This window comes from Stenotrophomonas sp. Steno-Z1 (assembly GCF_056393175.1).
The window spans coordinates 1-56,105 of the sequence record NZ_JBWJPB010000011.1; the positions used below are offsets into that span (position 1 = coordinate 1).

51 protein-coding genes (1 of these 51 running past the window's edge) are annotated in these 56,105 nt (G+C 67.5%); 19 read left to right on the top strand and 32 right to left on the bottom strand.

The annotated features are described in order from the left end of the window. Positions 1-884 precede the first annotated feature (884 nt). The gene (locus tag AC06FD_RS18880) at positions 885-1,901 is read left to right on the top strand and encodes a class 1 fructose-bisphosphatase (RefSeq protein ID WP_478078633.1); all 1,017 of its coding nucleotides are present in this window, start codon (positions 885-887) and stop codon (positions 1,899-1,901) included. A gap of 123 nt (positions 1,902-2,024) precedes the next feature. Continuing rightward, the gene (locus AC06FD_RS18885; protein WP_394164894.1) at positions 2,025-2,735 is read left to right on the top strand and encodes a 2OG-Fe(II) oxygenase; all 711 of its coding nucleotides are present in this window, start codon (positions 2,025-2,027) and stop codon (positions 2,733-2,735) included. Between the two features lie 440 nt (positions 2,736-3,175). Here AC06FD_RS18885 and AC06FD_RS18890 read toward each other — a convergent pair whose 3' ends face one another. From AC06FD_RS18890 to dnaA, 17 genes are all read right to left on the bottom strand, one after another. Next, entirely contained in the window at positions 3,176-3,541 is a 366-nt protein-coding gene (locus AC06FD_RS18890; protein ID WP_478078634.1) for a hypothetical protein, read from the bottom strand. A 102-nt stretch (positions 3,542-3,643) separates the two neighbouring features. Further along, on the bottom strand, positions 3,644-4,735 hold the full coding sequence (locus AC06FD_RS18895) for a PA0069 family radical SAM protein (protein WP_478078635.1): 1,092 nt from the start codon (positions 4,733-4,735) through the stop codon (positions 3,644-3,646). Positions 4,736-5,015: 280 nt separating this feature from the next. Then, on the bottom strand, positions 5,016-5,759 hold the full coding sequence (locus tag AC06FD_RS18900) for a pyridoxine 5'-phosphate synthase (protein ID WP_478078636.1): 744 nt from the start codon (positions 5,757-5,759) through the stop codon (positions 5,016-5,018). Between the two features lie 4 nt (positions 5,760-5,763). Beyond that, entirely contained in the window at positions 5,764-6,021 is a 258-nt protein-coding gene (locus AC06FD_RS18905) for a hypothetical protein (RefSeq protein WP_259208023.1), read from the bottom strand. Positions 6,022-6,085: 64 nt separating this feature from the next. Then, positions 6,086-7,546, bottom strand: coding sequence for a cardiolipin synthase (gene cls / locus AC06FD_RS18910; RefSeq protein WP_478078637.1), 1,461 nt, complete (start codon positions 7,544-7,546; stop codon positions 6,086-6,088). Positions 7,547-7,667: 121 nt separating this feature from the next. Next, positions 7,668-8,081 carry an ExbD/TolR family protein gene (locus AC06FD_RS18915; protein ID WP_038691524.1) on the bottom strand — a complete coding sequence of 138 codons (414 nt, stop codon included), beginning with the start codon at positions 8,079-8,081 and terminating at the stop codon, positions 7,668-7,670. A gap of 3 nt (positions 8,082-8,084) precedes the next feature. Beyond that, the gene (locus AC06FD_RS18920) at positions 8,085-8,510 is read right to left on the bottom strand and encodes an ExbD/TolR family protein (RefSeq protein ID WP_259208030.1); all 426 of its coding nucleotides are present in this window, start codon (positions 8,508-8,510) and stop codon (positions 8,085-8,087) included. Positions 8,511-8,567: 57 nt separating this feature from the next. Next, complete coding sequence (gene exbB, locus AC06FD_RS18925) at positions 8,568-9,326, bottom strand: TonB-system energizer ExbB (RefSeq protein ID WP_259208031.1); 759 nt, start codon at positions 9,324-9,326, stop codon at positions 8,568-8,570. An 86-nt stretch (positions 9,327-9,412) separates the two neighbouring features. After that, entirely contained in the window at positions 9,413-10,081 is a 669-nt protein-coding gene (locus tag AC06FD_RS18930; protein ID WP_449335620.1) for an energy transducer TonB, read from the bottom strand. 146 nt (positions 10,082-10,227) lie between these two features. Continuing rightward, positions 10,228-11,424 (bottom strand): heme biosynthesis protein HemY, encoded by a 1,197-nt coding sequence (locus AC06FD_RS18935; protein WP_259208033.1) that lies wholly within the window; start codon positions 11,422-11,424, stop codon positions 10,228-10,230. A 132-nt stretch (positions 11,425-11,556) separates the two neighbouring features. Continuing rightward, complete coding sequence (locus tag AC06FD_RS18940; protein WP_259208035.1) at positions 11,557-12,363, bottom strand: M48 family metallopeptidase; 807 nt, start codon at positions 12,361-12,363, stop codon at positions 11,557-11,559. Positions 12,364-12,435: 72 nt separating this feature from the next. After that, positions 12,436-13,278 carry a lysostaphin resistance A-like protein gene (locus AC06FD_RS18945; protein ID WP_478078638.1) on the bottom strand — a complete coding sequence of 281 codons (843 nt, stop codon included), beginning with the start codon at positions 13,276-13,278 and terminating at the stop codon, positions 12,436-12,438. A 73-nt stretch (positions 13,279-13,351) separates the two neighbouring features. Next, a complete protein-coding gene (gene gyrB / locus AC06FD_RS18950; protein WP_259208039.1) occupies positions 13,352-15,811 on the bottom strand; it encodes a DNA topoisomerase (ATP-hydrolyzing) subunit B in 2,460 nt (819 codons plus the stop codon). Between the two features lie 114 nt (positions 15,812-15,925). Next, the gene (gene recF, locus AC06FD_RS18955) at positions 15,926-17,023 is read right to left on the bottom strand and encodes a DNA replication/repair protein RecF (protein WP_394164890.1); all 1,098 of its coding nucleotides are present in this window, start codon (positions 17,021-17,023) and stop codon (positions 15,926-15,928) included. A gap of 581 nt (positions 17,024-17,604) precedes the next feature. Beyond that, on the bottom strand, positions 17,605-17,868 hold the full coding sequence (locus AC06FD_RS18960) for a hypothetical protein (protein WP_478078639.1): 264 nt from the start codon (positions 17,866-17,868) through the stop codon (positions 17,605-17,607). Between the two features lie 83 nt (positions 17,869-17,951). Then, positions 17,952-19,052 carry a DNA polymerase III subunit beta gene (gene dnaN, locus AC06FD_RS18965; protein ID WP_019184048.1) on the bottom strand — a complete coding sequence of 367 codons (1,101 nt, stop codon included), beginning with the start codon at positions 19,050-19,052 and terminating at the stop codon, positions 17,952-17,954. A 276-nt stretch (positions 19,053-19,328) separates the two neighbouring features. Further along, positions 19,329-20,663, bottom strand: coding sequence for a chromosomal replication initiator protein DnaA (gene dnaA / locus AC06FD_RS18970; protein ID WP_259208052.1), 1,335 nt, complete (start codon positions 20,661-20,663; stop codon positions 19,329-19,331). Positions 20,664-20,915: 252 nt separating this feature from the next. On the opposite strand from dnaA, the gene rpmH reads away from it, so the two are divergent. The 7 genes from rpmH to AC06FD_RS19005 all read left to right on the top strand — a co-directional run bounded on the left by rpmH (position 20,916) and on the right by AC06FD_RS19005 (position 29,768). After that, positions 20,916-21,056 carry a 50S ribosomal protein L34 gene (rpmH, locus tag AC06FD_RS18975; RefSeq protein WP_006404565.1) on the top strand — a complete coding sequence of 47 codons (141 nt, stop codon included), beginning with the start codon at positions 20,916-20,918 and terminating at the stop codon, positions 21,054-21,056. Positions 21,057-21,061: 5 nt separating this feature from the next. Next, positions 21,062-21,553: a ribonuclease P protein component gene (rnpA, locus tag AC06FD_RS18980; RefSeq protein ID WP_259208055.1), complete on the top strand. Its 492-nt coding sequence runs from the start codon at positions 21,062-21,064 to the stop codon at positions 21,551-21,553. Next, entirely contained in the window at positions 21,553-23,253 is a 1,701-nt protein-coding gene (yidC, locus tag AC06FD_RS18985; RefSeq protein ID WP_394164889.1) for a membrane protein insertase YidC, read from the top strand. Before rnpA ends, yidC begins: the two co-directional genes overlap by 1 nt. Before the next feature lie 237 nt (positions 23,254-23,490). Beyond that, the gene (locus tag AC06FD_RS18990; RefSeq protein WP_478078640.1) at positions 23,491-26,166 is read left to right on the top strand and encodes a polysaccharide deacetylase family protein; all 2,676 of its coding nucleotides are present in this window, start codon (positions 23,491-23,493) and stop codon (positions 26,164-26,166) included. A gap of 3 nt (positions 26,167-26,169) precedes the next feature. Next, complete coding sequence (gene mnmE, locus AC06FD_RS18995) at positions 26,170-27,519, top strand: tRNA uridine-5-carboxymethylaminomethyl(34) synthesis GTPase MnmE (protein ID WP_478078641.1); 1,350 nt, start codon at positions 26,170-26,172, stop codon at positions 27,517-27,519. 163 nt (positions 27,520-27,682) lie between these two features. Further along, positions 27,683-28,735 carry a glycerophosphodiester phosphodiesterase gene (locus AC06FD_RS19000; protein ID WP_478078674.1) on the top strand — a complete coding sequence of 351 codons (1,053 nt, stop codon included), beginning with the start codon at positions 27,683-27,685 and terminating at the stop codon, positions 28,733-28,735. A gap of 121 nt (positions 28,736-28,856) precedes the next feature. Beyond that, positions 28,857-29,768, top strand: a complete 912-nt coding sequence (locus AC06FD_RS19005) for a hypothetical protein (RefSeq protein ID WP_478078642.1) — start codon at positions 28,857-28,859, stop codon at positions 29,766-29,768. A gap of 3 nt (positions 29,769-29,771) precedes the next feature. On the opposite strand, the gene AC06FD_RS19010 is transcribed toward AC06FD_RS19005, so the two are convergent. Together AC06FD_RS19010 and AC06FD_RS19015 are read right to left on the bottom strand one after the other, a co-directional pair. Next, positions 29,772-30,554, bottom strand: a complete 783-nt coding sequence (locus AC06FD_RS19010) for a rhomboid family intramembrane serine protease (RefSeq protein WP_259208071.1) — start codon at positions 30,552-30,554, stop codon at positions 29,772-29,774. A 97-nt stretch (positions 30,555-30,651) separates the two neighbouring features. Beyond that, positions 30,652-31,611, bottom strand: coding sequence for a TerC family protein (locus AC06FD_RS19015; RefSeq protein ID WP_259208073.1), 960 nt, complete (start codon positions 31,609-31,611; stop codon positions 30,652-30,654). Positions 31,612-31,972: 361 nt separating this feature from the next. Between AC06FD_RS19015 and AC06FD_RS19020 the strand changes: the two genes are divergently transcribed. Then, positions 31,973-33,142, top strand: coding sequence for a class I SAM-dependent rRNA methyltransferase (locus AC06FD_RS19020; RefSeq protein ID WP_394164885.1), 1,170 nt, complete (start codon positions 31,973-31,975; stop codon positions 33,140-33,142). 347 nt (positions 33,143-33,489) lie between these two features. Further along, positions 33,490-34,743, top strand: a complete 1,254-nt coding sequence (locus AC06FD_RS19025) for a dipeptidase (protein ID WP_478078643.1) — start codon at positions 33,490-33,492, stop codon at positions 34,741-34,743. A gap of 183 nt (positions 34,744-34,926) precedes the next feature. Here the strand turns inward: AC06FD_RS19025 and AC06FD_RS19030 are convergent, their stop codons facing one another. The 4 genes from AC06FD_RS19030 to AC06FD_RS19045 form a co-directional block, all read right to left on the bottom strand. After that, positions 34,927-36,339 (bottom strand): amino acid permease, encoded by a 1,413-nt coding sequence (locus AC06FD_RS19030; protein ID WP_478078644.1) that lies wholly within the window; start codon positions 36,337-36,339, stop codon positions 34,927-34,929. A 142-nt stretch (positions 36,340-36,481) separates the two neighbouring features. Then, positions 36,482-36,892, bottom strand: coding sequence for a hypothetical protein (locus AC06FD_RS19035; protein ID WP_394164738.1), 411 nt, complete (start codon positions 36,890-36,892; stop codon positions 36,482-36,484). 45 nt (positions 36,893-36,937) lie between these two features. Then, entirely contained in the window at positions 36,938-37,612 is a 675-nt protein-coding gene (locus AC06FD_RS19040; protein ID WP_478078645.1) for a suppressor of fused domain protein, read from the bottom strand. Between the two features lie 70 nt (positions 37,613-37,682). Beyond that, positions 37,683-38,678: an aldo/keto reductase gene (locus AC06FD_RS19045; protein ID WP_259208084.1), complete on the bottom strand. Its 996-nt coding sequence runs from the start codon at positions 38,676-38,678 to the stop codon at positions 37,683-37,685. A 144-nt stretch (positions 38,679-38,822) separates the two neighbouring features. Here AC06FD_RS19045 and AC06FD_RS19050 point away from each other — a divergent pair, with 144 nt between their 5' ends. Continuing rightward, on the top strand, positions 38,823-39,725 hold the full coding sequence (locus tag AC06FD_RS19050) for a LysR family transcriptional regulator (protein WP_259208085.1): 903 nt from the start codon (positions 38,823-38,825) through the stop codon (positions 39,723-39,725). 9 nt (positions 39,726-39,734) lie between these two features. On the opposite strand, the gene AC06FD_RS19055 is transcribed toward AC06FD_RS19050, so the two are convergent. The 3 genes from AC06FD_RS19055 to AC06FD_RS19065 form a co-directional block, all read right to left on the bottom strand. Next, positions 39,735-40,103 carry a hypothetical protein gene (locus AC06FD_RS19055; RefSeq protein WP_259208087.1) on the bottom strand — a complete coding sequence of 123 codons (369 nt, stop codon included), beginning with the start codon at positions 40,101-40,103 and terminating at the stop codon, positions 39,735-39,737. A 187-nt stretch (positions 40,104-40,290) separates the two neighbouring features. Next, complete coding sequence (leuE, locus tag AC06FD_RS19060) at positions 40,291-40,917, bottom strand: leucine efflux protein LeuE (protein ID WP_259208089.1); 627 nt, start codon at positions 40,915-40,917, stop codon at positions 40,291-40,293. 61 nt (positions 40,918-40,978) lie between these two features. Next, entirely contained in the window at positions 40,979-41,902 is a 924-nt protein-coding gene (locus AC06FD_RS19065; RefSeq protein ID WP_259208091.1) for a LysR family transcriptional regulator, read from the bottom strand. Between the two features lie 90 nt (positions 41,903-41,992). Between AC06FD_RS19065 and AC06FD_RS19070 the strand changes: the two genes are divergently transcribed. Both AC06FD_RS19070 and nfsB read left to right on the top strand, forming a co-directional pair. Then, positions 41,993-43,000 carry a zinc-binding alcohol dehydrogenase family protein gene (locus AC06FD_RS19070; protein ID WP_478078646.1) on the top strand — a complete coding sequence of 336 codons (1,008 nt, stop codon included), beginning with the start codon at positions 41,993-41,995 and terminating at the stop codon, positions 42,998-43,000. A gap of 25 nt (positions 43,001-43,025) precedes the next feature. Then, on the top strand, positions 43,026-43,679 hold the full coding sequence (gene nfsB / locus AC06FD_RS19075) for an oxygen-insensitive NAD(P)H nitroreductase (protein WP_478078647.1): 654 nt from the start codon (positions 43,026-43,028) through the stop codon (positions 43,677-43,679). A gap of 6 nt (positions 43,680-43,685) precedes the next feature. On the opposite strand, the gene AC06FD_RS19080 is transcribed toward nfsB, so the two are convergent. After that, on the bottom strand, positions 43,686-44,330 hold the full coding sequence (locus AC06FD_RS19080) for a glutathione S-transferase family protein (RefSeq protein ID WP_478078648.1): 645 nt from the start codon (positions 44,328-44,330) through the stop codon (positions 43,686-43,688). A 50-nt stretch (positions 44,331-44,380) separates the two neighbouring features. Here AC06FD_RS19080 and AC06FD_RS19085 point away from each other — a divergent pair, with 50 nt between their 5' ends. From AC06FD_RS19085 to AC06FD_RS19100, 4 genes are all read left to right on the top strand, one after another. Further along, positions 44,381-45,964, top strand: coding sequence for a DNA recombination protein RmuC (locus AC06FD_RS19085; protein WP_478078649.1), 1,584 nt, complete (start codon positions 44,381-44,383; stop codon positions 45,962-45,964). A 74-nt stretch (positions 45,965-46,038) separates the two neighbouring features. Then, positions 46,039-46,407 carry a hypothetical protein gene (locus AC06FD_RS19090; protein WP_259208100.1) on the top strand — a complete coding sequence of 123 codons (369 nt, stop codon included), beginning with the start codon at positions 46,039-46,041 and terminating at the stop codon, positions 46,405-46,407. Positions 46,408-46,464: 57 nt separating this feature from the next. Continuing rightward, positions 46,465-47,025: a glutathione peroxidase gene (locus AC06FD_RS19095; RefSeq protein WP_478078650.1), complete on the top strand. Its 561-nt coding sequence runs from the start codon at positions 46,465-46,467 to the stop codon at positions 47,023-47,025. A 99-nt stretch (positions 47,026-47,124) separates the two neighbouring features. Continuing rightward, entirely contained in the window at positions 47,125-47,415 is a 291-nt protein-coding gene (locus tag AC06FD_RS19100; RefSeq protein ID WP_478078651.1) for a DUF6916 family protein, read from the top strand. On the opposite strand, the gene AC06FD_RS19105 is transcribed toward AC06FD_RS19100, so the two are convergent. From AC06FD_RS19105 to AC06FD_RS19120, 4 genes are read right to left on the bottom strand one after another with little or no spacing between them, the layout of a single operon-like run. Beyond that, a complete protein-coding gene (locus tag AC06FD_RS19105) occupies positions 47,408-47,971 on the bottom strand; it encodes an N-acetyltransferase family protein (RefSeq protein WP_478078652.1) in 564 nt (187 codons plus the stop codon). The two genes, AC06FD_RS19100 and AC06FD_RS19105, sit on opposite strands and share 8 nt — an antisense overlap. Then, positions 47,971-48,510, bottom strand: a complete 540-nt coding sequence (locus AC06FD_RS19110) for a phage tail protein (protein WP_394164730.1) — start codon at positions 48,508-48,510, stop codon at positions 47,971-47,973. Before AC06FD_RS19110 ends, AC06FD_RS19105 begins: the two co-directional genes overlap by 1 nt. A 30-nt stretch (positions 48,511-48,540) precedes the next feature. After that, positions 48,541-49,071: a phage tail protein gene (locus AC06FD_RS19115; protein ID WP_259208108.1), complete on the bottom strand. Its 531-nt coding sequence runs from the start codon at positions 49,069-49,071 to the stop codon at positions 48,541-48,543. Between the two features lie 52 nt (positions 49,072-49,123). Beyond that, positions 49,124-49,657 carry a phage tail protein gene (locus AC06FD_RS19120; protein WP_259208110.1) on the bottom strand — a complete coding sequence of 178 codons (534 nt, stop codon included), beginning with the start codon at positions 49,655-49,657 and terminating at the stop codon, positions 49,124-49,126. A gap of 269 nt (positions 49,658-49,926) precedes the next feature. Here AC06FD_RS19120 and AC06FD_RS19125 point away from each other — a divergent pair, with 269 nt between their 5' ends. Further along, entirely contained in the window at positions 49,927-55,206 is a 5,280-nt protein-coding gene (locus AC06FD_RS19125) for a putative Ig domain-containing protein (RefSeq protein WP_478078653.1), read from the top strand. A gap of 582 nt (positions 55,207-55,788) precedes the next feature. Here AC06FD_RS19125 and AC06FD_RS19130 read toward each other — a convergent pair. After that, on the bottom strand, positions 55,789-56,105 hold the 3' end of the coding sequence (locus AC06FD_RS19130; RefSeq protein ID WP_259208114.1) for an MlaA family lipoprotein. Its footprint extends 685 nt past the window's final position; only the last 317 of its 1,002 coding nucleotides appear in the window; its start codon lies beyond the right edge, outside the window; its stop codon occupies positions 55,789-55,791.

Here is a 56,105-nt window from a genome sequence, read left to right on the forward strand (position 1 = left end):
CGCGGCGGATCATGTCCGGTCGCGGCAGCGCCCATCCCCGGTAGAGCCGAGCCATGCTCGGCTGCTCCTGCTCCGCGCGAAAGGCAGCCGAGCATGGCTCGGCTCTACCTGGCTCTTTGCCGTATCCCCGCCTGCCTCCTGTATGCCGTGGATGGCCGGCGCCAGTAATGAAGACCGACCGCCGCGTGCGGCCGTTCTCTTGTTCGCGGCGGGTCGGGTCGCGGCGCGATGCGGCGGATCGTGTCCGGTCGCGGCGGCGCGCATCCCAGGTAGAGCCGAGCCATGCTCGGCTGCTCCTGCTCCGCGCGAAAGGCAGCCGAGCATGGCTTGGCTCTACCTGGCGTTGTGCCGAATCCCCGCCTACCTCCTATATGCCGTGGATGACCGGCGCCCACAATGAAGAGCGGCCGCCTCGTGGGGCTGTTCTCTTGTTCGCGGCGGGTCGCGGCGCGGCGCGATGCGGCGGATCGGGCCCGGTCGCGGCAGCGCCCATCCCTGGTAGAGCCGAGCCATGCTCGGCTGCTCTTGCTCCGCGCGAAAGGCAGCCGAGCATGGCTCGGCTCTACCTGGCTTTTTGCCGAATCCCCGCCTACCTCGTAATGCCGTGGATGGCCGGCGCCAACAACGAAGACCGACCGCCGCGTGCGGCCGTTCTCTTGTTCGCGGCGGGTCGGGTCGCGGCGCGATGCGGCGGATCGGGTCCGGTCGCGGCGGCGCGCATCCCTGGTAGAGCCGAGCCATGCTCGGCTGCTCCTGCTCCGCGCGAAAGGCAGCCGAGCATGGCTCGGCTCTACCTGGCGTGGTGCCGTATCCCCGCCTGCCTCGTAATGCCGTGGACGACCGGCGACAATATGGCCCCCAAACGTCTTTGGCAGCCACAGTCCATGTCCCGTACGTCGCTTACCCGGTACCTGATCGAAGAGCAGCATGCCGGCCGCATCAACGCCGACCTGCGCCAGCTGATCGCCGTCGTCGCCCGCGCCTGCACCAGCATCTCCATCGCGGTCAGCAAGGGCGCCCTGGGCGGCGTGCTTGGCGAGGCCGGTACCGGCAACGTACAGGGCGAAGCGCAGAAGAAGCTCGACGTGATCAGCAACGAGATCCTGCTCGAGGCCAATGCCTGGGGCGGCCACCTCGCCGCCTGCGCGTCGGAAGAAATGGACCACTGCCAGCCCGTCCCGGACACCTACCCGCGCGGCGACTTCCTGCTCCTGTTCGATCCCCTCGACGGCAGCTCCAACATCGACGTCAACGTCTCGGTCGGCACCATCTTCTCCGTGCTGCGCTGCCCGCCGGGTACCGAGCAGCCCAACGATGCCAGCTTCCTGCAGCCAGGCACCGCGCAGGTCGCGGCCGGCTACTGCATCTACGGCCCGAGCACGCAGATGGTGCTCACCGTCGGCCACGGCACGCACGCCTTCACCCTGGACCGCGAGAAGGGCGAGTTCGTGCTGACCACCCCGGACATGCAGATCCCGGCGGACACCCAGGAATTCGCCATCAACATGTCCAATCAGCGCCATTGGGAAGCCCCGATGCAGGGCTACGTGCACGACCTGCTGGCCGGCAAGGAAGGCGCGCGTGGCAAGAACTTCAACATGCGCTGGATCGCCAGCATGGTCGCCGACGTGCATCGCATCCTGACCCGCGGCGGCATCTTCATCTACCCGTGGGACAAGAAGGATCCGTCCAAGGCCGGCAAGCTGCGCCTGATGTACGAAGCCAACCCGATGGGCCTGCTGGTGGAGCAGGCCGGCGGCGCCGCCACCACCGGGCGCGAGCGCATCCTGGATATCCAGCCCGACCAGTTGCACCAGCGCGTGCCGGTGTTCCTCGGTTCGCGGCATGAAGTGGCCGAAGCCACCCGCTATCACCGCGAGCACGACAGCGCGCAGGGCTGATCGCCATCGACGGGGCCGATGCGATATCGGCCCCGTCGATGCCTCCGCGCCCCGTACATGGCAACGGCGTGACATCGGCGAGCACAGCGGTCACCATCGGCCCAGATGCCCAGGGATGACACCATGACGGCCGACACGCAACACGACTTCATCGAAGTAATCCACAACGCCATCCCCGTCGAGATGTGCGCAGCCATCCAGGCACGGATGCGATCCAGTGCACAGTTGCGACCGGGGGAAGTAGGCAGTGGTGTGTTCCCGGAACTCAAGCACAGCAAGGATCTGCGCATCAGTGGCGATGCCGCGTGGCGCGATGTCGACATCCAACTGCAACAGGCGGTTTTCCGCGGCGTATTGAGTTATCTACGACGTTATCCACAGGCACTGATCTCGCCGTTGATGTTGCAGATCCAGGACAGCGACGGTAAGCCGCGTCGATTGGCCGCCGAGGATTTCCCCGGCATGGACGATGCCACGCTGTCCGATCTGGCGCGCACGTGCCTGCGCCCCGGTGCCATCAATCTGCAATGGTATGCCGCAGGCGAGGGGGGCTATCCCTATTGGCATTGCGAGCTGTACCCGCGCGATCCGGCCGGCGAGACCCTGCATCGCCACCTGCTATGGACGCTCTACCTCAACGATGATTTCGAACAGGGCGAAACCGAGTTCCTGTTCCAGGATCGCAAGATCGCCCCGCGCACCGGCAGCCTGCTGATCGCACCGACCGCGTTCACCCACACCCATCGAGGCAATCGACCGCACGGCGGCGACAAGTTCATCGCCACCAGCTGGGTGCTGTTCCAGAACGCACAGAAGCTGTTCGGCGGGAACTAAGCGTCGTGCCGACTCGAGATCCCATGAGGCAGGTTAGACGAGTTCTGCTTTCTCGACGCTGGAGTCGTGCAGTGCCCGACATACGTACGGAGGTCTGTGCCGGCACGACAATTACCAGCGTTCAGGGGTCGGCCCAGGCAGGCGGACACTGCGCGCGCATCGAGATTTCGACACTGGTCTATTGCGAGCGAGAGACGCGCAACTCGACCGTTTCTGCCAAGCTCTGCGAGCCGTCAACCTGCAAGCTTTAGCCCATGCGGATACGAGGCCTTCACCACTCAATGGCCTGAGCGCATGAGCCGGCGGGCGATGAAAGGCGTGGGCGCCGCGTCTTCTTCTCAATGGAACGGGTGTTGAACTCCGTCGCCAGGACCGTCTGGCATCGGCATAGCGCTTCAGTGCTTGGCAAGACCGGGGCGGAGATACCGCGTGGTCGTCCCTCAGCGCGCCAACACCAGCAGTACGGCACCGACAACCACTACCACCGCCGACACCATCACTGTGATCAGCACATTGCGACCAGTGCGCTTCGCCTTGGCCTTCAACGTCGCCAGCAGGTCCAGATCCAGATAAAAACGATCATCGCCCGCATCGCGGATGACGCCGTTGTCGCGGTAATACGTCAGCGGCGCATGCAGTCCCGCGTCGATGCTATCCGCCGCGATCGCGCTCTGCGGTGACAACGCATGATGGCTGGTGAAGTGCGCGATCAAGGCATCGCGCTGCTGCTGCACTGCTGCGGCGACGGCGGCGTTGATCGCGATGTTGGCCGCGTTCGACGCGGCCGAGGTGGTTGCCGATGACATGTGGTTCCCCTGCATATCCGATGTGGACGTCAGACCACCGCGGCGCGGCGCCTTGGCCCGATTGTTAGGGCGGGCGCGTCCCAAAGTCCACCGGGGCACTGACTAGAACAATGAGCCCTGCGGTGAGTCTGCCCGCGGCGGCAACGGCTTTACAAACCGCGCGCAGTCCAGCTTCGGCCAGTGACTGTGCTGCGCATCGAATCCGAGCCGTTTGCGCGCCAGCTTGAACCGGCTCGACAGCAGGTCGGCGTAGACGCCTTCGCCGCGCATGCGGCTGCCGAATTCGCTGTTGTAGTCCTTGCCACCACGCAGCTGGTTGATCGTGCTCATCACGTGCGTGGCGCGGTCCGGATGGTGGGTGTCCAGCCAATCCCGGAACAGCGGCGCAACTTCCAGCGGCAGGCGCAGCAGCACGTAGCCGGCGGTGGAGGCACCGGCATCCCGCGCGGCTTTGAGCACCGCTTCGAGTTCGGCATCGTTGATCCACGGGATCACCGGCGCCACCATCACCCCGACCGGGATGCCAGCCTCATGCAGGCGACGCATCGCGCGCAGGCGTGCGTGCGGTGCCGAGGCGCGCGGCTCCAGCTTGGCCGACAGGTGCGGGTCCAGCGAAGTCACCGAGAAGTGCACGCTGACCAGGTTCTGCTCGGCCAGGGGCGCGAGCAGGTCGATGTCACGCTCGACCAGCGCGTTCTTGGTGATCAGCGAGAACGGATGCCGCGTTTCCAGCATCACCTCGATCAACTGCCGGGTCAGTTTGAGCTTGCGCTCGATCGGCTGGTAGGCATCGGTGTTGATGCCCAGCGCGATCGGTTGCGGCACGTAGCCCGGCCGCGAGAACTCCTTGCGCAGCAGCTGCGGCGCATTGGTCTTGGCAAACAGCTTGGTCTCGAAGTCCAGGCCGGGCGACAGGTTGAGGTAGGCATGCGAGGGGCGGGCGAAGCAGTAGGAGCACCCATGCTCGCAGCCACGGTACGGATTGACCGATTGGCTGAAGCCCACGTCCGGCGACTTGTTGCGGCTGATGATGCTGCGCGCGGTTTCGGCGCGCACTTCGGTGCGCAGCCGTGGCGCGGCGAATTCCTCGCCCTCGTCGGCGTCCCAGCCGTCATGCACGACTTCGCTGACGGTAGCCTCGAAACGGCCCGCCAGATGCGTGGTGGAACCTCGGCCTTTGATCGCGATACCCATGGTCAAAGCCTATCGCCGCGGCATCTCAGGGACTGAGACGTACGGTCGGTGCTTCGGGAATAGCCGGTTTGGAGCGCGCGGAGGCGGGTGTTCATGGCAGGGGGCTGCAGAGGTTAATCTTTGGTTAGCAGTATTACTAACAACAGCCCCACTATATCCCGAAAGTCCTGCTGCGGCGGGCCTCTGGCGGTACAGGCGCGATTTCGTCCCCAAACTTGTCCACAGGCCAGGCGGACAGGACATCGTGGGTCATGGCGCCAGTCAACGGTCGGTGGCGGCCCTACAGCAGCGCCAGGTATCCCTTCACCGTCGCGTCCAGCCCGGCATACAGCGCCTCGCTGATCAGCGCATGGCCGATCGAGACTTCCAGCACGTCCGGCACGGCCTGCAGGAAGTCGCGCAGGTTGTCCTGCGACAGATCATGGCCGGCGTTCACCCCGAGCCCGGCGGCCTGGGCGCGCCGGGCGGCATCGGCGAACAGGGCCAGCATCGCGCTGGCATCGCCACCCGCATGCGCTTCAGCATACGGGCCGGTGTACAGCTCGACGCGGTCGGCGCCGATCGCCGCGGCCTGGGCGATGTCGGGGTTGCCGGCGTCGACGAACAGGCTCACCCGGCAGCCATGCGACTTGAGCGCGGCGATCAGCGGGCGCAGGCGCTCGCCGTCACGGCTGAAGTCGAACCCGTGGTCGGAGGTGAGCTGGCCATCGTCATCGGGCACCAGGGTGGCCTGGGCAGGGCGGGTCTGCGCGCACAGCGGCAGCAGGCCGGGGTAGTCCTCGCGTGGGGGCGCGAACGGGTTGCCCTCGATGTTGAACTCCACCCCGCGCTGCGCCGTCAGCGCCGACAGTGCCAGCACGTCCTCGGCATGGATATGGCGGCGGTCCGGACGCGGATGCACGGTGATGCCATGCGCGCCCGCGTCCAGGCAGGCCGTCGCAGCCTGCAGCACATCCGGGTCGGTGCCGCCGCGCGAGTTGCGCAGCACGGCGATCTTGTTGACGTTGACGCTGAGCTGGGTCATGGCACTACGGGGTATCGGTATCGTCGGCGCCGGTCTGGCGGCGGGCCTGGGCCTGCTCGCGCAGCCGGCGCAGTTCGGCGGGGTCGATGACGCTGGAGATGTCGCGTTGCAGGGTGCCGAAGCGGGCCACGTACATGCCGCGCACCCAGATCAGCAGGAACACCAGCGCGCCCAGCAACGCCAGCAGCATCAGCCCCCATTGGGGCGTTTTGAGCGCCAGGCCGAAGCAGCCCAGCGCCAGCAGCAGGAACAGCCAATGCATCATCGTTCTCCCCGTGGTGCCGGCAAGTGTAGCGCCGCCGGCACGCGGGGTTCCACGTGGCCGGTCACAACAGCGGCGAGGCCAGCCGCGCGAACGCCTCCGGGACCCGGTGCAGCCACAGCGACCGTTTGCGGTCATTGCGGACCTGGACGGCGGCATCGAACTCGGCGGCGAGGATCGCCTCCAGCGCGGCCACGCGGTCGGCGTCCACCAGCATCATCGACAGCTCGAAGTTGAGCCGGAAACTGCGGTGGTCGAAATTCGCACTGCCGACGATGCACACGTCGCGGTCGGCGATGAACGCCTTGGTATGCAGCATGCGCGGGCCGTACTCGTAGATCTGCACCCCGGCCAGCAGCAGCTCGTCGAAGTACGAACGGGCGGCCTGGGTGACGAACCACGAGTCGCTCATCTTCGGTACCAGCAGGCGCACGTCCAGGCCGCCGAGCGCGGCCGAGGTCAGTGCCATGCGCGCCGCCTCGCCAGGGACGAAGTAGGGCGTCACCAGCCAGACCCGTTCGCGGGCTTCGTGGATGGCGGCCACCTGCAGGCGGTGGATGGTTTCCCAGGCCGAGTCCGGGCCGGACACCAGCACCTGTGCGTCGATGCGGCCGTCCTTGCGGCTGGGCATGTCGTGCGGCCACAGCTGCGCGATGGCGAAGCGCTCCGGCGGCTCGCCGGTCGCATAGATCCAGTCCTCGATGAAGACCAGCTGCAGGCTGCGCACCACGTGTCCGGCCAGGCGCATGTGCAGGTCGCGATAGGCATCGGCGCGGCGGCTCTCGTCTTCCTCGTCGGTGATGTTGATGCCGCCGGTGAACGCGACGCGGCCATCGATGACCACCAGCTTGCGGTGGGTGCGCATGTTCATCCACGGGCGCTTGAACGGCTTGAGCAGCTGGCGCGGGTGGAACCAGGCCACTTCACCGCCTGCCTCGAGCAGCGGCTGCAGGAAGCGTTTGCGGATCGCCGACGAGCCCACCGCATCCAGCAACAGGCGCACGCGCACGCCGGCGCGGGCGCGCTCGACCAGCGCATCGCGCAGGGCGGTGCCGGCGTGGTCGGGGTTGAAGATGTAGTACTCCACGTGCAGGTGGTCCTGCGCGGTGGCCACGGCAGCGAGCAGGGCCCGGTAGGTAGCGGCGCCATCGACCAGCCACTCCACCTCGGTGGCCGAGGTGGGCGCCAGCCCGGTCGTGGCCTGGGCGATCTTGGCCAACTCCGTGCAATCGGCATCCGGCGGGCAGACGCTGCTGTAGTGCTCCATGCCGGACCGCGCGCGGCCGCGGCGCAGGCGCTGGCGCTTCACCTTCTGCGGGCCCAGCAGGTAGTAGATGAAGAGCCCGAGGTAGGGCAGGGCGGCCAGCGACAGGATCCAGCTCAGCGTGGCGACCGGTTCGCGCTTCTGCAGCATGATCCAGCCGGTCAGCCACAGCAGGTAGAGGATGTAGGCCGCCACGAGCAGGGGACGGAGATGCGGGACGGCGTCGAGCCAGGCCGCAAGGGCAGGGTAGGTGGCGAGCATGGGCGGATGATAGCGGGCCGCGGGCATCCGGCGCGGGCGCGAAGCGCATGGGCCCACAAAAAAAAAAGCGCCCCCGTTTCCAGGGGCGCTTTCCAGTCGCGTCATGACTGCGTCGTGCGATTTACTGCTGTACGAAGCCGATCTTTTTCATCTGAGCATTCTTCGCGGCAGCCAACACCTTGGCCATCACGTCGTACTCCGAGTCCGGGCTGGCGTCGATGCGCAGTTCCGGCTGGTTCGTCGGGTCCTTCTGGACCTCCTGTTCCATCCGCTGCTGCAACTCACCGGTAGCGACCGGGCTGTTGTTCCACGAGACCTGGTTGCTTGCGTCGATCTTGAGTTCGATCGGCGGCGGCGGCTCGACCAGCTGCGGCGGTGGGTTGAGCACGCGCTGCGGCAGGTCCACGGCGATCGGATAGGTCATGATCGGCGCGGTGACGATGAAGATGATCAGCAGCACCAGCATCACGTCCACGAGGGGCGTGACGTTGATGTCGGCCATAGGGCCCTTGTTACCACCAGTACTGAACGCCATGGCTTACTGCCCCTTCTCTTTGGTGGCAACGAAGCCAACGTCGAGCATGCCCTGTTCCTGCGCGATCTTCGTCATCTCATTGATGACGCGCATCTTGGTGGTGCGGTCACCACGCAGGTTGAGCGGCGGCTGCGGGGTCTGCTGGGCGGCGGTCGCCAAGCGCGACTCGAGAGTCTGCTTGTTGATTTCCTCGTCGTTCCAGTAGATCGAGCCGTCTTCCTTGACTGCCAGGGTGATCGGGCCCGAACGCTTTTCAGCGTCTTCCGGGTTCTGCACCAGGTTGGCCTCCGGCAGATCCACCTTGACCTTGTGGGACATCAGGGGCGCCGTGATGATGAAGATGATCAGCAGCACCAGCATCACGTCCACGAGGGGCGTAACGTTGATGTCGGCCATGGGGCCGCCGCTGTTACCACTACTGAAAGCCATAACGGGCTCCGTCTAGATCGTGTTGACTACGTTCTCGCCAGGTGAAGCGCGTCGCAATTAGCGAACGCGCGAACCGGTGGCGAAGAAGTCGTGCAGGTCGTGAGCGAACGTATCGAACTTGCTGATCGTGGCGCTGTTGATCTTGCTGAAGAAGTTGAAGGCGAACACGGCCGGGATAGCGACGAACAGACCGATGGCGGTCATGATCAGCGCTTCACCCACCGGGCCGGCAACGGCGTCGATCGAGGCGGAACCGGTGGCACCGATCTTGATCAGCGCGCCGTAGATGCCCCACACGGTACCGAGCAGACCGACGAACGGAGCGGTTGCACCGACGGTGGCCAGCAGGGTCATGCCCGACTGCAGGTTGTTGCTTTCGCGGGTCACGGCCTGACGCAGGGCGCGATCGACGAATTCCGAACGGCTCAGGTTCTCACCCAGGCCACCGGTGGCGCCACCTTCGGCACGCTGGTGGTGGGCAGCTGCCTGGGCAGCGTCCAGGGCGATCTTCGAGAAGGGTTCCGAAGCCGGCTGTTCTTCCATCGCGCGGATGGCGTCCTGGGCGTTCGGGGTATCCCAGAACAGGCTCACGACCTTGTCGGCAGCGCTCTTCAGGCGGGTAGCACGGAAGATGTTGATGACGGTCCAGTACCAGGACATGGCCGACATGATGATCAGGGTCAGCAGCACGACCCAGGAGACGGCGAAGTCACCCGGCTGGGTGGTCATTTCGTGGATCAAGTGCTCGAAGCCCATCTGCGACAGGGCGTTGGAGTTGCCCCCGGCAGCAGCGGCGATGAAGAGTTCCTGCAGCATGACGCTTACCTTTGTTGTGTGTGGTGATGAATGGTGTAGCTACAAATAACCGATGGAGGCGGTGGCCGGCGGGCCACCTGCAACCATCAGTTCAGCGCAAAGTTGACCGGGACGCGAACGCGACCTGCGACCTTCTTCCCGCCCGACTCCGCAGAACGGAAGCTCCACTTGCGAGCGGCTTCCATCGCGGCGCGGTCGAGGTCACGGTTACGGCTGGACCGTTCGACCGACACATTGGTGACGTTGCCATTGGCGTCGACATCAATGATCAGGATGACTTCACCCTGGATACCTGCACGGAATGCGGCCGGCGGGTAACGCGGGGGGTTCATGTTCTTCGAGGAGATATCGACGCTTGCCTCGATCTGGCTCGGCGGCGCGGGCGGCGACGGCGGGCTCGGCGGCGTAACGATGTCGTTCGGACGCGGCTCCGGCACGTCGATCACCGGCGCTTGCGGCGGCGGCGGAACGGGCGACGGCTTGGGCGGCGACAGGTTCTTGACCGGCGGCGGCGGCGTTTCAGTCGGCGGCGGCGGCGGCGGCGGTGGTGGGGGCGGCGGCGGAGCGTCGACCAGGGTCACCATGATGTTGCGTTCCTTCTCCGCAGCGGCCTTGGGAGCCACGGCCGGGATCAGAAGCATCATGAAGGCGGCGAGATGCAGTGCGATTACAAAAGCGATACCCACGATACGCGGCCAGCTGAAGCCGGTGTCATCGCGTTGTTCGTACCTGTGAACGACTAGTTGTTCCGTCATGCGCCAAGAGCTCATTAGTGGGGCCGGGATACCCGGGGACAGGTAGCCCATGATCAGCGGTGCATGACACCGCAGGAACCTCCAAGCTTATACCAATCCTGAGCGCCTGCGCATCAATGTGGCAGGCGTTCAGGCGTTATTCCTACTTACTTCAGGTTGATGATTTTGTCAGCATCCTTGGGGTTCTTCACGCCCTTGGCTTTCGCCTGGCGCGCCGCTTCCTTGGCCTGCGGGACACGCCCTTCCTGGTACAGCACCTTGGCCAGGTTCAGGTAGGTTTCACCGTCCTTGGAAAGCGGGGCGGCGTTCTGCCACGCTTCGATCGCCTTGTCCGTCTGCTGGGGGTCGGAGTAGTAGTACGCCTGGGCCAGGGCCAGGTAAACCTGGTAGTCCGGCTTCAGGATGCCCTTCTGCAACCCATCATTGATAACGGCAATAACGTCCTTTTCTTTGCCCTCGGTGTTGGCATAGATCGAATACAGCTGCTTGTACTCGCGTTCGTCGGTCAGCTGACCGGCGGCGTACAGCTTGCCGATCACCGCGCCGGCCTTGTCCATCTGGTCAGCCTGCATGTACATGCTGGCCAGGTTGATCTGGGCCTTCTTGTCGTTCGGGTTCTTGGCGGCCAGCGCTTCGGCCTGCTTCACGGCTTCACCAGTCTGGCCGGCTTCGGCCATGGCGGCCATCAGCAGCTGGTTCCAGTTGTCCTTGGGCTCGGTGGCGCCGGCGATGGCCTGCTGCAGCACCGGGATGGCCTCGGCGTAGCGTTCGGCCTGGTACAGCGCCTGGCCCTTGATGACCAGCTCTTCCGGCTTGGCCGACTTGCTCTCGGCGAAGTACTTGTCGAGGGTGGCCAGGCCGGGCACGGTCTCGTTGTCCTGCAGCTGCAGCTGGGCCAGCATCAGCATGGACTGGAAGTACCCGTTGTTTTCCAGGCTGTTGAGCTGGAGCACCTGCTGCAGGTACTTCTTCGCTGCAGCCGAGTCGTCCAGGTTGTAGGCCGCCTGCGAGGCCAGCTGGGCGGCCAGCGACTTGTCGTAGTCGTTGGCGGCGCTGTTGGCCAGGATCTCGTCGGCCAGCGTCCGGGTCTCCGGGAACTTCTGGTCGTTGTAGGTGTCAATCAGCTTCTGCAGCTTGCTGCCGAGCTTGGCCGACGCCTTGGCGTTCGGCTCCTGACGGGTAGCGTTCGGGAACAGCACCTCGGCCTTGGCCTGCTTGCCACTGCGGGCACCGCGCTCGGACGAGCGCGAGGACTGGGCAAAGGCATCGGTGACCACGGCGCCACCAATGGCGGTCGCGATGAGGACGGAAAGCACGGCTTGCTTGTGATTGCTGAAAATCATCTTTCACCTCGATCGAACCGCCGCAGCGGCATCAAAACGGACTGTCAGAAAAATCTGAGCCGCCAAACGTATCAGAAACTGATGGCGTGAGAAATCGTTTCCGATGCTGCAATACAGCATCCTTTCGTCGAATCAGCCGCACTTCGGTCGCCGACCGGCCGCCTGCGCCTGCTGGTACACGCCGGCCAGGGCCGGGGCGTCGCGCTGCAGTTCACGGATACGGTTGGCGGGATCGGGGTGCGTGGACAACCATTGCGGTGAGCGACCGCCGCTGGCGGCCATCATGTTCTGCCACAGGTTGACCGCCTGGCCGGGGTCGAACCCGGCCTCGGCCATCAGCCGTTGGCCGACCACGTCGGCCTCGTTTTCCTGGACGCGCGAGCCCGGCAACAGGAATACCGCCTGCGCGGTGGCGCCGCCGAACTGGTTGACCGTGTTGGCCGCGCCTTCGCCGCCGGCCGCGCCGGCCAGCAGGCCCGCCACGGCCAGCCCGGTCTGCGCGTTGATCTGGCGGGTCATGCGCTCATCATGGTGGCGCGAGATGACGTGGCCGATCTCATGGCCGATCACCGCCGCCAGCTGGTCCTGGTTCCTGGCCACGGTGAAGATGCCGGTGTTGACCCCGACCTTGCCGCCGGGCAGGGCAAACGCATTGGGTTCGTTGTCGACAAACACCGCCGTTTCCCACCGTACGCCACGGTACTGTGGCGGCAGCTGGGCGACCAGCGCATTGACCACGCACTGCACATAGCCGTTCTGGCGACCATCGCTGCTGATCTTTTCTTTCTGCTTGGTCTCGTTGAAGGCCTGCGCGCCGAGCTGATCCAGCTCGGCCTGGGAGACGCCGCCCACCATCTGCCGCCGCCCGGTGGGCGAGGTGGTGGTCGCGCAGGCACTGACCAACAGCGCAAGCGCGACGCCGAACAGTACTGGTTTCATCGCAGGTCCCCCGTGTTCATGTGCCCAGTGTGTATCGCGCCGACGTAAATTTTCGTCAAGCGGACGCACGGGTCAGTGAAGGCCCAGGAACACCAGCGCCGCCAATGCGATGGCATTGTTCAGCGCATGCGCGGCGATCGGGGCCCACAGGGTACCGGTCCGCTGGTACAACCAGGCGAAGGCCGCGCCCATGCCGCCGTAGACCAGCCACAGCTGCGCGATCTCCCACGGGCCATTGCCGCTGGCACCCGGGACTTCATGGATCAACGCGAACGCCAGGCTGCTCAGCAGCATGCCCAGGCCGATCCGGCCGGCCTGCCAGAGGCGGCCGAACAGGACGCGGCGGAACAGCAATTCTTCATAGGCCGGTGCGAGCAGGATCGCGAACACCGCCAGGAACCACGGGAACTGCGCCAGCGACTGCTCCATGAGCAGCAGGTTGGTCGGGACCGGTTCGATGCCGGCCTGTTTGCTGAGGTAGGCGATGAGGTTGCTGATGACCACGACGCCGGTGGCGACCAGCAGCGTCCAGCCCCAGGTGGACGGGCGCCGCGCGGCCGCCCACGAGGCACGCCGTTCGGCCGCATCGGCGCGACGGCGCAGGACATACAACAACAGGGCCGCGCCGCCGGTGGCGAACAGGGCCATCAGGATCTGCGCGAGTGGGCCGGGTTGACCCAGTTGCTGCGCCAGCGCACCCGCGTCGAGCGTGCCGCCCTGGCGGGTGGCTTCGGCCCCGACCACGGCGCCGCGATACAGGCCCCAGGCCAGCCCACCAAGCATGCTCAGGCCGAGCAGCGCCACGATGGCGATGACCAGGTCGAGGAAGAACCCGGCAACCGGCCGGCCGGACGTGCCGCCCGGGGCGGTGGGGGAAACAGGGGGCGTGCTGGACGCCGGGGACGTAACGGACATCGGATTCCTGGCATCGAAAGGCGATGGCCGGCCCGGTTGCAGGTCGCAACGGGCCGGCCTTGCCCCGATTGTGTCAGATATCCAGGTTGGCGACCTTCAACGCGTTGTCTTCGATGAAGTCGCGGCGCGGTTCGACCACGTCACCCATCAGCGTGCTGAAGATCTGGTCGGCGGCGACCGCGTCTTCGATGCGCACCTGCAGCAGGCGGCGGGTGTCCGGATTGACCGTGGTATCCCACAGCTGTTCCGGGTTCATTTCACCCAGGCCCTTGAAGCGCTGGATCTGGCGACCCTTCTTGGCTTCGTCCAGCAGCCAGTTGCGTGCCTCGGCGAAGCTTTCGATCTCGGCCGACTTGGCGCCGCGACTGATCTTCGCACCGGGCCGGACCAGGCCGTGCAGCAACAGCGAGGACTGGTGCAGCGCACGCAGCTCGCCGGTTTCGAACGCGGCCAGCGGCAGGACCTGGATCAGCTGTTCGCCCATGTGGCGACGCGTCACCAGCAGGGCGGCCGGACGTTCGTCGGTCGGTTCCTGCAGTTCCAGGGTGAAGCGCGGCGAGCCCAGGCTGCTGCGGTTGAGGCGCGCGGCCAGTGCGGCCAGCCCTTCATCCGCGCCGGCCTTGCGCAGGTGCTCCAGGTCCATCGGGGTGAAATCGATCAACGCCTCAAGCACCTGGCGATCGTAGCGGTGCGTGTTGCGACTGATCGCTTCCTGCGCGGAGGCGAAGGCGAGCAGCAGCTTTTCCAACGCCACGCCTTCGATGCCCGGTTCGCTTTCCGCCGGGATCAGCGAGGCGTTTTCGACCGCGCTGCTGGCCAGGTAGGCGTCCAGCGCCGGGTCATCCTTCAGGTACAGCTCCTGCTTGCCCTGCTTGATCTTGTACAGCGGCGGCAAGCCGATATAGACGTGGCCACGCTCGATCAGCTCCGGCATCTGCCGGTAGAAGAAGGTCAACAGCAGCGTCCGGATGTGCGCGCCGTCGACGTCGGCGTCGGTCATGATGATGATGCGGTGGTAGCGCAGCTTGTCCGGGTTGTACTCGTCGCGGCCGATGCCGGTGCCCAGTGCGGTGATCAGCGTACCGACCTGGTCGGAGGCGAGCATGCGGTCGAAGCGTGCACGTTCCACGTTGAGGATCTTGCCGCGCAGCGGCAGCACCGCCTGGTTCTTGCGGTTGCGGCCCTGCTTGGCCGAGCCACCCGCCGAGTCACCCTCGACGATGAACAGTTCGGACAGCGCCGGATCCTTTTCCTGGCAGTCGGCCAGCTTGCCGGGCAGGCCGGCGATGTCCAGCGCGCCCTTGCGGCGCGTCAGGTCGCGGGCCTTGCGCGCGGCTTCGCGGGCGCGCGCGGCGTCCACGATCTTGCCGGCGATCGCCTTGGCTTCGTTCGGGTTCTCCTGCAGGAACTCTTCCAGACGCTGGCCGAATGCGCTTTCCACGGCCGGGCGCACATCCGAGCTGACCAGCTTTTCCTTGGTCTGGCTGGAGAAGCTGGGATCGGGCACCTTCACCGACAACACGGCGATCATGCCTTCGCGCATGTCATCGCCGGTCAGGTTGATCTTGGCCTGCTTGGCGATGCCGTTCTGCTCGATGTAGTTGTTGAGCACACGGGTCAGCGCGCCGCGGAAGCCGGCCAGGTGGGTACCACCGTCCTTCTGCGGAATGTTGTTGGTGAAGCAGTACATCGTTTCCTGGTAGGAATCTGTCCACTGCAGCGCCACGTCCACGGTGATGCCGTTGGACTCGCCGGTCACCGAGATCACGTTGGGGTGCAACGGGGTCTTCAGCTGCGCCAGATGCTCCACGAAGCTGCGGATGCCGCCTTCGTAGTGGAAGTCGTCGCGACGCCCGTCACCGCGCTCATCGGCCAGGACGATCTTGACGCCGGAATTGAGGAAGGACAGCTCGCGCAGGCGACGGGCCAGGATGTCGTAGTGGAACTCGACGTTGTCGTGGAACGCCTTCACCGACGGCCAGAAGCGCAGCGTGGTGCCGCGCTTGGTGCTGGCTTCCAGCTGCTTCAGCGGATTGACCGCCGCGCCATCGGCGAATTCCTGCTGGTAATGGAAGCCGCCCTGGAAGATATCCAGCAGCAGCTTCTGCGACAGCGCATTGACCACGCTGACGCCTACGCCATGCAGGCCACCAGAGACCTTGTAGCTGTTGTCGTCGAACTTGCCGCCGGCGTGCAGAACGGTCATCACCACTTCGGCAGCGGAGACCTCGCGATCGAGCTTCTTGCTCATCTGCTCGTGCTTGCCGGTGGGAATACCACGCCCGTTGTCGGACACAGACACCGAACCATCGGCGTGGATGGTGACGGACACATGGTCGGCATGGCCGGCCAAGGCTTCGTCGATGGAGTTATCGACGACCTCGAACACCATGTGGTGCAGACCGGTGCCGTCATGGACGTCACCGATGTACATACCAGGACGCTTGCGCACCGCCTCCAGGCCTTCCAGGGCGGTGATGCTGTTGGCGTCGTAGTTGCCGTTGTTTGCCGGGGTGTTCTGTTCTTCAGTCATTGCGCTTGCCATAGGCTCCGCAGGTCGGGCCACCGCCGTGAGGCAGGGCGCCGAGGGATAAGGGGTTGCAACAGAAATTATACCAGCCGGGCGCTGCCGGCCCTTGGGACCCCACTATGGCACAGGCAGGACCTGCCCATGTTCCACGTGGAACCGAGTGACATCGGCAACGCCCTGCAACGCGGCAGGTGGTTCAGTAGCGGTGATGAAGACCTGTGCCGGGCCAGCCTTCAACCGCTCCAGCACGCGTGCCTGGTGATTGCGGTCCAGCTCCGAGGCGAGGTCGTCCAGTGCGATGACCGGCCATTCCCCGCGTTGCTCGGCATAGTCTTCCGCCTGTGCCAGCAGGCAGGTGAGGGCGGTGAGCTTGGCCTGACCACGCGAAAGCGCATCCCGGCCCGGGATGCTCGCGTAACCCACGCTCCAGTCCGCCCGGTGCGGTCCGACCGAGGTATACCCGGCCAGGCGGTCGCGCTCCCGCGCCAGCAGCAGCGCATCGGACAGGGACACCTCCTGCTTGCGCCAGCCGGGACTGAGGGTCAGTGACTGGATGTCCAGATTCGGCGCCAATACCTGGGCCAGCGCGATGGTCCGCGTCTGCAGCCGCTCCAGGTAGTGCTGGCGGCGGGTGGTAAGCGGCTCACCGGCTTCCGCCAGCTCGTGGTCCCAGGCATCCAGGGCATGCGGATGGCCCCCCTGTTTGAGCAGCGCATTGCGCTGCTTCAGCGCACGGGAGTAGCGGCGCCACAAGGCCAGGAAATCTGGTTCCACGTGGAACAAGCCCCAATCGAGGAAGCGCCGACGCGGCTCGCCGCCACCACTCACCAAGGCATGGCTGCCCGGCTCGAAGGTCACCACGGCCAAGGCCGCGCAGAGATTCCCAAGCTGGGCGACGTCTTCGCCGTCCAGCCGGCCCTTCCACTCCTGGCCGCTATGACGGAGCCCGGCCTTGCGTCGCGTGGAACTCGCCGCGCCTTCGCGTTGTTCATCCCATTCCACGAATACTTCCAGCGCCTCGCGGCCTTGCCGTACCAGGCCATCCCGCACCCGGCCCCGGAAGCTGCGCCCATAGGCCATGACGTGCAATGCCTCCAGCACGCTGGTCTTGCCAGCCCCGTTGTCGCCGGTGATCAGGTTGATGCCCGGCTGGGGCGCCAGTTCCACGCTGTCGAAACGGCGAACCTGGTGCAGGGACAAGCGACGGATATGCATGCGGTCGATCAAGGCCGCGCGAGGCGGCAGTCGGGTAGGGGGAATCGATCAGCTTACTGCATTGCACTGGTTCCACGTGGACTCGATACCGCCATGCCGGAAGCGACGCTACCGCACTGGATCTGCGGACGGCCACCTTCCGGTGCTGCCGGTCACCCCATTTCGACCCGTGAATTCCTTGAAATCTGTACAGCGGGCAGGGCTGGAGCCGTGCAGATTTCAAGAAATTCCCGCCACTCTCAGTGACCGAGCGGACCCGCGTTGCGGATGGCCGCGTGCTTTCCTTGAAATCTGCATGCCCTGGCAAGCCACTCGTATTCAGATCTGACGCCACGAGCGGGCGTGGAAGTGAATGTCCACACAGAGCATGTATGACGTATGCACAACCCATGTACGACCTGTGGATAAAAACAGCACCTCGCACACGCCTGAAAGATATCCACAGGCTCACCCCCAGCCCCAGGGCCTGTTTTACAGGGGGTTTCGAGGCCAAATAACCCTTTATATTCAACGAGATAAGGTACTTTTCAACCAAATCTGGCCCTACCACCACCACCTAGCTTTAGATTTATATACAGTTTTTAAAGCATAGAGCTGTGATCCAGCGGGCAACGAAGGCACTCAAAGACGTGGTCCCAGACGAACCAACTGGCAGCGAAGAAATCCAGAAACACGATGGCTCGATAGCGTGCAGCCGCGCCGATCTGGAAGGCGATGGCCGGTGTACTGGCTAGGCTGGAGGAACGCACATCCATGCGGGTGCCGGCGACGAAGCATCGGAACTCGCGAACGAACCCATCTGCGGGATACGCACCGAATTTCCCGACATGCTCCACGTGGAACACCGCAGATCACCAGGCAAAAAGAAACCCGGCGCATGGCCGGGTTTCTTCAGACGTCGGTTCCACGTGGAACCAAGTCCTTCAGGTCACAGACGCAGCGGCATGACCACGTGACGCGACTTCTCGCTGCTGGCCTCGCGAACCAGGGCGGACGAGTTCGAATCGCGCAGCTGGATGACGACGTGCTCATCGCGCAGGGCGGACAGCGCATCCAGCAGGTAGTTCACGTTGAAGCCGATGGCCAGGTCGCTGACCGTGGTGTCCGCCTCGATCTCTTCCTGGGCCTCTTCCTGCTCCGGGTTGTGCGCGCTGATCTTGAGGTTGCCCGGCGAGACTTCCACGCGGATGCCGCGGTACTTCTCGTTGGACAGGATCGCGGCGCGCTGCAGCGAGGCACGCAGGGCTTCGCGGTCCACCTTCACTTCGCGATCGGCACCGATCGGGATGACGGCTTCGTAATCCGGGAAGCGACCATCGATCAGCTTGGAGGTGAAGGTCACATCGTCGCGCTTGACCCGCACGTGGCTGCGACCGACTTCCAGCTCGATCTCACGATCGCCGCTTTCCAGCAGACGCTGCAGTTCGGTCACGCCCTTGCGCGGCACGATGATCTGACGCTTGGCGCCGCTGGCCTTTTCCAGCTCGGTCTCGCACAGCGCCAGGCGGTGGCCGTCGGTTGCGACGGTGCGCAGGGCATCGCCACGCAGGTCGAACAGCAGGCCGTTGAGGTAGTAGCGCACGTCCTGCTGGGCCATCGCGAACGCGGTGCGTTCGATCAGTTCCTTCAGGGTGGCTTCGCCGATGGCGACACGCTCGGTGGCTTCCACTTCGTCCACCGACGGGAAGTCGTTGGCCGGCAGGGTTGCCAGGGTGAAGCGGCTACGGCCGGCCTGCACGGTGATCTTGTCACCGGTCTGCGAGACGGTGATCCGGCTGCCATCGGGCAGGGCGCGGATGATCTCGAACAACTTGCGGGCGGGGATGGTGGTCTCGCCGTCCTGGGCATCTTCCACCGCGATCCGCGACACCATTTCCACTTCCAGGTCCGTACCGGTCAGCGACAGCTGCCCGTTCTGCACCTGGACCAGGAAATTAGCCAGAACCGGCAGGGTCTGGCGGCGTTCGACCACGTTGACGACTTGTGCCAACGGCTTGAGAAAGGCTTCGCGCTGCAGTGTGAAACGCATGTGGTTCCGTGCCCCTATGCTTTAAAAAAATGTGGAATAAATCAAAAGCTTGGTGGTGCTGGTAGCGCCAGAATCGCGGGAAAACACAGCTAAGTCTTTGTAAACAAACAGGTTTCAGACCTCGAAACCCTCTGCATTACTAGCCCCAAGGGGGAGGGCAAACCTGTGGATAAATCTGCGTTCGAATCGAACAGCGTTTTTATCCACACCCTGTCCCCTGCTTGCTACCGGATTCTGCACCGTTTTATGCGATGACGCCTTAGCGGCGTACATGCATCATTCGCTCAACTTCCGGATCAGCTTGTCCCAGTCTTCCCGCAACTTGCCGTCCGCTTCCATCAACGTCCGGATCTGCCGGCAGGCGTGCAGCACCGTGGTGTGGTCCCGGCCGGCAAAGGCGTCGCCGATTTCCGGCAGGCTGTGCTCGGTCAGTTCCTTGGTCAGCGCCATGGCGACCTGGCGCGGACGGGCCAACGACCGGGTCCGGCGCTTGGACAACAGATCCTTGATCTGCAGCCCGTAGTAGTCGGCCACGGTTTTCTGGATGTTGGGAATGCTGATCGCCTGCTGCTGGGCGCGCAGCAGGTCGCGCAGGGTTTCCTGCGCAAAATCAGTGGTGATCGCACGGCCGGTGAAGTTGGCGCGTGCGGCCAGGGTATTCAGCGCACCCTCGAGGTCGCGGACATTGGAGCGCATTTTCTTGGCAATCAGAAACGCCACATCGTCGGGGATCTCGGTGCCACGCTCGCGTGCCTTGGCCAGGACGATCGCGGCGCGGGTCTCGAAGTCCGGCGGCTCGATGGCCACCGACAGGCCCCAGGCGAGGCGCGACTTCAGCCGTGCTTCCAGGCCTTCGACTTCGCGCGGGTACCGGTCGCAGGTCAGGATGATCTGCTGCTTGCCGTCGAACAGGGCATTGAACGTATGGAAGAATTCTTCCTGGGTACGGTCCTTGCCGGCGAAGAACTGGATGTCATCGATCAGCAGCGCGTCCACCTGCTGGAACTGGCGCTTGAACTGATCCATGGTTTTTTCCTGCAACGCACGGATCATCGCGCTGAAGAACTGTTCCGAACGCAGGTACAGCACCTTGGCGCCCGGGTTGGCCTGGCGCATCGCATTGCCGGCCGCGAACATCAGGTGGGTCTTGCCCAGGCCGGTGCCGCCGTACAGCAGCAACGGGTTGTGCGCCCGGTCGCCCGGTTTCTGCGCCGCCTGGAACGCCGCGGCCAGGCCCAGCTGGTTGCTGCGGCCTTCCACGAAGTTGGCGAAGGTGTAGTGCGAATCGAGGTTGCCGGCGAACGGCACCAGCGGCTCGGCCGCCACCACCGGCGCAGCAACGCCCGGATTCGGCGCAATCTGCGCCTCCACGGCCCGCGGACGCGAGCCGATTTCAAGAAAAACGTCGCCGAAGCCGGCGAAGTGCGCCAGCAGTTCCTTGATGCGCGGCAGGTACAGCTCGCGCACCTGGTCGACGATGAAGGCATTCGGCGCATAAAGCACCAGGCTGTCCACGCGCAGATCGGCCTGCAGCGGCTTCAACCAGGTGTGAACATCCTCGGGCGGGAACTCCGCTTCAAGGCGTTCGAGACAACGGGACCAGGCATCCATCGGCAATAATCGTCTGGGGCCAGTGCGCAGGCGTCAAAAACCGCCGCACCGCAGGCCGGAAGGGGGAAGAATGGATGGCGCAGACTACCACCGACGAGAGGGGCCGGGAATGGTTGTCCCGAAGTTATTCACAAAATGATCCACAGCTATTGCACAGCCCGATGAATTCCCGTAGTGCCAAGCACTTGACGGCACCTCGGGAGGGTCTATAGAATTTCCGGTTCTTTCCGTCCCCTTCATATAGAGGCCCGCATGGCCACCAAGCGCACTTTCCAACCCAGCAACCTCAAGCGTAAGCGCGACCATGGCTTCCGTGCCCGTATGAAGACCGCTGACGGCCGCAAGATCCTGTCGCGTCGCCGCGCCAAGGGCCGTAAAGTCCTGAGCGCTTGATTGCAATGCCGCTTCCTGCGGCAGACGCAATCCTGACTGTGAGCAGTTCCGACCCGCGCAAGCGATTTCCTCGCTCTGCGCGGGTTCGTACGCGTGCCGAATATACAACGGTCTTCAACGGCGCCCGCCGTGTGTCCGATCCGCTGATGACCCTGCACTGGCTGAAGAGCGATACGCCAGCCAGGTTGGGTCTTGCGGTGTCGCGCAAAGTCGATCCCCGAGCCGTGGGTCGCAACCGAGTGAAGCGTGTGCTGCGCGATGCCACACGCCACCTACGGCCGTGGATGAGTGCCGGCGATTTTGTCGTCGTGGCCCGTAGCGCAGCCCGTACCGCCAGCAATGTCGAGATCCGCCAGGCCTTCGAACGCCTGCTGCGCCGCCTTGGCGCATTGCCCATGCCGGGCGCGGACGGCACAATGCCGCCGCCCCTGGGCGTTGCATCCCTTTCCCAGTCCGAGCCGGCATCACCTGCCGGCCCCGTCGAGCCTGCCCGCTGATGAACCAGACCCGCGTTTTCCTGATTTTTGCCTGGCTGATGGTGGCCGTGTTGCTGTGGATGGAGTGGGGCCGCGACAAGGCCGCACCGACCCCGCCGCCGGTTGCCGCGCAGACCCAGGCAACCGTGCCGGGCGCGGCGGGCGCGATCCCGGGCGCGACCGTGCCGCAGGCCCCGGGCAGCACGCCGGCGACCCAGCCGGCCGCCCAGGCCCAGGCCGGTGCCGCACGTGTGACCGTCACCACCGACGTGCTGCGCCTGGTGCTGGATGGCGGCACGGTGCTGGATGCCGAGCTGCTGCAGTTCCCGCAGACCAAGGACGACGGCAGCCCGCCCGTGCGCCTGCTCACTGAAGAGGCCACCCACCCGTATCGCGCGGTGAGCGGCTGGACCAGCCAGGACAAGAGCATGCCGGTGCCGGAAGCCAATGGCTTCACGCTGGTGGGCGACAGCCGCGACTTCGTGCTCGCCAAGGGCCAGAAGGAACTGCAGATCCCGTTCGTGTGGAATGGCCCGAACGGCATCAGCATCCGTCGCACCTATACGCTGGGCCGCAACGAGTACGCGATCAAGGTGAAGGATGAGGTCATCAACGGCAGCACCGCGCCGTGGAACGGCTACGTGTTCCGCACCCTCGACCGCACCCCGACCATCCTGTCGCGCAGCATGACCAACCCGGACTCGTTCAGCTTCAACGGCGCGACCTGGTTCAGCCCGCAGGACGGCTACGAGCGTCGTGCGTTCAAGGATTACCTGGACGACGGCAACCTCAACCGCACCATCACCGGCGGCTGGCTGGCGATGCTGCAGCACCACTTCTTCACAGCGTGGATCCCGCAGGCCGACCAGGCCGCGAACTACGCGCTGTCCCAGCATGACGGTCGCGACCAGATCCAGGCCACCGGCCCGGCCTTCACCGTCGCGCCGGGCCAGCAGGCCAGCACCGAGGCCCGCCTGTGGGTCGGCCCGAAGCTGGTCAACCTGATTGCCAAGGAAGACGTGAAGGGCTTGGACCGCGTGGTCGACTACAGCCGCTTCTCGCTGATGGCGGTGATCGGCCAGGGCCTGTTCTGGGTGTTGAACCAGGTCCACAAGGTGGTCAACAACTGGGGCTGGGCGATCGTCGGCCTGGTGGTGCTGCTGAAGCTGGTGCTGTATCCGCTGTCGGCGGTGCAGTACAAGAGCGGCGCCAAGATGCGTCGCTTCCAGCCGCGCATCGCGCAGTTGAAGGAACGCTACGGCGATGACCGCCAGAAGTTCCAGACCGCGATGATGGAGCTGTACAAGAAGGAAAAGATCAATCCGATGGGCGGCTGCCTGCCGATCCTCATCCAGATGCCGATCTTCTTCGCGCTGTACTGGGTGCTGGTGGAGTCGGTGGAACTGCGCCAGGCGCCGTGGCTGGGCTGGATCCAGGACCTGACCGCGCGTGACCCGTACTTCATCCTGCCGGTGATCAACGTGGCGGTGATGTGGGCCACGCAGAAGCTGACCCCGGCCCCGGGCATGGACCCGATGCAGGCCAAGATGATGCAGATGATGCCGCTGGTGTTCGGCGTCATGATGGCCTTCATGCCGTCCGGCCTGGTGCTGTACTGGGTGGTCAACGGTGGCCTGGGCCTGCTGCAGCAGTGGTGGATGACCAAGCGCCACGGCAGCGACCCGGTGCCGGCCACCACCGCCCCCATCAAAAAGAAGTAGAGCCGACCGTTGGTCGGCTGCACCAAGACGTAGAGCCGACCGTTGGTCGGCTGCACCAGGACGTAGCGCCGACCGTTGGTCGGCTGCAAGAAGACGTAGAGCCGACCGTTGGTCGGCTGCACCAGGACGTAGCGCCGACCGTTGGTCGGCTGCCCTGAAAAACCCGCCATCCGGCGGGTTTTTCTTTGGCGGCGATACAATCGCCGCCACCGTTGCCCCGTTGCCCCGAGCCACCCCATGCCCCCTGCGTCGTCGCTGCTCCGCCTGCCCGTGCCCCTGCTGCTGCTCACCCTGGCGTTGGCCGGCTGTGGCGACAAGGAGGCGGCCGACAGCGGCGCGATGACCCAGCCCAGCGCGCAGGCCGCCGCCGCGGCAGACCCGGCCGCCGCGCCACTGCTGGCCGCGCTGCAGAAACAGCTCGACGGCCACCGCCGCATCATCGTGCTGCTGGCCGACGAGGCCCGGCAGTCGCCGGCCGACCGCGCCACCTCCAGCCGCATCGGCCAGCAGCTGTTCCACGATGGCCTGGAACAGCGCCGCGCGATCGCCGCGCAGTTCGACACGCTGCTGCGCGACACCCGTCCGCAGCGCTTCGCCAGCCTGGGCACGGTGCTGGACTACATCGAATCGGCACCGGAGCTGTTCGATGCCGACCGCCTGGCCTTCCGCGAGGTGCTGCGCGACCTGCAGGAGCGGGTCGGCAAGGATTCGTCGCTGCCTGCGGTGAAGCTGCACCAGCGCATCGGCGAGGACCTGGAGGCGCTGGACGAGATCGAGCGCAACTACAACCAGGAAATCACCCGCATCTTCAGCCGCTTCGACCGCACCCGCGCGATCGCGCTCAAGCGCGAGAAGTGGGACGACTACCTGGCCCACCTGCATGCGCAGTACAGCCGCGAGGCGATCCTGCGCGACTACGGCGTGATCGAGCCGTACCCGATGTCGATGCAGGACAGCGAGCGCGAGATCTTCGGCCGCGACCTGCCGCCCAAGACCGTGGTGCTCACCTTCGACGACGGCCCGCACAAGGCCTATACCGATGAAGTGGTGGCCATCCTCAAGCGCTACGACGTGCCCGGGGTGTTCTTCGAAGTGGGCCGCAACCTCGGCGAGGTGCAGGCCGATGGCACGGTGAAGCTGGGCCCGATGGCGGGGATCAGCCGCAACCTGATGGAGCAGGGCTACGCGGTGGGCAACCACAGCCTCACCCACGCCCAGCTTTCGCGCACCACCGGCGATGCACTCCGCGAACAGGTGCTGTCCACCGATACGCTGCTCAAGGACGTGGACGACAAACGCGCGCCGCTGTTCCGCTTCCCGTATGGCGCCCGCAACGCCGAAGGCCTGCAGCTGCTCAACGAAGCCGGGCTGAAGTCGATCATGTGGAACATCGATTCGATGGACTGGGCCGACCCGGTGCCCGAGTCGATCGTGCAGCGCGTGGTGGACCAGGTGCAGAAGGAACAGCGCGGCATCATCCTGTTCCACGATATCCACGACCGCGCGGTGAAGGCGCTGCCGCAGATCCTGGACCGGTTGATCGCCGACGGGTACCAGTTCGCCGGCTGGAACGGGCGCGACTTCAGCGTGGCGCGGCCGCGCAAGGGCGCCGCCACCGATGCCACCGTCACCAGCGGCTACGAGAAGTCGTGGGCGATCGTGATCGGCATCGACGACTACGCCAAGTGGCCCAAGCTGGAATACGCCAGCCATGACGCCCAGGCGATCGCCGACACCCTGACCGGACAATTCGGCTTCCCGGCATCGCAGGTGATGACGCTGAAGAACCAGCAGGCCACCCGCAACAACATCCTGGCCGCCTTCCACGACCGCCTGGCCGACGAGCGCACCGGCAAGAACGACCGCGTGTTCGTGTTCTTCGCCGGGCACGGCGCCACCCGGCGGCTGGCCTCGGGGCGAGACCTGGGCTACATCATCCCGGTGGATTCGGATCCCAACGAGTTCGCCAGTGATGCCATCGCCATGACCGACATCCAGAACATCGCCGAGAGCCTGCAGGCCAAGCACGTGATGTTCGTGATGGATGCCTGCTACAGCGGCCTCGGGCTGACCCGCGGCGGTGGATCGTCGTCGGCGTTCCTGCGCGAAAACGCGCGCCGCAGCGCGCGCCAGATGCTCACCGCCGGTGGCGCCGACCAGCAGGTGGCCGACAGCGGCCCGAATGGCCATTCGGTGTTCACCTGGGTGCTGCTGCAGGCGCTGGCCGGCAAGGGCGATCTCAACGGCGACGGGCTGATCACCGGCACCGAGCTGGCCGCCTACGTGGCCCCGGCGGTGTCGGCGGTGTCGCGGCAGACGCCGGCGTTCGGCAGCTTGCCCGGGTCGCAGGGCGGCGAGTTCGTGTTCCAGGTGCCGGACAGCCAGGAATACCTGACCGCCGATACCCGCCAGCTGTCGGCCGACGCCATCGCGCTCAATACCCGGGTCGATGCAGCCCAGGGGGGCAAGGCCGAAGGCGAGGCGCCGGTGACCGTGGCCGATCTGCAGGGCGGCAAGAGCACGCTCGTCGTGCCGGCCGCGCAGCCCACCTCCGACCGCCAGCGCGCGCAACAGGCCAACGACCGCGGCCTGCAGCTTTACCGCGAGAAGCGCTACGACGCGGCGGCCGCGCAGTTCACCGAGGCGCTCAAGCTGCGCCCGGACTTCGCCCAGGCCGCCAACAATCTGGGCTTCGTCTATTACCGCCAGCAGCGCTACGCCGAGGCGGCGCGTTGGCTGGAGAACACCTTGAAGATCGACCCCTCGCGCGCGGTGGCCCACCTCAACCTGGGCGATGCCTACCTGCATGTGGGCGACACGGCCAAGGCCAAGCAGGCCTACACCACCTACCTGGCCCTGCAGCCGCAGGGCAGCGGTGCCGCCCAGGCGCGCGCCCAGCTGGAGAAGCTGTAAGCCATGCACGCCTCCGCCAACATCGACACCATCGTGGCCATCGCCAGCGCGCCCGGCGCCGGCGGCGTCGGCCTGCTGCGCCTGTCCGGTCCGCGTGCGCGCGACATCGCCCAGCGGATCGGGGTGCGCACGATGCGCCCGCGGCACGCGCACTACGCGCGCTTCCGCGATGCGGATGGCGAAGTAATCGATGACGGCATCGCCCTGTGGTTCCCGGCGCCCAACAGCTTCACCGGCGAGGAGGTGGTGGAGCTGCAGGGGCATGGCAGCCCGGTCGTGTTGCAGCAGCTGGTCGCGCGCTGCATCGCGCTCGGCGCGCGCCAGGCGCGGCCCGGTGAATTCAGCGAGCGTGCCTTCCTCAACGGCAAGCTCGACCTGGCCCAGGCCGAGGCCATCGCCGACCTGATCGCGGCCAGCGACACCCGCGCGGCGCGCGCGGCACGGCGCTCGCTGGACGGGGTGTTCTCGCAGCGGGTGGAGGCAACCGGCGAACAGCTGGTGCTGCTGCGCATCCACGTCGAGGCGGCGATCGACTTCGCCGACGAGCCGCTGGACACCCTCGGCGGTGACCAGGTCCGCGCCGGCCTGGGCCAGGCGCTGCGCGCGCTGGCGCAGCTGCGCGACGATGCCGAGCGCGGCCGGCGCCTGCGCGATGGCCTGCACGCGGTGCTGGTGGGGCCCCCCAACGCGGGCAAGAGTTCGCTGCTCAATGCGCTGGCCGGCAGCGAGCGCGCCATCGTCACCGACATCGCCGGCACCACCCGCGACACCCTGCGCGAGACCATCCGCATCGACGGGCTGGAGCTGACCCTGGTGGACACCGCCGGGCTGCGCGACGGCGGCGATGCGATCGAACGCGAGGGCATGCGCCGGGCCCACCTGGAGATGCAGCGCACCGACCTGGCCATCATCGTGCTGGACGCGCGCGACCCGCAGGCCGGGCGTGCCGCGGTGGCCGACGCCCTGGCCGGCGTGCCGCAGCAGCTGTGGATCCACAACAAAAGCGATCTGCTGGCGCAGTGTCCCGCCGATAGCGATGCGAACGTCGTCCACGTCTCCGCCGCCACCGGCCAGGGTCTGGAGCACCTGCATGCCCGCCTGCGTGAACTGGCCAGCGGCAGCGCCGGCGACAGCGTGGAGGGCGAGTTCTCCGCGCGTGCCCGCCACGTGGAGGCGATCGTGCTGGCCATCGGCCACGTCGAGCGTGCCGATGCCGAGCTGGTCCACGAACACCTGGAGCTGGCCGCCGAGGAACTGCGCCTGGCCCATGAGGCGCTGGGCGAGATCACCGGGCGGATGAGCGCCGATGACCTGCTGGGGCGGATATTCTCCAGCTTCTGCATCGGGAAGTAGGGGGCGTTACTTCCCGCTGTCACACCGCACCACCACAATGCGCCGGTCCTTTCCACGCCCCCGCCGCGTCGGCGCGGGCCGCATCAAACAGGGGTTTGCAGTGTCGAAGTCGTTGTGGGGTTGTGCGTTGCTGTTGTCGCTGGCCGTGGCACCATCGGTGGCCATGAGTGCCGAATCCACCTCCCCATCGCGCAAGGCGGCCGTCTACGGCCACCGTGGCGCCAGTGCGCTGCTGCCCGAGCACACCCTGGCCAGCTACGCGCAGGCCATCGCCGACGGCGCCGACTACATCGAACCGGACCTGGTGATGACCAGGGACGGCGTGCTGGTGTCGCGCCACGAGAACGAGATCGGCGGCACCACCGATGTGGCCGCGCACCCCGAGTTCGCCAGCCGCAGGACGGTCAAGACCATCGACGGCGAGCGCGTGGAGGGCTGGTTCACCGAAGACTTCACCCTGGCCGAGCTGAAGACGCTGTACGCCCGCGAGCGCCTGCCGCAGCTGCGCAGCACCGCCTATGACGGCCAGTTCCGCATCGCCAGGCTGGAGGAGATCCTTGCTTTCCTGGTGCAGCAGGCCGGCCGCGCCAACCGCGGCATCGGACTGGTGCCGGAGATCAAGCACGGCACCTACTTCAAGGGCATCGGCCTGCCGATGGAAGACAAGCTGCTGGCCGCGCTGCAGGGCAACGCGTACACGCGCGTGGCACCGGTGACGATCCAGTCGTTCGAGGTCGGCAACCTGCGCTACCTGCGCAGCACGCTGGGCCGTGAGTCCAACATCCGCCTGCTGCAGTTGCTCGGCGATCCGAAGCAGCAGCCGGGCGACGTGCTGGCCGCCAAGGGCAGCCAGCGCTACGCCGACATGCTCACCCCGGCCGGATTGGAGCAGGTGGCGGCCTATGCCGACGGCATCGGCCCCAGCCTGCGCCAGGTCATTCCGCTGGATGCGGCCGGCAAGCTGGGCGCGCCGACCACCCTGGTCCGCGACGCGCACGCCGCCGGCCTGATGGTGATCCCGTACACCTTCCGCCCGGAGAACTATTTCCAGGCGGCCGAGTTCCGCAAGGGCGAGGCCAACGCACGCAATGCCGCCGGTTCGGTGGCCGAAATGCGCGCCTACCTGGCCACCGGCATCGATGCGTTCTTCACCGACGACCCCGCGCTGGGCCGGCGTGCGGTGGATGGGGACGGCGCCGCGACCGCCGGAAACTGACCGGCCGCGATCGCGCGTGATCCGCGGCCACGCAGGGCGCTGCGCTGCGCGGATCCGCCGCGCGTGACCTTGTTGCGGCAGACGGCCACGGCTACCGTGGTCGCTGGACAAGGAGGTCTGCATGCTGATCGGACATCGCTACGAACGCACGCCAGGCGGCGACCTGCACATCCATTCGCACAATCGCGTGCAGGCAGGCCTGGTGCTGTTCGTGGCCATCGTCGCGTTGGCGGTTCCCGGCGCCTTCGTGGTCGGGGCGCTGGTCGACGATCGCTCACCGCTGGCCCGCCTGGCCCCGCTGTCCTGGCTGCTGGTGGTGCTGGCGTTCCTGCTGCTGGTCGCGCTGGCGGTGGTCCTGCTGGTGTACACCGAGACCAGCGAAACGCTGACCCTGTCGCGCCGCGACGGCGTTGGCCAGCGCCATACCCGCACGCTGTCCGGGCGCCGCACGCCGGTGAATGCCGCCTTCGCCCTGCACGGGCTGTCCGGACTCCAACTGCGCTGGCACGGCACCCTGCACCGCGGGACCACCCAGCTGTGGCTCGTGCATCACGATGGCAGCGAGACCCTGTTGACGCCCGGCAACGTCGCCGTGCTGCCCGGCACCCGGCGCACCAACCGCTGGCTGGGCGTGCTGGCCGATTACCTGCAGCTGCCCGTGCCCGTGGCGGTGCTGGAGGCACCGCGCGCCGCGCCGGCGCGGGCGGCGGAAGAGGACACGGACACGGTGGCCCCTGCGCCAGCATCGGCGGACAAGGCCGGCGCTGGCGTCCGCCTTCTTTTCGGCCTGCTGGGGGCGTTCCTGGCAGTGCTTGAACTCACGCAGCTGCTCTCGCTGCTCACCGCCCTGGCCACGGCGCGGATCCGGGTAGGCGGCTATCGCGTCAGCGCGCACACCTACTATTGGAGCGAGCAGCCGCTCGCCTATGCGTTCAACGTGCTGTTCGGGGTGGCGATGGTGGGGCTGGTCGGCATGTTCGCCATCGGCTGCCTGCGCCTGGCGCTGTTCGGCCGGCTCGGATCCGCCAGGTGAGCGCTACTCGCGCGGCCCGGCCGGATCGCGCGGCCGGAACGGCAGCACCACGAAGTCCTGGCCCTCGCGCGGTTGCCACAGCACCGGTACGCGCTGCGGCGAGGGCGGCTCCAGGTCGCCATCGCGCTGCATGTCCAGCTCGTCCTCGTCTTCCTCCTCCCAGCTGTAGCGCTTGCGCGGGGCCATCGGGTCGGACAGGCGGAACAGCAGTGCGCTGACGATGCCGGCCAGGGCGCCGCCCATGTGCGACTGCCAGGACACGCCCGGCTCGTGCGGGAGGATGGTGATCAGCATGCTGCCGTAGAACAGGAAGGCGATCAGGCCGGCGGCGATGGCCGGGCGATCACGGCGCAGCAGGCCCAGCACGAACACCAGGAACATCAGCCCGTGGGTGATGCCGCTGGCGCCCAGGTGGTGGCTGCCCAGGTCGCCCAGCAACCAGGCACCCAGCCCCGAGCCGACCCACAACAAGGGCAGCGCGCGCAGGGTCGCCTTGGGATAGACGCTGCCGGCCAGGGTGCCGAGGATGAGCAGGGCGACAGCATTGGCGCCCAGGTGCTGGACCGAGCCATGCAGCAGGGGCGCGCCGAGGATGCCGAGCAGCCCGGCCTTGTCCAGCGGGGCGACCGACCATGGGCGCCAGTCGAAGTGGCCCTGGGCGGTGAACACCGCCACCAGCACCAGCACGAAGGCCAGGCTCAGGTTGAACGCCCGCATCACGCGACCTCGGTCGTTGCGGGGCGGGTCCGGCGTGTCGCCGGCGGGCAGGGGCAGGTTGGCGTTCATAGCCTTAGGGATTGCGTCGCCCGGGCTGAACACAAGGGCAACGCAGTGGGAGAGAGAGGTACCGCCTGCGGGACAATCCCGCAGGCGGCACGATCGGTCAGGCGTGGCCGCCTTCCTTCGGCGGGTTCTTCAGGCTCAACACCACGGTGGCGGCGATGATCACGGCCACCACGCCCAGCGAGATCGGGGTGGGGATCTTGAAGATGTCGATCAGCATCATCTTGATGCCGATGAAGGCCAGTACCAGGGCCAGGCCGTACGGCAGCAGGTGGAAGCGATCGGCCATGCCGGCCAGCAGGAAGAACATCGCGCGCAGGCCCAGCACCGCGAACACGTTGGAGGTGAGCACGATGAACGGGTCGGTGGTGATCGCGAAGATCGCCGGGATGCTGTCCACCGCGAAGATCACGTCGGTCACGGCGATCAGGATCAGCACCACGAACAGCGGGGTGAACCAGCGCTTGCCGTCGCGCATGACGCTCATCGCGTTGCCGGCGTAGTCCGGCAGCAGGCGCAGGTGCTTGCGCATCCAGCGCAGCGCCGGGTTGGTCTCCAGGTCCGGCTCGCTGCCGGCGGAGAACCACATCTTCCAGCCGGTGAAGAGCAGGAACGCGCCGAACACGTAGAGCAGCCAGTGGAACTTGGTGAGCAGCACGCTACCGGCGAAGATCATGATCGTACGCAGCACGATCGCACCCAGAATGCCGATGATCAGCACCTTCTGCCGCTGTTCCTCGGGCACCGCGAAGTAGCCCATGATCATCAGGAACACGAAGATGTTGTCCACCGCCAGGGCCTTCTCGACCAGATAGCCGGTCAGGAATTCCAGGCCGACCTTGTTGGCCACCACCTGGCCGGCGGTCTCGTTCAGGTAGTACCAGAGGCCACCGTTGAAGGCCAGGGCCAGCACGACCCAGCCGATGGACCACCACAGGGCCTCCTTGAAGGTGACCTTGTGTGGTCCGCCGTGTCGCATCAAGACCAGATCGACCAGCAGCGCGATGACCACCACCGCGCCGAAGCCGCCCCACAACCACACATTACCGATCGTCTGCATTGGGTTTATCCGTTGGAAAAATGAATGCCTCAAGCCGGACGGCGAGGATCTGCAACGGAGGATCGGGGGGATCCGGGGAGACAGAGCTTCGCCATACGGCGAAGGTCTCGCTCGCAGTCCCGATGGGTGGGACTGCCGTTGCACCGGAGCCTGCGGGCTCGAATTGACGGCGACAACGTCTGGGAGCTACTCCCCTTCTGGGGCCGATTCTGCGGGGTGGCCGGGCCGCCGTCAACTGGATGGGAAGGCCCCGTGCCCGCCTGCCCGCGGGGCACACCGGCGTGCGGCTGCGGCCCGCGCGAGGGCGGGCGGCATCGCCCGCAGTGCCGAGGGGTGTGGGCTTCCCGGATACAATAGGTGGATGAATACCCCCCTGCCCGTAGTCCGCCTCAAGAACGCCTGGCGCTCCAGCCACCCGTGGATCTTCCAGAAACTGGTCGAAAAGCCCGCCGTCCGTCCCAAGCCCGGTGCCATCGTCGACGTCGTCGGCGTGGACGGGGAGTGGATCGGCCGCGGCTTCTACAACGGGCATTCGCGCATTGCCGTGCGCATCCTGGAAACCGACCAGGCCGTTCCGGTGGACGCGGGCTGGTTCTCGCGCAAGATCGCCCAGGCCGTTTCGCTGCGTCGCGACGTGCTGAAGCTGGATGCGGTGTCCGACGCCTGGCGCGTGGTCCACAGCGAGGGCGATGGCCTGTCCGGCCTGGTGGTGGACCGTTACAACGACCTGGTGGTGGTGGAGTTCTTCGCCGCCGGCATGTTCCGCCACCGCGAATGGATCTATGAGGCGCTGCGCGAGCAGTTCCCCGGCTGCCGTTTCCACAGCTTCGCCGACGAACACGTGCAGAAGCAGGAAAGCTTCGATTTCCACGGCAACACCACCACCGAAGCGTCGGTGATCACCGAGTACGGCGTGAAGTTCCGCGCCGATCCGGCCGGTGCGCACAAGACCGGTTTCTTCGCCGACCAGCGCGAGAACCGCCAGTGGCTGAGCGAGCAGGTGGACGGCAAGACCGTGCTGGACCTGTGCTGCAACACCGGTGGTTTCGCGGTGTATGCGGCCGCGCGTGGTGCCTCGGAAGTGGTCGGCATCGACATCGACGAGGACGTGATCGCGATTGCCAAGGGCAATTCGCGCCTCAACAACGTGCGCCCCAAGTTCATCCAGTCCGACGTGTTCCCGTGGCTGCGCGATGCGGCCAACCGCGGCGAGCAGTTCGACGTGGTGATCCTGGACCCGGCCAAGATGACCCGCGACCGCGACCAGGTGATCACGGCGCTGAAGAAGTACCTGGACATGAACAAGCTGGCGCTCGGCGTGGTCAAGCCCGGTGGCCTGTTCGCCACGTTCTCCTGCACCGGCCTGGTGGCCGAGGACCAGTTCCTGGACATGCTGCGCCGTGCCGCGTTCTATTCCGGCCGCACCATCCAGATCCTGAAGGTCGCCGGCGCCGGTCCGGACCATCCGTTCATGGCCCACGTGCAGGAATCGCGCTACCTCAAGGCCGTGTTCTGCCGCGTGCTGGATTGATGGCACCGCGTATGCCGACCGGCGGTCGGCATACGCCGGCCGGTCTGCCGGCCGACCGACCCAACGACCGGCACGCCTGACGGTGTGCCTGCCGGTGTGCCTGCCGATGGTCCACGGCGTTCCCCACGCCTGACGGTGTGCCTGCCGATTGGTCCACGGCGTTCGGCACGCCTGGCGGTGTGCCTGCCGATGGTCCACGGCGTTGGGAACGGGTAGAGCCGAGCCATGCTCGGCTGGCCGCGCGCAGCGCGGCAATGCGCCACGCAGCAGCCGAGCATGGCGCGGCTCTACCGCGTGTCTTCCGACAGCGCTATCGTCCTACGCTTCCCATCCAAGGTGAGGCATCCATGACGCTGCGCAGTCTGTCGTTGCTGGTATCGCTGGCGTTGTGCACGCCGCTGGCCGCCCACGCCATCGAGTTCACCCCGCAGGAACTGGCCAGGGCGTCCACGCTGCAGCAGCGGCTGCTGACGCTGGACAGCCACCTGGATACACCGGCCAACTTCCACCGCGACGGTTTCGACATCCGCCAACGGCACGACCGCAACGCGTTGTCGCAGGTGGATTACCCGCGCATGGTCGAGGGCGCGTTGGATGGTGGCTTCTTCGCGATCTACACCGACCAGGGCGATCGCAGCGCGCGGGCGCACCAGCACGACCGCGATGCCGGCCTGCTGCGGCTGACCGAGATCCGCGAGATGCTCGCCGCGCACCCGAACAGCTTCCAGCTCGCGCTGACCCCCGCCGATGCGGCCAGGATCAAGGCGGCCGGCAAGCGCGTGGTCTATATCAGCATGGAGAACGCCAGCCCGCTGGTCGATGATCCCTCGCTGCTCAGTTACTACCATCTGGCCGGCCTGCGCCTGCTCAGCACGGTGCATTTTGCCAACAACGAGTTCGCCGATTCGGCCACCGATCCCAAGGGCGCCGAATGGAAGGGCCTGAGCCCGGCCGGCAAGGCGCTGGTGGATGAGGCGGTGCGGCTGGGCATCGTCATCGACCAGTCGCACGCGTCCGACGCGGTGTTCGATGACCTGATCGAGCGCATGCCGGTGCCGTTCGTGCTGTCGCACAGCTCGGCCAAGGCGATCTACAACCACCCGCGCAATCTCGACGACACGCGCCTGAAGCGGCTGGCCCAGGCCGGTGGGGTGATCCAGGTCAACGCCTACGGCGGCTACCTGATCGACACCGGCAAGAGCGAGGCGCGCAAGGCGGCCGAGACGGCCTTGATGGCGCGGCTCGGCACCGATTACGACGGGATGAGCATCCAGCAGGGCGTGGCGCTGAAGAAGGGGCTGGAGGAGATCGACACGCGCATCCCGCTGCGCAAGGCCACGCTGGAGGACTTCTTCGCCCACCTCGAGCACATCCTCAAGGTGGTCGGCCCCGATCATGTCGGCATCGGGCTGGACTGGGATGGCGGCGGTGGCCTGGCCGATCTGCAGGACGTGAGCCAGCTGCCGAAGATCACCGCGTGGCTGCTGCGCAAGGGCTACAGCGAGAAGCAGATCGCCGGCATCTGGGGCGGCAACCTGCTGCGCGTCATGCAGCAGGCGCAGGCGCATGCCGACAAGGCAGCGACCGCAGCGACCCCCTGACACGCGCAGTGCCGAGCCATGCCCGGCAACCGCAGCAATCGCAGCAACCGCGCGGTGAAAGCTCCCGGCACGCGCACATGCGGTGCCGGGACATCCAGTGGACAGCGGCCGACGCCGCCGGCCAGCCCTTCATGACGACCGGACGAAGCGCAACCGCGCGTGGCTCGGCGCTACCCGCACCGATCAGGCCTTGCCCAGCACCGCATGGCGACGCCCGTAGGCGAAGTAGGCGATCAGGCCCAGGACATTCCAGGCCAGGAAATACAGCTGGGTCTTGCTGGGCAGGCTGAAGAACAGGTACAGACAGCCGATCACCGCCAGCGGGCCGACCACGTAGGCCAGCGGGGTGCGGAACTTGCGCACGCGGTTCGGCTCGCGCTTGCGCAGCACCACCAGGCACAGGCCCACCGCGGTGAACGCGGCCAGCGTGCCGGCGTTGGCCAGTGCGGCGATCTCATCCAGGCGGGCCACGCCGGCGAGCGCGGCGACCAGCACCGCGGTGAAGAGCGTGGTCGCGATCGGCGTGCCGGTGCGGGCGCTGACCTTGGACAGGCCACGCGGCAGCAGGCCATCGCGCGACATGACGAAGAAGATCCGGCTCTGCCCGTACAGGAAGGCCAGCAGCACCGTCGGCAGGGCGATCACCGCCGCCGCGCCGATCCACTTGGCCGCGCCCGGGCTGCCCAGCTCGCGCAGGATCAGCGCCAGCGGCTCGGCGCTCTGGCCGAAGAGGGTGTAGCTCATCGCGCCGACGGCGGCCAGCGCCACCAGCACATAGATGATGGTGCAGCCGACCATCGAGCCGATGATGCCGATGGCCAGGTCGCGGTCGGGCTTCTTGGTCTCTTCCGCCGCGGTGGAGATCGCGTCGAAGCCGTAGAAGGCGAAGAAGATGATCGCCGCGGCCGCCATCACACCGTGCTCGACACCATCGGCACCCACCGACTTGGCGAAGCCGAACGGCATGAACGGCTCCATGTGGCCGGTGTCGAAGTGCGGCAGCGCAATGGCCACGAACACGGTCAGCGCGATGATCTTCACCACCACCAGGATCGCGTTGAGGGTGGCGCTCTCCTTGGTGCCGGCCATCAGCATGCCGGCCACCACGAAGGTGATCAGCACCGCTGGAAGGTTGATGAAGCCGCCCTCGACATGGGGGCCGGCGGTCAACGTCAACGGCAGGTCGATGCCCCAGCCGTGCAGGAAGCCGACCGCGTAGCCGGACCACCCGACCGCGACCGTGCTGACCACCAGCGAGTATTCCAGGATCAGGCTCCAGCCCACCACCCAGGCCACGGTCTCACCGAGCGCGGCGTAACTGTAGGTGTAGGCGCTGCCGGCGGCCGGCATCATGGTCGCCAGTTCGGCGTAGGACAGTGCCGCGCAGGCGCAGACCGCGCCGGCGATCGCAAAGGAGATCAGCACGGCCGGGCCGGCCAGGTTGGCGCCCACCCCGATCAGGGTGTAGATGCCGGTGCCGACGATGGCGCCGATGCCCAACGCGATCAGATGCGGCCAGCTCAGGGTCGGGACCAGCTGCCTGCCGGCTTCGTGGACGGTGACCTGGTCGATGGACTTGCGCCGGAGCAATGACATGGGGCCTCGCGGGAATGACTGTTAAAGACAAGTCAGCGAGTTTTACCGAACGCGGTGCAGCATTACTACTGCCAAGCGTCCCGGCAAGCCGCATGGCGCATCTGACTGGGGCAGGGGTGACGAAATCGGCACAACTCGCCGATCACGGCCACTGGCACCCGTTGTCGGTGGTGGCACCGATGTCCTCGTGGAACGCGGTCTGCCGGCCACTGCGCGCATGGACGTAGTCGAAGCCGTAGATCCGCGCGCCCTGTGTGCTGATCAGGTAACGGCCGTTCACCGTGCCGTCCAGGTGTTCCAGCCACACCGAATCGAACTGCCAGGGGCGGCCCTCGGCCATCTCGGTGCTGTCCTGCGACAGCAGGGTCAGGCGCAGCCATTGGGTCTTGCCGGCGTAGCGCACGTAGCTGACGCGTTCGTTGCCCGCGCCGGCCTCGGGCAGCTTCCAGGCCAGGTGGATGCGGTCGCCGTCGCCGCCGGTCAGGCAGCGGACTTCATCGGCGTGGGCCGGGGCGATGGCCAGCAGCAGCGGGAGCAGGGCGGGCAGGCGCATGTGGGCGTATCCGGCAGGCAGGGCAGGCGGGGGCACGGTAGCCGATCAACCGGGCGGCTGCAGCACGATGCCGCGGCGACCGGCATCGATGACCGGCGCCGCGTTGGCCGCCTGGAGCTGATCGACCACGCACGTAAAGTCGTGCTGCTGGCCGAACGCATGTTCGTCCAGGGTCAGGGGAATGAGCTGCAGGAACCGGAACTGACCGCTGTGCAGCCGCTGCACGTCGCCCAGGTGATGGGCCGGGGCGAACACCAATGCCTGCAGCACGCTGTCGGCGTGGTCGATCGGGCTGCCGATGCGCATCCGGTCCCACAGGTCCAAGGGCGCGTGGTCGCCCATGCGGCCGGCGGCCAGCAGCAGCTGGTAGGCGCAGAAGCGCTGCACCAGGGTCATTGCCCACGGCGCACGCTCGCGGGTCTGCAGCAGGAACTCCATGCCCAGCCCGGAGACGTCATCGGGGTCGGCCTGGGTCGCCTCCCAGGGATTGGACAGCCCGGAGCTGACATACGCCCAGCCCGCACGCGTGGGGCTGGGCGGGCACTCGAACACCCCGATGTGCAGCCAGCGCGGGTCGATATCGTCCTGGCCGAACACCGCGGAGAACAACGCGGGGTCGAGCGGATGGATGCCCGGCCCCAACGCGCCCAGCAATGACGGGTAGAGGGTTTCCTCGCGCTGTTTCCAGGCGCGGCTCAGCAGGTCATCGTGGTCGGACATCCGGTTACTCGCAGGCGATGGGCGCGCCATTGTCGCCCATCACCCCTCGCTGCCCGCGTGCCACCGGAACTCAGCGGTCCAGCGTGGCCATCGCCGCAGGGGCGTAGCGCATGCCCGCGGCGGCGTTGGCCGGGAAGATCGCGTCGATCTTCGCCCGTTCGTCCGCGCTCAGCTGCACCTGCAGTGCGCCGAGGTTCTCTTCCAGGTAGGCGATCCGCTTGGTGCCCGGGATCGGCACCAGGTCCTCGCCCTGGGCCAGCACCCAGGCCAGCGCCAGTTGGCCGGGGGTGATGCCCTTGGCGCGCGCCATCGCGGTGACCGCGTCCACCAGCGCCAGGTTGCGGCCGAAGTTGTCCCCCTGGAAGCGCGGCGACTGCCGGCGGTAGTCGTCGGTGTCGAAGTCGTCCGGGCTGCGGATGGCGCCGGTGAGGAAGCCACGGCCCAGCGGCGAGTAAGGCACGAAGCCGATCCCCAACTCGCGCACGGTGTCCAGCACGCCGTTGTCCTGTGGCTCGCGCGACCACAGGGAGAACTCGGTCTGCACCGCGGTGATCGGGTGCACTGCATGCGCGCGGCGGATGGTGGCCGCCGAGGCCTCGGACATGCCGAGGAAGCGCACCTTGCCCTGTTCGACCAGGCGCGCCATCGCACCGATCGTGTCCTCGATCGGGACGCTCGCATCCACCCGGTGCTGGTAGTACAGGTCGATGTGGTCCACGCCCAGCCGCTGCAGGCTGGCCTCGCAGGCAGCGATCACGTAGTCCGGGCGGCCATCCACGCTGCGTGCGGCGCTGTCGCTCGGTTCCAGCCGGATGCCGAACTTGGTGGCCAGGAAGACCTGGTCGCGGCGCCCGGCGATCGCCTTGCCGACCAGCACTTCGTTGGTGTGCGGGCCGTACATGTCGGCGGTGTCGAGCAGGGTGACGCCGAGCTCCAGCGCGCGGTGGATGACCGCCGTGGCGTCGGCATCGCTGCCGCGCCCGCCGTAGAAGGCGCTCATGCCCATGCAGCCCAGGCCGAGCGCGGAAACGGTGGGGCCGTGGCGGCCGAGGGTGCGGGTCTGCATGGGGGAATCTCCAGGGAAGCGGGGGACAGGATGACGCGGGTGGCCGCCATGCCGGGGCAGGGCGGCGCGGAGGTCCAGCATCCTCCCGTGGACTATGTGGATAAACTGCCCGTTCCTTCATCTGCCATGAAGCTGGTCTTCATAATGAGCGCCCAACGCCCGTTGTCCGCCGTGGTCGCCTTCGCCCGCGTGGCCCACCATGCCAGCTTCACCCGGGCGGCCGACGAGCTGGGTGTATCGCCATCGGCGCTGTCGCAGACGGTGCGCGCGCTGGAAGCCGGGATGGGCGTGCGCCTGCTGCATCGGACCACGCGCCGGGTGGGCCTGACCGAACACGGCGCCCGCTTCCTTGACCGCGTGCGCGCGGGCCTGGCCCAGATCGACGCCGCGTTCGAGGACCTGGACAGCGTGCGCGATGTCCCGGCCGGCAAGCTGCGCATCAACGTGCCCCGGATTGCCGCCGAACTGCTGGTGTTGCCGCACCTGCCGGGCTTCCTGGCGCGGTACCCGCAGGTGGAGGTGGAGCTGTTCGTGGAGACGGCGCTGACCGACCTGGTCGCCGGCGGCTTCGATGCCGGGATCCGGCTGGGCGAGAGCCTCGCCCGCGACATGATCGCGGTGCCGATCGGGCCACTTGAGCGCCAGGTCGTGGTGGCCACCCCCGCCTATCTGGCCCGGCATGGCGTGCCTGCCACCCCGGCCGCGCTGGTCGGGCACGAGTGCATCGTGCACCGCCTCAGCAACGGCAGGCCGATGCCCTGGGAGTTCACTCGCGACGGCCGCGACTTCGACGTGGAAGTGGCCGGCCGGCTGGTGTTCAACGATGCGGGGCTGATCCACGCCGCCGTGCGCGCCGGCCTGGGCATGGCCCAGGGTTTCGAGGCGCTGATGGCGGCCGACATCGCGGCCGGGCGGCTGCAGTGCGTATTGCAGGACTGGCAGGCGCCGTTCGCCGGTTTCCACCTGTACTACCCGGCGCGCGAGCAGATGGCACCGAAGCTGCGGGTGTTCATCGACTACCTGCGCCAGGCCCTGCGCAATCGCTGAGCCGCGTGCTCAGGCCGGGTGGGCGCACGAGGCGCCCCTGACCAGCGCGTGCAGCCGCTCATCCAGGCTCGAGGGGCCCTGCGGGAACACCGCGTGGGCATCCTCGGGAAAGCGCTTGCAGCGCAGCGTGCCGTGCGCATCGAACACCCGCCAGCCCTGGCCGGCACGCTCGGCCTCGCCGATGTGCCGGCACAGCGCCCGTTCCAGGCTGGCATCGCAGTCGAAGCGCCAGGTGCTCAGGTCGATGCGGTCCAGTGGCTGCAGGCTGGCGAGGATGCGGCCCACCGCAGGACTGGCCAGGTCGGTGCGGCCGGTGGCCATGCACAGCAGTCGTTCGTCATGGCCGATCAGGTGCTGGACGAAATACACAGGGGGCATCGCTCCAATCTCCGTGTAGCGCGCGGACGCGGGGCGCCCGTCGGCGATGGGCCGATTGGACACGTCGGACACGCGCTGCGGAATCTGAAATTATTGATTGAGGTGCCGCGCTTGCATGGCACGGTCTATTCGCGCAGCGGCACGAGAGCCTGGCTGCATCGCCGCAGACGCATGCAGCGCAGGGGTGTCAGCCGCTGACGCCGAGGCGGACGCCGAACCCGATCAGGAAGACACCCGCGATCCGTCGCAGGAAAAGCCCTACACGCGGATGCTGGAGAATCCGGCGGCGGAGCAGGTTGCCGACCCCGATCAGCACCGAGCAGTACGCCAGGCCCATGACGAAGATGATCACCGCCATGGTCGCGAACGTGGCCATGCCCTGGTGGCGGGCCGGGTCGATGAACAACGGCAGGAAGGCCATGTAGAAGATGATCGCCTTCGGGTTGAGCAGGTTGATCAGCACCGCCTGGCGGAAGTAATGCCCCGGCTGCAGGCGGATGCCGCCCTCCTCGCCGCTGCTGCGCGGCGCGCGCAGCAGCCCGATGCCGATCCACACCAGGTAGGCGGCGCCGAGGTACTGCACCGCGTGGAACACCAGCGGGTTGGCCTTGAGCAGCGCGGCCACGCCGGCCACCGCCAGCCACATCAGGATCTGGTCGCCGAGCAGCAGCCCGAACAAGGCGGTATAGCCGCCGCGCACGCCGCCACGGCCGGTGGCGGTGAGCAGGGTGAAGGTGCCCGGGCCCGGCAATGCCAGGAACACCAGCACGGCGGCAATGAAGGTCCACAGGTCCTGGATGCCCATCCACGGCATGGCGGCGACTCGACTACGGGGGGAGCGCCATTGTCCGGCACCGCCCGGCGTACCGATAGCGTCAGGCGTCCAAGCGCGGCAAGTCCGCCAGCAACGGCTGCAGGCGCTGCGCCAACAGGGCATGCAACTGCCGGATGGCCGGCGAGAACTGCTTGCGGTGCGGGCACACCAGGTTCAACGGCAGGCTGTCGCCGGCACCGCCCAGCAGCACCTGCAGGCGGCCGGCACGCACGTCCCCGCACACGTCCAGCCAGGACTTGAACACGATGCCTTCGCCGGCCACGGCCCAGCGGCGCACCACGTCGGCATCGTCGCAGACCATGTTGCCGCGCACCGGCACCACCACGCGGCGGCCATCAACCTCGAAGTTCCAGCGGTCGTAGGCGCGCCCGGCCAACTGGTAGAGCAGGCAGTGGTGGTCCTTGAGCGCCTCCAGGGTATCCGGCGTGCCGTGCCGGGCCAGGTACGCCGGCGCGGCCGCCAGCACCCGGCGGTTGCCCGGCAGCAGCGGCAGGGCGACGTAGCTGGCGTTGTCGAAGCGGCCGAGCCGGAACGCGACGTCGACCGGGTCGCGGAACACATCGGCGACCTGGTCGGACAATTGCAATCGCAGCTGCAGCTTCGGGTGGGCAGTGCGGAACTCGGTAAGCCACGGCAGCAGCACGTTGCGGCCCAGGTCCGAGGGCGCGGCCACCTGCAACACCCCCCGCAGTTCGGCATCTTCGCCGCGGACCCGGGCCTGGCCCTCGCTGAGGGTGGCCAGCACTTCCTGCGCATAGGGCAGGTAGAGCGCACCTTCGGCGGTCAGGCGCAGGCTGCGGGTGGAGCGCACGAACAGGCGCAGGTCCAGTTCGCGTTCCAGCCGGGCCACGGCCGCGGCGACCTGGCCGGGCAGGAGGTCGGCCTCGCGCGCGGCGTTGGAGAAGCTGCCCAGCGCGGCGGTGCGGACGAACAGGCCGAGATCGTCGATTCGGATCATTTTCATTCCTGCAGTGAAAGTGCTGACCGATTCTGCGCCTTTCCGACGGCGGCGGCGAAGCGCAGGCTGTGTTTCTTCCCGAACGGACCTGCCCCGATGAAAGCCATCGCCTACACCCAGCACGGCCTGCCGATCAGCGACCCGCTCGCGCTGCAGGACATCACCCTGCCGATCCCCAGCCCCGGCCCGCGCGACCTGCGCGTGGAGGTACGGGCGATCTCGGTCAATCCGGTGGACACCAAGGTGCGCAACGGCGTGGCCGTGGACGAACCGCGCGTGCTGGGGTGGGATGCGGTCGGGATCGTGGATGCGGTCGGCAGCGAGGTGCAGCTGTTCCAGCCGGGCGATGCGGTCTTCTATGCCGGCGCGATCGGTCGCCCGGGCAGCAATGCCGAGTACCAGCTGGTGGACGAGCGCATCGTCGGGCACAAGCCGGCCAGCCTGGACGATGCCGCGGCCGCGGCGCTGCCCCTGACCGCGATCACCGCCTGGGAGCTGCTGTTCGACCGCCTGCGCATCCCCGAAGGCGGCGGCGAGGGCCAGACCCTGCTGGTGATCGGCGCGGCCGGAGGGGTGGGCTCGATCCTGGTCCAGCTGGCCCGCCAGCTGACCCGCCTGACCGTGATCGGCACCGCCTCGCGCCCGGACACCCAGGACTGGGTCTACGGCCTGGGCGCGCACCATGTGATCGACCATTCGCAGCCGCTCACCGACGGCCTGCAGCGGCTGGGCATCGCCGAGGTCAGCCACGTGGCCAGCCTCACCCACACCGACCAGCACTACCACCAGATCGTGGCCGCGCTGGCCCCGCAGGGACAGCTGGCGCTGATCGACGACCCCGGCCAGCTCGACGTGATGGCGCTCAAGCGCAAGAGCCTGTCGCTGCACTGGGAGTCGATGTTCACCCGCTCCAGCTTCAGCACCCCGGACCTGCAGCGCCAGCACGACCTGCTGGAACGCGTGGCCGCGCTGGTCGATGCCGGCGTCCTGCGCACCACGCTGGGCGAACACTACGGCCGCATCAACGCCGCCAACCTGCGCCAGGCGCACACCCTGCTCGAGAGCCACCGCGCGCGCGGCAAGCTGGTCCTCGAAGGCTTCTGACCCCCATCCGATGGACGACCCGCACATGACCCTCGCACCGGTGGCCCGCCGCCGCCATACCACCAAGGCCTTCGACCCCACCCGCACGCTGCCGCCGGCGGTGCTGGATGACCTGCTCGACGTGCTGCACCACGCGCCCTCGTCGGTGAACGCGCAGCCGTGGCATTTCCTGGTGGCCGGCAGCGCCGAGGCACGCGCGCGCATCGCCCGCGCCACCCAGCCCGGCCAGCCCTACAACACCGCCAAGATCACCGATGCCTCGCACGTGATCGTATTCGCCACCCGCACCGCCATCGATGACGCGTACCTGGCCCAGGTGATCGACCAGGAAAGCGCCGATGGCCGCTACCCCACCCCGGAGGCCCGCGAAGGCCAGCGCGGCGCGCTGCACCACTACGTCGACCTGCACCGGCACACGCTGGGCGATGTGCAGCACTGGATGCAGAAGCAGACCTACCTGGCGCTGGGCACGCTGCTGCTGGCCGCCGGCGTGCATGGCGTGGACGCCACGCCGATGGAAGGCTTCGATGCGCAGGCACTGGATGCCGAACTGGGCCTGGGCGAGCGCGGCCTGACCAGCGTGGTGCTGGTGGCGCTGGGCTACGGCAGCGCGGCCAATTTCAATGCGGGCCTGCCCAAGTCGCGGCTGCCGCGCAACCAGGTGTTCACCCGGCTCTGAAGGCGCTCAGGGCACGCCGTTGTCCACGTGCAGGGCGAAGCCCGCACGGGGGCGCAGGCGCGCGAACCACGCATCCACGCAGGACAGCACCGGCTTGTCGCCCGGCGTCATGCGCCAGCGCTGGGTGGACAGGCCGAGCACGATGTCGGCCAGGCTGAAGCGTTCGCCGGCCACGTGGGCGCCGGTCTGCGCCAACTGCCGGTCCAGCACGCCCATCAAGCGGTTCCAATGCGCCTGGCTGGACGCGGCCGCCGCATCATCCTGGTAATCCGGGTGCCGGCGCACGCCGGCCATGAACGCATAGCGCCAGGCGCTGTTGAGATCGGTGGCCTGCCAGTCCATCCACTGTTCCACCCGCGCGCGTTCCCGCGGCGCCTGCGGCAGGAGGTCGGCCCGCTCCGCGCGGGTCGCCAGGTAGCGGCAGATGCTGTTGGACTCCCACAGCACGAAGTCGCCATCGCACAGCACCGGCACCTGGGCGTTGGGGTTGAGCCTGCGCAGGCGGGCATCGGCGGCCGCGTCGGCCGATGCCCCGGCCGCGTCGGCCGATGCCCCGGCCGCGTCGTGCCGATACTCAAGCCCCAGCTCGGCAAGCACCCACAGCACCTTGCGCACGTTGATCGAGGTGGGCTTTCCGTACAACTCCAGCATGTACCCGTCCGGCGCAGCCAATGAGACCGGCTCAGCCTACACTTGTGCACATGCAAACCGAATTCCTGATCCTTGGCGGCCTTGTCTGTGCCGTCCTCGTCCTGCAGCTGGTGGTCCTGCTGCGGCGTTCCCAGCAAGGTGGCCTGGAGCAGGCCCTGCGCGATGAAGCGCGGGTGGGGCGCGGTGAACTGCGCGAGCAGCTCGAAGGCCTGGGCCGGCAGCAGGACGCGCGCTTGGAGAGCTTCGCGCGCGCGCTGACCGACCTGTCCACCCGCACCGACCAGCGCCTGGACCAGCTGCGCGACGCGCTCGGCGATGATGCGCGCAAGGCGCGCGAAGAAAGCGCGCAGGCCCAGCAGCGCACCGGCGAACTGCTGGCCCAGCGCCTGCACGACATGCGCGCGCAGCTTGAAGTGTTCGGCCAGCAGCAGCAGGCGCGCATCGAGGCGTTCGGCCAGCAGCTGGTGGAGCTCACCACCCGCACCGATGGCCACATGGCCGCGCTGCGCCAGGCCCTGGCCGACGATGCACGCAAGGGCCGCGAAGAAACCGCGCAGTCGCAGCAGCGCCTGGCCGAATCGCTCGGCCTGCGCCTGCAGGAGCTGACCCAGCGCAACGAGGCCCGCATCGGCGAGATGCGCGCCACGCTGGAGCAGCAGCTCAAGAGCCTGCAGACCGACAACGCCGAGAAGCTCGACCAGATGCGGGTCACCGTGGACGAAAAGCTGCAGACCACGCTGGAAGCGCGCCTCGGCGCCTCGTTCCAGCTGGTCTCCGATCGCCTGGAGCAGGTGCAGCGCGGGCTCGGCGAGATGCAGCAGCTGGCCACCGGGGTGGGCGACCTCAAGCGCGTGCTGACCAACGTCAAGAACCGCGGCAGCTGGGGCGAAGTGCAGCTGGACAACATCCTCGAGCAGACCCTCACCCAGGAACAGTACGCCCGCGGAGTGAAAGTGCGCCCGGACAGCGGGGAGATGGTCGATATCGCCGTGCGCCTGCCCGGGCGCGGCCACGACGACACGCCGGTGTGGCTGCCGATCGACTCCAAGTTCCCGCGCGAAGACTACGAACGCCTGCTCGATGCACAGGAGCAGGGCGACGCCGATGGCGTGCGCGTGCAGGGCGCGCAGCTGGAACGCGCGATCCGCATCCAGGCCAAGTCGATCTGCGACAAGTACATCGTGCCGCCGCACACCACCGACTTCGCGGTAATGTTCCTGCCCACCGAAGGCCTGTACGCCGAAGTGATCCGCCGCCCCGGCCTGGTCGACCTGCTGCAGCGCGAACATCGCGTGGTGGTGGCCGGGCCGACCACCGTCACCGCGTTGCTCAACAGCCTGCAGATGGGCTTCCGCACGCTGGCCATCGAACAGCGCTCCAGTGAAGTGTGGAGCCTGCTGGGCGCGGTCAAGAGCGAGTTCGGCAAGTTTGCCGGCATCCTGGAAAAAGCCGAGAAACAGATCAGCACGGTCGGCCGCAGCCTGGGCGAAGCCAGCCGCAAGACGCGCACGATCGAGCGCCGCCTGCGCGGCGTGGAGTCGCTGACCGCCGAACAGACCCAGGACCTGCTGGAAGACGCCACGGGCGAGGACGAGGACGGCGGCATGGACGAGGGCAGCGCCGCACAGGACTGACACCTGGCGTACATGCAACGCATGCACGTGATCGCGCATGCTGTGCCCCTGTCGATCGTTCGAGGAAGTACCGCATGCGCCTGACCCTGTTGTTGTCCCTGCTGCTGGCCGTGGCCGGCTGCGCCAGTACCACCCCGCCGGTTGCCCCCGTGCCTGCCGATGGCGCCGTGACCGCGCCCACCGACGCGGCCGCCTGCCGGCAGGCCGGCGGTGAACTCGCGCCGCTGGGCCGCCTGCAGCGCGTGCAGTGCGTGGTGCCCTACGCCGATGCCGGCAAGGCGTGCAGCGCCAAGGCCGACTGCACCGGCCAGTGCCTGGCCCAGGGCGAGATCGCCCCGGGTGCCAAGGCGCGTGGCACCTGCCAGGCCGACATCCGCCAGAACTTCGGCTGCCGCCAGCGCATTGATGGCGGCGTGGCCCTGGGCACGATCTGCGTCGATTGATTCTTTCCAGCCACGGGTCCGCCCGTGGCACCTACGTCCCAACCCAAGGAAGCTGCAGTGAGCCAGACCGTTTACGAGATCCCCGTCACCACCATCGAAGGCCAGCCGTCCTCGCTGGCCGACTACCGCGGCAAGGTGCTGCTGGTGGTCAACGTCGCTTCCAAGTGCGGCCTGACCCCGCAGTACGAAGGCCTGCAGAAGCTGTACGCCGACAAGCACGACGCCGGCCTGGAAGTGTTGGGCTTCCCGGCCAACAACTTCCTGGCCCAGGAGCCGGGCAGCGAAGCGGACATCCAGCAGTTCTGCCAGCTGGAATACAACGTCAGCTTCCCGCTGTTCGCCAAGATCAGCGTGGCCGGCGATGACGTGCACCCGCTGCACCAGCAGCTGACCGCCGCCCAGCCGGCCGCCACCGGCGAAGGCCCGATGCGCGAAAAGCTGCAGGGCGCGGTGGCCAAGTACCCCGAGCTGGTGGTCAACCCGGCGCCGGGCGTGCTGTGGAACTTCGAGAAGTTCCTGATCGGCCGCGACGGCCAGGTCATCGCACGCTTCGCCCCGGACGTGCCGGCGGACGACGCGCGGCTGGTGGCGGCGATCGACGCGGCGCTGGCGGCCTGATCCAGGCGCCGTGCATCGCGTGGCGCTTGTGCGCGCCACGCGATGCGGCGAGGATGACGCACGCCGCTATGCCTGCGGTGCGCACCCGGGGAAGGGGACATGGAGTTGTTGACGCTGGAACACTTTGCCGGCTGCGTGAACGAGACGTTCGCCGCCGAGTTCGATGGCATGCAGATGGAGTTCGTGTTGGTCGAGGCGCGGCCGCTGCAGCAGACGCATGCGAATACAGCGCGCGCGCCGTTCTCGCTGTTGTTCCGCAATGTCGCGGCGATCGTGTTCCCGCAGCAGATCTACCCGATGCGCCACGCGCGGGTGGGTGAGGTTGGCATCTTCCTGGTGCCCATCGCGCAGGAACGTGCCGGGTTCCTCTACCAGGCCGTGTTCAACTGAGGGGACGGTGCGTGGGCTCCCAGCGCATGGGCAGGTAAAGCTCGCCGGTCGTCGCCGCCGCGCTGGCGACAAACCCCATCCGCTGGTACAAGCGCAACGCAGCGTGGTTGTGCTGCATCACGTGCAGCCGCAGCGCGCGACCTCGCGCCGCACAGGCCTGTTGCTGGCAACCGATCACCGCCGTGCCGGTACCGGTGCCGCGCGATGACGGCAACAGGCTGATGTCCACGATGAGATCCTCCTCGCCGTCTTCATCGACATAGAAGCGCCCCACCGGCTGGCCCTCGCGCAGGATCGCCAGGTAATGCGCGCGCGGGTGGTGGGCCAGATAGTGCTGGTGCTGGGCCACGAACTGCTGCGACAGGAACTGCCGCTTGGCAGCGTCCGGCCAGGGCACCGACCGGAGTTCCTCCTCGCGCGTGCTCGCATACAGCGGCACCAGCCAGGGCAGGTCATCGTCGCGCAGCGCGCGCCATTGCCATCCGGTGCCGTCGGCGACCCCGGCCAGCGCCGGGCGCCGCTCCGGAGGGAACGGCGCCAGCGTCGCGGGCAACATCAGTCGAACGCAGGGTAATCGCCCTGCAGGGCAATGCAGAAGTTCACCGCCAGGTAGGGCTGCTGGTTGTCGTGTGGCTGGTTGCCACCGCTGCTGGGGAGCAGCATGGACGGGGACAGCGGCGTATCCGGCGTCGCATTGCTGAAGGGCTTGACGGCGTTGGACCCGGGCTGGGAAAGACCACCACCGGCCACCGGTACGCCGCTGCGCTTGCTGGTGTCGGTCTGGGCGAACGCGGTCAGCGTGTGCTGATGGGCGGGCATTTCCAATGTGCTCAACGCCACCTGGGAGACGCCGAACGTGCCGCCGATCAAGCGGGGGGTCAGGCCGTTGCCGGTGCCCGTCCCTCCGGCAGCGCGGGCGCTCAAATTGGGCAGCTGGAAGGTGCTGGTGCCGTTGCCGCCGTACTGGATGCCGAGCAGCGAAAACAGGGTGGTATTCTGCTGGATCGCCAGCGTAGCGCCGTTGCAGAACGCCCACCCGTTCGGGGCGAAGTTGAAGCCGAACGGCTGGATCTGTCCGATGTAAGGTTCGGTCATGTCGGTTCTCTGCGCGTAACGAAGGAAGGGTCAGGACTGCGAGGGGAAGACGCCGGCCCAGGCGATGCAGTACTGCACCGTCAGGGTGGGCATGCAGTTCTCGTGCGCCTGGTTGCCACCACTGCTGGTCACGGCCAACGCCTCCATCGCCAGTGGGGTCGCCCCGTTGGTGTCGGTGACATAGAAGGTCTCGCCACTGACGGCGCCCGGCAATGCGGTGGCGGCAGGCGTCTCCAGGGTGGCTGCCGCGGTGCTGACCGACAGTGCATGGGTGTGGGCCGGCATCTGTGGCAGGGTCAGCGTGACCGTCTCGGACCCGGACATCATGCCGGGCAGGCGATTGCTCAGCCCCGGGCCCTGGCCCATGTGCAGCGGCACGCGGCCGCGCAGGTCCGGCACGCCGAAGGTGCTTTGGCCGTCACCGCCGTAGGTCGTGCCGAGCAACATGAAGAGCACGTCGTAGTCTGCGATCGATACCACTGCGCCGTTGCAGGCAAGCCATCCACTGGGAACGCGGTTGAATCCGAACATCCGGATTTCGCCGATGAAAGGTACGCTCATCTGATCATGCTCCTTGTGAGTAACGCATGGCCGGCCACGGCCGGCCCCGTGATCAACCGCGGGAGGGGAAGATTCCCTGCAGCGCGATGCAGAAGTTGAGCGTGGTGTAGGGCTGCATGTTCGGATGGGCCTGGGTGCTGCCTGCCGGGGCGACCGACGACGGTGCCTGTGCAACCAGGGCGCCGCCCTGGGCTGCATACAGCTTGGCCGTGCCGCCGCCGGCGAACGTGCGCCCGGTGGGGTTGCGGTTGTCGCCCGCGGCGGCCACGCCCACCACCTGGTGGCCATGCGCGGGCAACTGCGTGGGCAACAGGGTCACGTTCTCGGTCCCGGCCCGCTGACCGATCTGCAGGGTCGGTGGCTGCCATGTCGCATCGACCGAGGGCGCATACGCGACGGGTGTGCGCCCGCGCAGGTCGGGCAGGGCGAAGTTGGTGACGCCATCGCCGCCGTACTGCGTGCCCAACAGCGAAAACAAGGCCTGGTTCTGGTTGATGGGCAGCAATTGCCCGTTGCATTGCGCGAAATACCTGGGTGCAAAATTGAACCCGGCCATCATGATCTGGCCGACGAAGAATTCGCTCATCTGATCCCCCTTGGATGCTGAGCGCGGCGCCGGACTGGCGCGCAACTACTCTGAACGCCATTCAGGCTGTTCACAAGTCCCGCCGCCGCGCCCCTTTCCTCGCCACGGGGACTCTGTTCCAATGGCGCCAAAGGGGGGAGGCGTGGAATGCCTGCCGCTGGCGACGTCAGGGAACGACGGGAGCAGCATGCTCCCGGGGCAGCCGGCACGGGACGCGCACCTCGATGGTGTTCTGCATCCAGGTGGATTCTTTCCAAGGGGGAAAGGTCATGGCATTCCGTACCCGATACGCGCGTACCGCGCGTGTTTTCTCGACTCTGTTCGTCCTGTTCTGCGCCGCGCTGTGGTCCACCGCCGCGTGGGCCGCGCACACCTCGCTGATCTGTCCGGCCCAGTCGGCGACCGTCGGCAATGGCGGCACGGTGGCGATCAACGTCTCGGCCTGCGCCAATCCGGTCGCCCTGGCCGGCGAGGGCCCCGTGGACGGTCCGCAGTTGCCGCAGCACGGCACCGCCAACCTGCGCATCACCGGCGGCAACTGGTTCGTCGATTATGGTCACGGCGGCGACACCGCCACCAGTGATGTCTTCGAATTCTCCGACACCGATGGCGACACCGTCCGCGTCACGGTCACCATCACCCCGGCCAACTCCACGATCGTGGTCGCACCGGCCGCGCTCACCCTGACCGCCGGCACGGCGGTATCGCAGACGCTCAGCGCCAGCGGCGGCACCGCGCCGTACACCTTCACGCTGCAAGCCGGTACCCCACCGCCTGGCATTACCCTCAACGCCGGAGTGATCAGCGGCACGCCCACCCAGCGAGGTGCGTACACCTTCACCGTACGCGCCACCGATGCCACCACGGCCACCGCCGACAAGACCTACAGCGGCACCGTGCAGAACCCCAGCCTGAGCCTCACCCCGGCGGCGGCCACGGCCATCCAGGGCGTACCGTTCTCGCAGACGCTGGCCACCACCGGTGGCGTTGCGCCCTACACCTACGCGATGGAAGCCAGCAGCCTTCCCGCCGGTTTGACGCTCGATGCAGGCGTGATCAGCGGTACCACCGCCGTGGCCCCCGGCGCCTATCCGGTCACCATCCGCGTCACCGACAGCAGCACCGGCACCGGCAGCTATTTCGAGGTGGAGAACTTCACCCTGACCGTGAGCGCGGCGCCCAGCGTCAGCATCGCCGTGGCGCCGGCCAGCGTCAGCGAGGACGGGGCGACCAACCTTGTCTACACCGTCACCCGCAGCCTCAACCTGTCCTCGCCGACCGTGGTCAACCTGACCACCGGCGGCACCGCGACCAGTGGCGTGGATTACACCGGCGGCGTGGCGACGGTGAGCATTCCTTCGGGCGCGACCACCGCCACGGTCACGATCAACCCGACCGCCGATGCCACCGTGGAGGCCAATGAAACGGTGATCCTCACCGTCGCAGCGGGCAGCGGCTACACCGTCGGGGCCCCGGCCAGCGCCACCGGCACGATCCTCAACGACGACGTGCCGAGCGCGTCGATCACGGTGGCCCCGTCCTCGGTCAACGAAGACAGCGGCACCCCGCTGGTCTACACCGTGACCCTGGACCAGCCGAGCCTGGTGCCGCTGTCGGTCGCCTACACCGTGGGCGGTACCGCCACCAGCGGCACCGACTACGCGGCGGTGTCCTCGCCGCTGTCGATCGCAGCCGGGGCCACCAGCGGCACGATCACCGTCACGCCCACCGCCGACAGCAGCGTGGAAGCCAATGAGACCGTGGTGCTGACGCTGGCTGCAGGCACCGGCTATGCCGTCGGCGCACCGGCCAACGCCACCGGCACGATCCTGGATGACGACCAGCCGGCGTTGAGCATCAGTGACGTCAGCCTCAATGAGGGCGACAGCGGCACCACCGCCTTCACCTTCACCGTGTCGCTCAACGCGGCGGCGGGCCCGGGCGGGGTCAGCTTCGACATCGCCACGGCCAATGGCACCGCCACCGCCGGCAGCGACTATGTCGCCCAGGCGCTGACCGGGCAGAGCATTGCGGCCGGCAGCAGCAGCGCGACCTTCACCGTGCTGGTCAACGGCGACACGTTGCACGAGCCCAATGAAACCTTCTTCGCCACCGTCAGCAACGTCACCGGTGCCACCGTCGCCGACGGCCAGGGCACGGGCACGATCGTCAACGACGACGCCGTGCCCTCGCTGTCCATCAACGACACCACGGTGACCGAAGGCAACAGCGGTACGGTCACGGCCACGTTGACGGTGACGTTGTCGGCGGTGAGCGGGCAGACGGTCACCGTCAACTACGCCACCGCCAATGCCAGCGCCGTCGCGCCCACCGACTACATCGGCGCCAGCGGGACGCTGACCTTCGCACCCGGCGCGACCACCCAGACCATCGCGGTCACCGTCAACGGCGATACCACGCCGGAGGCCGACGAGACCTTCGCGATCAACCTGACCGCCCCCACCAATGCCACGCTCGCCAATGCGCAGGGCATCGTGACCGTGCTCAACGATGACCAGCCGGTCACCGTCGCGCCGACGGTGCTGCCGTCCCCGGCGATCGCCGTGGCCTACAGCCAGACCATCGTCGCCAGCGGCGGCAGTGGCAGCTACACCTATGCCGTCACCACCGGCTCGCTGCCGCCGGGCCTGACCCTGAGCGCGGGTGGCGTGCTGGCCGGTACGCCCACCGCGGGCGGCTCCTACCCCTTCACCGTGACCGCGACCGATACCAGTGCAGCGCCGGGTCCTTACACCGGCGTGCAGACCTATGTGCTCACCGTGGGCGCGCCCACGCTGGTGCTGCCCGGTGGAGCCCTGCCGGGGGCGACCCTCGCCCAGCCGTATACCGCCACCGTCGGCCCGGCCAGCGGCGGCACCGCGCCGTACGCCTACACGGTCACGGCCGGCAGCGTGCCGCAGGGATTGAGCATGGCGGCCAACGGTGTCTTCAGCGGCACGCCGACCGCGTTGGGCACGTTCAACTTCACCGTGACCGCCACCGACAGCAGCACCGGCGTGGGTGCGCCGTATTCGATCGGCACCCCGATGTCGATCACGGTGGCCGACGGCCTGCCGGTGGCCGGCAACGTCAGCACCGCGGTGGCCTACGGTGCGCCCGCCGCGCCGGTGGCGCTCGCGCTGTCGGGCGGGGCGGCCAGTTCGGTGGCGATCGGTACCGCCCCGTTGCACGGCACCGCCACGGTGACCGGCCCGACCGCGATCAGCTACCAGCCGGCAGCGGGCTTCGCCGGCAGTGACAGCTTCACCTACACCGCCAGCAACGGCACCGGTACCTCCATGCCGGCCACGGTCACCGTGACGGTGGGCAACCCGACCATCACCGTCAGCGCCAACAGCGTGTTTTCGGCCGTGGCCGGCGCGCCTTACAGCCAGACCTTCACCTGGTCCGGTGGTGCGGCCCCTTACAGCGGCTACCAGGTGACCAACCTGCCGGCCGGCCTGTCGATCACCGCCAGCACCGCCGACAGCGTCACCGTCAGCGGAACCCCGACGCAGGCCGGCAGCTTCAACCTGGTGGCGTCGGCAACCGACAGCAGCACCGGCACCGGCCCGTTCACCGCCGGCCAGGGCTTTACCCTGAGCGTGGCCAGCCCGACCCTGGTCGTGGGCCCGCCGACGCTGCCGTCGGCCACGGCCGGCACCGCCTACCAGCAGGCATTCACCACCAGCGGCGGCGTGGCGCCTTACAGCTACGTGTTGACCGGCGCGCTGCCCAGCGGCGTGGCCTTCGACGCCGGCACCGGCGTGCTGTCCGGCACCCCGACCCAGTCGGGCAGCTTCGCGCTGACCCTCACCGTGACCGACAGCACCACCGGCACCCCGGCCAGCGTGGTGCAGAACTACACCCTGCAGGTGGCGACCCCGGCACTGACGCTGACACCCGCCGCGGGCGCCCTGACCCCGACCACGGCGGGCAGTGCGTACCAGGTGGCCTTCGCTGCCGGCGGCGGCGTGGCGCCGTACACCTTCGCCGTCACCACCGGCACCCTGCCGGCAGGCCTGGCGTTGGATGCCGCCACCGGTCGCCTGTCGGGAACGCCCACCGCGGTGGGCACGGTGACCTTCAGCGTGACCGCCACCGACAGCACCCGCGGCACCCCGGCCAGCGTGACGCAGGCCTACACGCTCAGCGTGGCCGCGCCGGTGCTGACGCTGACCCCGGCTACCCTGCCGGCCGGGTTGTTCGCCAACGCCTACCAGCAGCAGCTCTCCACCAGCGGTGGCACCGCGCCGTATACCTACGCGGTCACCACCGGCGCGCTGCCCGGCGGCCTGGCGCTGGCCGCGTCGGGTGCGCTGACCGGCACGCCTACCGCGGCCGGTGCGTTCGCCTTCACTGTCACCGCCACCGATGCACTGGGCTTCACCGGCACCCGCGATTACACCGTGCAGGTCACCCAGCGCCCGGACCCGACCCGCGACCCGGAAGTGCGCGGGCTGCTGTCGGCGCAGGCCGACGCCGCGCGGCGCTTTGCCACCTCGCAGATCGAGAACTTCCAGCAGCGCATGCAGCGCCTGCACGGGGCGAGCCGCAGCAACGGTTTCAGCAACAATCTGGGCCTGGCCTACGGGCCGCAGCGGTGCGATCCGGCCGTGGGCAGCCTGCCCGGCAGCGACTGCGACGCCCAGCGCCGCCAGCCGTTCGATCGGGAGCCGGGGCTGGATGCACCGGCCGCAGCCGGGACGGGCGCGCAGGCACCGCTCGGCCTGTGGGTGGGCGGTACGATCCGCACCGGCCGGACCAACGGGCGCGGCAGCGCCGGCGGTGACTTCAATACCGATGGCGTGACCCTGGGCAGCGACCTGCAGGTGGGCGAGGACCTGGCCCTGGGCGTCGGCCTGGGCTACGGCCGCGACCGCACCGATGTGGGCGAGAACGGCAGCCGCAGCGATGGCCAGGCCTTCACCCTGGCGGTGTACGGCAGCTACAGCCCGGGGCAGCACCTGTTCGTGGATGCGCTGCTGGGCCACCAGTTGCTGGACTACGATCTGCGCCGCTACGTGACCAGCGACGGCAGCTTCGTGCATGCCCGCCGCGATGGCAGCCAGTGGTTCGGTTCGCTGTCCGTCGGTGCCGACCTGGTGCGTGGCAGCTGGCAGTTCACCCCGTATGCGCGACTGGATGCGTCGCGCGGCACGCTCGACCGCTATGTCGAGCAGGGCAGCGACCTGTTCGCCCTGCGCTACGGCGACCAGGACGTGGACACCAGCACCGGTAACGCGGGCCTGCGCATCGAGTCGCGCAAGACCGCGGCCTGGGGCGCCTGGACGCCGCAGCTGCGGGTGGAATACCAGCACGACTTCAGCGGCAGTGGCACCGCCACGATGCAGTACGCCGATCTGGTCGGGGTGCCGTTCTACCGGACCTCGCTGGATGGCTTCGACCGCAATCGCTGGATGCTGGGCGCGGGGGTGATGTTCGACTTCGGTCGCGACTGGGGTCTGCGCGTGGACTACCGCGGGTTGGTGGGCAGCGGTGAAGACCGCGACCACGGCGTGCAGATCAGCCTGGACAAGCAGCTGTAAGCGGTAAGCGGTACGCGCCACCGGTTGCCGGTGGCGCGATGCCGGGGGGCACGAAGTTCTTCTCGCTGCGTGTGGCAAACACCTCGCGCGCTCGGAGTTTTTCTTGCGCGGCAGTCGGTGGGTCGGGCGCTGGGCCCCCAGACCCTTTCCGGCGACGCCCCCGGCCGCTGCGCGGCCTCCTCCTTTATTTCGCCTCCAAGGGCATGGGGGCCCAGGGCCCGACCCACCGACGGACGTCAGAAAAGCCTGGCGTCCATCTGCGTGCCGCGAGCCGAGCCCCTTAGCGGCCGGTAGGCTCCTGGGCAAAATAAAGGAGGAGGCCGCCAGGCCGGGGGACACTACGCCAGGAACTACCGGCCGCTAAGGGGCCCTCACCCTCGCGGCAGACCCGAGCGAGGGTGAGGGCCCGATCCAACACGGCGCCCGAACTGACTGACCGCACGCGTAGAGCGGTGCTCAATCATGCCCGTTGCAACAAGACGCGCCCTGCATTGGGAGGGGAACCAAAAAAACCCCGCCAAGGCGGGGTTTTTGTCAGCTTCCTGCGAGCACCTGCCCACCCGTCGGTGAGTACGCCCGGGCTCAGTTGCTCCAGTTCGGCATCGGCATCGCATCGACCGGGATCGGTGCGGTGTCGTCGGCATCCTTGCCGCGCGCATGCTTGCCGCGCAGGTCGTTCTCGATCTGGTAGTTGCGGCGCTGCAGCCAGGCATCGCGGGTGAGCGCGTACTCGTCCACCGCGCTGTCGCGGATGTCGTCCAGCGCCATCAGCTGCGAGCGCATGTCCACCAGCTGCAGGCCCTGCAGGCCGATGCGCAGCCGGTCCTGCTCGATCGTACGGATCGGCGACAGCGGGATGTCGCCGGCCAGGCCGAACACGTCGCGCACGGTACGCGGGC

What these genes read in the sequence shown, in the direction of transcription:
- AC06FD_RS18880 (WP_478078633.1), top strand. Translation starts at nt 885, where the DNA reads ATGTCCCGTACGTCGCTTACCCGGTACCTGATCGAAGAGCAGCATGCC.
- AC06FD_RS18885 (WP_394164894.1), top strand. Translation starts at nt 2,025, where the DNA reads ATGACGGCCGACACGCAACACGACTTCATCGAAGTAATCCACAACGCC.
- AC06FD_RS18890 (WP_478078634.1), bottom strand. Translation starts at nt 3,541, where the DNA reads ATGTCATCGGCAACCACCTCGGCCGCGTCGAACGCGGCCAACATCGCG.
- AC06FD_RS18895 (WP_478078635.1), bottom strand. Translation starts at nt 4,735, where the DNA reads ATGGGTATCGCGATCAAAGGCCGAGGTTCCACCACGCATCTGGCGGGC.
- AC06FD_RS18900 (WP_478078636.1), bottom strand. Translation starts at nt 5,759, where the DNA reads ATGACCCAGCTCAGCGTCAACGTCAACAAGATCGCCGTGCTGCGCAAC.
- AC06FD_RS18905 (WP_259208023.1), bottom strand. Translation starts at nt 6,021, where the DNA reads ATGCATTGGCTGTTCCTGCTGCTGGCGCTGGGCTGCTTCGGCCTGGCG.
- cls (WP_478078637.1), bottom strand. Translation starts at nt 7,546, where the DNA reads ATGCTCGCCACCTACCCTGCCCTTGCGGCCTGGCTCGACGCCGTCCCG.
- AC06FD_RS18915 (WP_038691524.1), bottom strand. Translation starts at nt 8,081, where the DNA reads ATGGCGTTCAGTACTGGTGGTAACAAGGGCCCTATGGCCGACATCAAC.
- AC06FD_RS18920 (WP_259208030.1), bottom strand. Translation starts at nt 8,510, where the DNA reads ATGGCTTTCAGTAGTGGTAACAGCGGCGGCCCCATGGCCGACATCAAC.
- exbB (WP_259208031.1), bottom strand. Translation starts at nt 9,326, where the DNA reads ATGCTGCAGGAACTCTTCATCGCCGCTGCTGCCGGGGGCAACTCCAAC.
- AC06FD_RS18930 (WP_449335620.1), bottom strand. Translation starts at nt 10,081, where the DNA reads ATGACGGAACAACTAGTCGTTCACAGGTACGAACAACGCGATGACACC.
- AC06FD_RS18935 (WP_259208033.1), bottom strand. Translation starts at nt 11,424, where the DNA reads ATGATTTTCAGCAATCACAAGCAAGCCGTGCTTTCCGTCCTCATCGCG.
- AC06FD_RS18940 (WP_259208035.1), bottom strand. Translation starts at nt 12,363, where the DNA reads ATGAAACCAGTACTGTTCGGCGTCGCGCTTGCGCTGTTGGTCAGTGCC.
- AC06FD_RS18945 (WP_478078638.1), bottom strand. Translation starts at nt 13,278, where the DNA reads ATGTCCGTTACGTCCCCGGCGTCCAGCACGCCCCCTGTTTCCCCCACC.
- gyrB (WP_259208039.1), bottom strand. Translation starts at nt 15,811, where the DNA reads ATGACTGAAGAACAGAACACCCCGGCAAACAACGGCAACTACGACGCC.
- recF (WP_394164890.1), bottom strand. Translation starts at nt 17,023, where the DNA reads ATGCATATCCGTCGCTTGTCCCTGCACCAGGTTCGCCGTTTCGACAGC.
- dnaN (WP_019184048.1), bottom strand. Translation starts at nt 19,052, where the DNA reads ATGCGTTTCACACTGCAGCGCGAAGCCTTTCTCAAGCCGTTGGCACAA.
- dnaA (WP_259208052.1), bottom strand. Translation starts at nt 20,663, where the DNA reads ATGGATGCCTGGTCCCGTTGTCTCGAACGCCTTGAAGCGGAGTTCCCG.
- rpmH (WP_006404565.1), top strand. Translation starts at nt 20,916, where the DNA reads ATGGCCACCAAGCGCACTTTCCAACCCAGCAACCTCAAGCGTAAGCGC.
- rnpA (WP_259208055.1), top strand. Translation starts at nt 21,062, where the DNA reads ATGCCGCTTCCTGCGGCAGACGCAATCCTGACTGTGAGCAGTTCCGAC.
- yidC (WP_394164889.1), top strand. Translation starts at nt 21,553, where the DNA reads ATGAACCAGACCCGCGTTTTCCTGATTTTTGCCTGGCTGATGGTGGCC.
- AC06FD_RS18990 (WP_478078640.1), top strand. Translation starts at nt 23,491, where the DNA reads ATGCCCCCTGCGTCGTCGCTGCTCCGCCTGCCCGTGCCCCTGCTGCTG.
- mnmE (WP_478078641.1), top strand. Translation starts at nt 26,170, where the DNA reads ATGCACGCCTCCGCCAACATCGACACCATCGTGGCCATCGCCAGCGCG.
- AC06FD_RS19000 (WP_478078674.1), top strand. Translation starts at nt 27,683, where the DNA reads ATGAGTGCCGAATCCACCTCCCCATCGCGCAAGGCGGCCGTCTACGGC.
- AC06FD_RS19005 (WP_478078642.1), top strand. Translation starts at nt 28,857, where the DNA reads ATGCTGATCGGACATCGCTACGAACGCACGCCAGGCGGCGACCTGCAC.
- AC06FD_RS19010 (WP_259208071.1), bottom strand. Translation starts at nt 30,554, where the DNA reads ATGAACGCCAACCTGCCCCTGCCCGCCGGCGACACGCCGGACCCGCCC.
- AC06FD_RS19015 (WP_259208073.1), bottom strand. Translation starts at nt 31,611, where the DNA reads ATGCAGACGATCGGTAATGTGTGGTTGTGGGGCGGCTTCGGCGCGGTG.
- AC06FD_RS19020 (WP_394164885.1), top strand. Translation starts at nt 31,973, where the DNA reads ATGAATACCCCCCTGCCCGTAGTCCGCCTCAAGAACGCCTGGCGCTCC.
- AC06FD_RS19025 (WP_478078643.1), top strand. Translation starts at nt 33,490, where the DNA reads ATGACGCTGCGCAGTCTGTCGTTGCTGGTATCGCTGGCGTTGTGCACG.
- AC06FD_RS19030 (WP_478078644.1), bottom strand. Translation starts at nt 36,339, where the DNA reads ATGTCATTGCTCCGGCGCAAGTCCATCGACCAGGTCACCGTCCACGAA.
- AC06FD_RS19035 (WP_394164738.1), bottom strand. Translation starts at nt 36,892, where the DNA reads ATGCGCCTGCCCGCCCTGCTCCCGCTGCTGCTGGCCATCGCCCCGGCC.
- AC06FD_RS19040 (WP_478078645.1), bottom strand. Translation starts at nt 37,612, where the DNA reads ATGTCCGACCACGATGACCTGCTGAGCCGCGCCTGGAAACAGCGCGAG.
- AC06FD_RS19045 (WP_259208084.1), bottom strand. Translation starts at nt 38,678, where the DNA reads ATGCAGACCCGCACCCTCGGCCGCCACGGCCCCACCGTTTCCGCGCTC.
- AC06FD_RS19050 (WP_259208085.1), top strand. Translation starts at nt 38,823, where the DNA reads ATGAGCGCCCAACGCCCGTTGTCCGCCGTGGTCGCCTTCGCCCGCGTG.
- AC06FD_RS19055 (WP_259208087.1), bottom strand. Translation starts at nt 40,103, where the DNA reads ATGCCCCCTGTGTATTTCGTCCAGCACCTGATCGGCCATGACGAACGA.
- leuE (WP_259208089.1), bottom strand. Translation starts at nt 40,917, where the DNA reads ATGCCGTGGATGGGCATCCAGGACCTGTGGACCTTCATTGCCGCCGTG.
- AC06FD_RS19065 (WP_259208091.1), bottom strand. Translation starts at nt 41,902, where the DNA reads ATGAAAATGATCCGAATCGACGATCTCGGCCTGTTCGTCCGCACCGCC.
- AC06FD_RS19070 (WP_478078646.1), top strand. Translation starts at nt 41,993, where the DNA reads ATGAAAGCCATCGCCTACACCCAGCACGGCCTGCCGATCAGCGACCCG.
- nfsB (WP_478078647.1), top strand. Translation starts at nt 43,026, where the DNA reads ATGACCCTCGCACCGGTGGCCCGCCGCCGCCATACCACCAAGGCCTTC.
- AC06FD_RS19080 (WP_478078648.1), bottom strand. Translation starts at nt 44,330, where the DNA reads ATGCTGGAGTTGTACGGAAAGCCCACCTCGATCAACGTGCGCAAGGTG.
- AC06FD_RS19085 (WP_478078649.1), top strand. Translation starts at nt 44,381, where the DNA reads ATGCAAACCGAATTCCTGATCCTTGGCGGCCTTGTCTGTGCCGTCCTC.
- AC06FD_RS19090 (WP_259208100.1), top strand. Translation starts at nt 46,039, where the DNA reads ATGCGCCTGACCCTGTTGTTGTCCCTGCTGCTGGCCGTGGCCGGCTGC.
- AC06FD_RS19100 (WP_478078651.1), top strand. Translation starts at nt 47,125, where the DNA reads ATGGAGTTGTTGACGCTGGAACACTTTGCCGGCTGCGTGAACGAGACG.
- AC06FD_RS19105 (WP_478078652.1), bottom strand. Translation starts at nt 47,971, where the DNA reads ATGTTGCCCGCGACGCTGGCGCCGTTCCCTCCGGAGCGGCGCCCGGCG.
- AC06FD_RS19110 (WP_394164730.1), bottom strand. Translation starts at nt 48,510, where the DNA reads ATGACCGAACCTTACATCGGACAGATCCAGCCGTTCGGCTTCAACTTC.
- AC06FD_RS19115 (WP_259208108.1), bottom strand. Translation starts at nt 49,071, where the DNA reads ATGAGCGTACCTTTCATCGGCGAAATCCGGATGTTCGGATTCAACCGC.
- AC06FD_RS19120 (WP_259208110.1), bottom strand. Translation starts at nt 49,657, where the DNA reads ATGAGCGAATTCTTCGTCGGCCAGATCATGATGGCCGGGTTCAATTTT.
- AC06FD_RS19125 (WP_478078653.1), top strand. Translation starts at nt 49,927, where the DNA reads ATGGCATTCCGTACCCGATACGCGCGTACCGCGCGTGTTTTCTCGACT.